Here is a 57,552-nt window from a genome sequence, read left to right on the forward strand (position 1 = left end):
AATTCGGCCGATGTCATCCACGCTTTCTGGGTCCCGGAATTCTTGTTCAAGCGCGACGTGATGGCCTACCCGAAGGAAAACAACTCGGTCAACGTGTTCCAGGTGGAAGAGATCACCAAGACCGGGGCATTTGTCGGTCACTGCGCGGAGATGTGTGGCACGTATCACTCGATGATGAACTTCGAGGTTCGAGTGGTCGAGCCCAACGACTTCAAGGCCTATTTGCAGCAACGGATCGACGGAAAGACGAACGCTCAAGCGTTGCAGGCGATCGCCCAGTCGCCGCTGGCGGTGACCACGCATCCGTTCGACACCCGCCGCGGCGAACTGGCCCAAACAGTAGGTCCAGTAGGTTAGGACACGCAATGCATATTGAAGCGAGGCTGTTCGAATTCATCGCCGCATTCTTCGTCGTCACCGCGGTGCTCTACGGGGTGCTGACTGCGCTGTTCGCTACCGGTGGTGAAGAGTGGGCGGGCACCACCGCGCTGGCGCTCACCGGCGGTTTGGCGTTGATCACGGCCACTTTCTTCCGGTTCGTGGCCCGTCGCCTCGATACCCGGCCCGAGGACTACGAGGGCGCTGAAATCAGCGATGGTGCAGGGGAATTGGGATTCTTCGCCCCGCACAGCTGGTGGCCGCTGCTGGTCGCGTTGTCGGGCTCGGTGGCCGCGGTCGGTATCGCACTGTGGCTGCCGTGGCTGATCGTTGCCGGCGTGGTGTTCATCCTTGCGTCGGCCGCAGGGTTGGTCTTTGAGTACTACGTAGGCCCCGAGAAGCACTGATTTGCGTCTCGAAGGTAACAATCCGGGCATCAGTTGAGCCGTCGCCCGTTTGCCAAGACTTCTTCGCCCCGCTCGGTTCGGTAGGGTTTGCGCAAGCACATGAGAATCTCCCGAGCGCTCGCGGTACGAGGTACCCCTGAAGCCCCGTGCGCAGGTGAGGCAGTTGGACAGGGCAGGCAGACATGAGCGGGCCGAAACCCCCGGGATGGGAACCCGACGAATCCGATTCCGCCAGTGAGCTCGACCACGAAGCGAATTCCGGCAGCGAGCCCGGCGACGAATTGGAACCGATCGACGAGCACGACGACGAATTGCATTCTGATCGCGAACTGGAACCCTTCGACGACAGCGGTGCAATAGCTGCGGCCGACCACAGCGGCGAGACGGACGCATATTCCCGTGCCTACTCCGCACCCGAGGCGGAGCATTTCATCACCGGCCCGTATGTGCCGGCAGATCTGGGGCTCTACGACTACGACAACTACGACGACTCATCCGATGACGACGATGACGACGACGCCGCCCCGCGCTGGCCGTGGATCGTCGGCGTCGCCGCCATCGTGGCCGCGATCGCGCTCGTGGTGTCGGTGTCACTGTTGTTCGCGCGTACCGACACCGACAAACTTGCCAATCCGGGCACCAGCACGCCGTCCACGTCGCCCATGCAGGACGAAATCACCACGACCAAGCCACCGCCTCCGCCGCCACCCACCACGGAACCGCCACCGCCCCCGACAGCTACGGAGACCCAGACTGTGACGGTGACGCCACCGCCCCCGCCGCCCCCGCCGGCGACGTCGACCGCGCCGCCGCCGGCCTCAACGTCGGCAACCGCGGCCCCGCCTCCGCCTCCGCCGCCGACGACGCCGGCCGGTCCACGGCAGGTCACGTATTCGGTGACCGGAACCAAGGCGCCCGGCGACATCATCTCGGTGACCTACGTCGACGCCTCCGGCCGGTCACGTACGCAGCACAACGTGTACATCCCGTGGTCGATGACGGTCACACCGATCTCGCAATCCGACGTCGGCTCGGTCCAGGCGTCCAGCCTTTTCCGGCTCAGCAGGCTCAACTGCTCGATCACCACCAGCGACGGGTCGGTGCTTTCGTCGAACAACACCGACTCACCGCAGACGAGCTGCTGATGGTCAGCAGATACTCCGCGTACCGACGCGGGTCCGACACCATTCCGCCGGACGTCATCGATCGGATCCTGCTGGGGGCGTGCGCCGCGATCTGGCTGCTGTTGTTGGGCGTCAGCGTGGCTGCTGCCGTCGCGCTGGCGGATCTGGGTCGCGGCTTTCACAGCGCGTCCAGCAATACGCACAGCACGCCGTGGGTGTTGTACGCCGTCATCATTGTTTCCGCGTTGATCATCGCCGGGGCCGTACCGGTGCTGTTGCGGGCACGCAGGATGACCAAGGCCGAGCCGCCGATCGTTCGGTCGACGGCCTTGCAGGGTCGCCCGGCGAGCAGGCCGACCGCCGCGCGCCAGGTGGTCGAGCGGGTTCGCCCGCAGCGGGCGCAGGCGGGCGGACCGGCTGGGGAATGGTCCGGCGAGGCCGTGGACCGGGTCTGGCTGCGCGGCACCGTCGTCTTGGCGGCCACGATGGGCGCCGCGCTGATTGCGGTTGCCGCAGCGACCTATTCGATGGCCGTGGGGCACGACGGCCCGTCGTGGGTTGGCTACGGACTGGCCGGAGTCATCACCGCGGCGATGCCGGCGGCCGAGTGGCTGTTCATTCGGCAGCTGCGCGCAGTGGTCGCCGGCAACTAGTCGACGCCCACCCGCGCAGCCGTGTTCACGATGCTTTGGCGAACCTGGGCACCAACTCGTCCTCCCCGAACGTGCTGGTGTACTGCAGACCCCCGTCGTCACGGCAGAAGAATGTCCACTGCCGTGGACTTCTCTGCGGCCCGCCGATCATCTTGACCGTGTAGCGAAGCAGGGTGGGTTGCGCCGTGCCGATGATGTCACCGACCCGAATCTTTTCGGGATGAATCCCGGGTGCGTCGTTCCAGTTCTGTATTGCCATGGACTATCCATCCCTACTTCCGTTGCCCTCAGCCTACTTGCGATTCGGCGATCCGCGTCCCTAACCGACAGGGGAGATCGGGAAGCGCCTACCTGTGGCGTAGCGTCAGGCGTGAGTTGTTTTCGTTGTCAGCGGTCGTATACCGCATCGGCGCGGATGACCTACTCCGCCGCCCCACACCCGTGCGGGCGATGCCGACAGTGAAGGGAACCGCCCGTGGATTGTGCAGCCCGAACTTTCGCGGGCCGGCGAGCCATCATCAGCGGCCCCTCTCGCGGCCCGCAGCGACGGCTGCGATGACACGTCCGTTCGGCGGTCGAGGCCGGTCCAATCCCGTCCGGCTATCGGTGGCTCGTGAGCTCGGCCGCGACATCGACGGCGCGTGGTGGCCACGCGCAGACCGCATCACCAATGAATTGCCTGACGTTGTCGGGGTGCTGACTCCCATGCTGGGAGACATCACGTCCATCAACGTCAACTGGCAACCGCTGCAACGACCACCCGACTTCAACTGGCCGGGATGGGAACACAAGCGTCAGCACGTAATGACCATCAACGGCGAAAACGGTTGCGCCAACCTGTTGATCATCCCGTATGCGACCTACAGCGCGCTCGCGCTGATGGTGATGCGCTGCGCCGCCAACCTGCCGGTCGCCACCGCCGATCGCGAGAAGCCCGCATTCGTGACCGCCGGCTCAATCCTGCGGGCCGCCCACCAGCAACGCGCCCTCAGCTGCCCCTAGCGACCCGCACGCCGACGACGCGGCCCCACGGCTGTTGGAGCTAGTGCTCGCCGTTCGTGGATCCGTTGGTGGTGTCTTGGCGGTCGCGCAGCGCGGTCAGCGCGCGGTGCTCAGCGGCGTGGGCCGCCTCGCGCAGCGCCGCGTCCTCAGACACCGGGTCGGCGAACAAGAAGCTGCCGGTACCCGGCGAGCCGGCCGACCCCAGTTTGTTCATCTTGTTGGGTACCGGCGCGCCCTGGTACTCCAGCGCTAGCGGGTGGCCATGATCGTCGACCGGGCCCAGCGGCTGGTGCAGCTCGATGTAGGCACCGTGCGGGAGCCGCTTGATGATGCCGGTCTCGACGCCATGCTCGAGTAGCGCCCGGTCGCTGCGTTGCAGTCCAACGCACCACCGATAAGTGATGAAGTAGACGAACGGCGGGAGGATCACCATTCCGATGCGCCCGATCCACGTCGTCGCGTTCAGCGAGATGTGGAACGTGAACGCGATGATGTCGTTCATCGCCGCCAGTGTGAGCAGCATGTAGAAGGAAATCGCCATCGCGCCGATCGAGGTGCGCACCGGGACATCCCGCGGCCGCTGCAGCAGGTTGTGGTGCGCGTAGTCGCCGGTGAACCGCTTCTCCAGGAATGGGTAGACGATCAGCAGCATGAAAACGCCACCCATGATCAGCGCAACCCAGACCACCGCGGGAATCGTGTGGTGCCAGAAGTAGAACTCCCATGGCGGCCAGATACGGGCCAGGCCCTCGGTCCACATCATGTAGAAGTCGGGCTGCGATCCGGCCGACACCTGAGATGGCTTGTAGGGACCCAGGTTCCAGATCGGGTTGATCTGTAGCAGGCCGCCCATCAGGCCGAGCACGCCCACGATGGCGGCGAAGAATGCGCCGGACTTGACCGCGAAGATCGGCATCACGCGCACACCGACGACGTTGTGCTCGGTGCGTCCCGGGCCGGGGAACTGGGTGTGTTTCTGGAACCAGACGAACCCCAGATGCATCCCGATCAGGGCCAGGATGATGCCCGGAATCAACAGGATGTGTAGGGCGTACATCCGTGGAATCAGGATGGTGCCGGGGAAGTCACCGCCGAATAGCGCCCAGTGCAGCCAGGTTCCGATCACCGGCATGCCCAGGGTGATCGACGAGAGCGCGGCCCGCAGGCCGATGCCCGACAGCAGGTCGTCGGGCAGCGAGTAACCGAAGTAGCCCTCGAACATGGACAGGATCAACAGCAGCGAGCCGATGACCCAGTTGGCCTCGCGCGGACGCCGGAAGGCGCCGGTGAAGAAGATGCGCGCCAGGTGCACCATGATCGACGCGGAGAACATCAACGCCGCCCAGTGGTGGACCTGCCGGACGAACAGGCCGCCGCGGATCTCAAAGGAGATGTCGAGCGCCGACTGGTAGGCCCGCGACATCTCGACGCCGCGCAGCGGCTGGTAGACGCCGTTGTAGGTGACGTCCACCATCGACGGATCGAAGAACAGCGTCAGCCACACGCCGGTGAGCAGCAGCACGATGAAGCTGTACATCGCGATCTCACCGAGCAGGAACGACCAGTGCGTCGGGAAGACCTTGTTGAGCTGTCTGCGAACTGCCGCCGAGGGGTGATACCGGCTGTCGATGTCCTCGCCTTGGCGGGCCAGGACCTCACCGATGTTCGGGGGACTCAGTTTCGGACTCATGTTGTCGTCCTCTCCCAGAATGCCGGTCCGACGGGCTCAATGAAGTCACCGTTGGCCACCAGATACCCGTTTGAGTCGATGGTGATGGGCAGTTGCGCCAAGGCGCGGGCAGCCGGACCGAAGATCGGCTTCGCGAAATGCAATGCGTCGAACTGCGACTGGTGACAAGGGCACAGGATTCGGTACGACTGCTGCTCGTACAGCGATGACGGGCAACCCAGATGCGAGCAGACCTTGGTATAGGCGAAGAACTCGCCGAAGTTGAAGCTCTCCTGGCCCTGGCGCTTGACCATCCGCGGCATGTCGGTGGGTCGGATGCGGATCAGCATCACCGGGTTGCGCACGCCCATCTTGATCGTGATCAGCTTTTCGTGCGATTCGATCGTGGTGCCGTCGCCGTCGGACTCCCGCCACGGGAACACCGTCTCCATCCCGCCGGCGTCCATGTCTTCGGGGCGCAGTTTGACGAACGGCGCCCCGGTGGTTGACCCGGTCGAGCGCGCCAGGAAGATCGTTTCGCCGTGGAACCGCGGCGTCCAGCCCGATGTCCACAACACCGCTTTCAGGCCGTCGGCGGTGGGCACGACCGGCTTCCACGGGTTCTTGATCAGACCGCCGGCAAACGCCACCAGGGTGCCGAGACCGAACGCGCCCAGGCCCAGGCCCAACGACGCTCCGACCAGCTTGCGCCGCTTGATCGTCGACGTCTCGAGCGCATCGGTCAGGTTGGCCACGACCGTCTTGCGGTCGATGTCACGGGATGCGCCGTCGTGGCGGTCCTGAATCGAAATCTCTTCCGGGATAAACCGTTTCTGGTAGAGGATGGCGCCGATAGCGATCGACAAGATGGACAGCCCGAAGGTCAGGCCGTACAGCGGGGTGGTCAGCGAGTACACGAAGCTGCCCCCGCCCTCGTTCGACTTGTACTCCCACGGCCAGAACAAGAAAACCAGCAGCAGCGCCAGCCCGAAACCGCCACCTAGCAAAAGCCAGAGGGCAACGCCGCGCTCGGCGCGCTTCTCGGCCTGGGTGCCCTCGACCGGCCAGCGCGGCTCTTTGAAGACGGTCTCGACGCCGTCGATCTTGCCGCCCAGGATGAGCAGTTCCTGGTTGGACATCGCGGCCAGTGCCGCCTCGTCAGGCTCGCGGGGTGTCCCGGTGCCTTTGTCGGTGTCTGAGCCGTCGCTCATGCTCGCGCCCCAATCCACAGTGCCAACCCGATGGCGGCGACCATCCCGATGATCCACATCGCCATGCCCTCGGGCGCGGGTCCGAAGCCGCCGAGGCCATACCCTCCGGGGGACTTCTCCTCGCTGACGCCCTTGACGTAGCCGATGATGTCCTTCTTGGCTTCGAAGGACAGCTGCCAGTCGGCGAACTTCGGCATGTTCTGCGGGCCCGTCAGCATCGCGGTCAGGATCTGCTGCTCATTGGCCTCTCCCAGGTCGGGCGCGAACTTGCCCGAGGACAGCGCGCCGCCCTTGCCGGTGAAGTTGTGGCACGAGGCGCAGTTGAGACGGAACAAGTCGCCGCCGCGGCCCAGGTCGCTGCCGCGCAGCGACTGCATCGCCAGACTGCCGTCGGGGTTGCGCACCACGGTGGGGCCACCGCCGTTGGCCTGCACGTATGCCCCGATCGCGTCGATCTGGGCCTCGTCGAAGATCGGCTCTTTACGCGGCGCCTGTGCCTCGCCGCGCATCGCCGGCATCCGGCCGGTGGACACCTGGAAGTAGACGGCCGCGTCGCCGACGCCGATCAGGCTGGGCCCGTGGTCGGGCACGCCCGCCAGATTGGCGCCGTGGCAGGACACGCAGGAGGTGTCGAACAGCTGCTTGCCGTTGCGCAGCAGCGCCGCGCCCGACTCGTCGGCGACGGCGACCTGGGGAGTGGGGGTCAGCACGGCGGCCACCCCGCCGGAGATGGTCAGCGCGATCATCAGCAGCAGGCCGCCCGACAGCCGGCGGCGAAGACGCCGCCGCGACCGATCGCCCTGCTCTTTGCGGGACTGACTCTGCGGCTTACGGCCGCGGGATCGGATGAATCCCAGGTTCTTCAACCGAGCACTCCTGTTCATCTAGCGCCGGCCTTCAGCGGATGAAATAGATCACGGTGAACAGCGCGATCCACACGATGTCGACGAAATGCCAGTAGTAGGAGACGACGATGCTGGCCGTCGCCTGCGCCGGGGTGAACTTGCTCATCCCGGTACGGGCCAGCAGGAATATGAAGGCGACCAGTCCGCCGGTGACGTGGAGTCCGTGGAAGCCGGTGGCCAGATAGAACACGCTGCCGTAGGCGCTGCCGTGGATGGTCGTCCCGTGGGTCGCCAGGTGGAAGTACTCGTAGGCCTGCCCGAGCACGAAGAACAGCCCCATCAGGAAGGTCACCACGTACCAGCGGCGCAGTCCGAAGACGTCGCCGCGCTCGGCGGCGAACACGCCCATCTGGCAGGTGAACGACGAGGCGATCAACACCAATGTCACCGGCACGGCTTGGTACAGATTCAGCTCGGTGGGCGGCGGTGGCCAGTTCCCGCCGGCCTGCGCCCGCGCCGTGAAATAGAACGCGAACAGACCAGCAAAGAACATGAGCTCGCTGGAAAGCCACACTATGGTGCCAACACTGACCATATTGGGCCGATTCAGCGAATGCACTCGAGACGTGATCGCAGTCCCCGAGGTCCCTACAGCACTCGTCACATCCGCAAGTATGACGCTTTGTAGTTGTTGAACTCTACCCGGGGCGGAAATTAGGTTGGGCGCGTCGTTTTCAGAGGCTTTGCCGCCGCTTTCCCAAGCACCCGGAACGACGGTTGGGCGGGGGTTGGTCCCCGTGGGACCATCGGCGCGTGGCTCTGTCATCTGAGGCTCCTTCGCCCCGAGCGTTTTCCGCGGCTGTGGCCGGGGCGGCGCCGACGTGGCCGCAGCTCCTGGGCCGTCTGACCGACGGGGGGAACCTGGCGCGGGGCCAGGCCGCCTGGGCCATGGACCAGATCATGACCGGCAACGCGAGGCCGGCCCAGATCGCCGCCTTCGCGGTCGCGATGAAGATGAAGGTGCCCACCGCGGCCGAGGTCAGCGAGCTGGCCGACGTGATGCTCAGCCATGCGCGCCGCATACCTGCCGACACGATCACCGACGACGCCGTGGACATCGTCGGTACCGGTGGCGACGGCGTCAACACGGTCAACCTGTCCACGATGGCGGCGATCGTGGTCGCGGCGGCGGGGGTGCCGGTGGTCAAACACGGCAACCGCGCCGCCTCCTCGCTGTCCGGCGGCGCCGACACGCTCGAGGCGCTCGGCGTGCGCATCGACCTCGGGCCAGACCAGGTCGCGCGCAGCCTGGCCGAAGTCGGGATCGGGTTCTGCTTCGCGCCGGTGTTCCATCCCTCCTACCGGCACGCGTCAGCGGTGCGCCGCGAGATCGGGATACCGACTGTCTTCAATCTCCTTGGGCCGCTTACTAATCCGGCTCAACCGCGGGCAGGGTTGATCGGCTGCGCGTTCGCCAATCTCGCCGAGGTGATGGCCGGGGTGTTCGCCGCGCGGCGCGCCAGCGTGCTGGTTGTGCACGGCGACGACGGCCTGGACGAATTGACCACGACCACCACGAGCACGATCTGGCGCGTGCAGGCGGGCACGGTGGACAAGCTGACATTCGATCCGGCGGGGTTCGGGTTCGCCCGCGCCGACCTCGACGAGCTGGTCGGCGGCGACGCGCAAGCCAATGCCGACGAGGTACGAGCCGTGCTGGGCGGTGCCCAGGGCCCGATCCGCGACGCCGTCGTGCTCAACGCCGCGGGCGCGATCGTCGCGCATGCGGGCCTATCCAGCCGCGCTGAATGGTTGCCTGCCTGGGAGGACGGATTGGCGCGCGCCGCCGCGGCCATCGACTCCGGAGCCGCCGAACAGCTGCTCGCGCGTTGGGTGCGGTTCAGCCAGCAGGTCTGAGTCCGGTCCCCGCACCGCCTGCGCCGGATCCTGCTGCGAGGCCAGCCGCGCCGAGCGCGCCGCTGCCGCCCACGCCGCCCAGGCGCCGGCGGATCGCAGCGGTGAGGCCCATCCGACGTCGTCGGCGACCCGCACGATGCGCACTCCCGGGGCGAGGAGCCAGCGCGCGATCAGGGCGGTCTCTTCGACCAGCGCACCGCCGAGCGGGGCGGCCGTCGGCAGGATCGCTTGTGCGCCAGCGTGAATCGCGTCGATGACCGGCATCGGTGGCACCCCACGCCCGGCGGTGCCGGCCGCGGCGAGCTGGCCGTAGCGGATGACGGCGAGGTGGTAGCCCCCGCCGCCGTCGGGTGCGGCGGCGATCAGCTCGGACAGCTCGGACAGCGCCCGCAGCCGCTGACCGCGCCACAGGATCTCGACGGCGGTGGCGGTGCGGTCGCGCAATCGTGCCGCACTCTCGTAGTGGTGCTGTTCTGCCAGCTCGGTGATCTGACAGACGGCCGCGTCCAGCGCGCTGTTGTCGACGCCGTCGATCAGGGCCGCGGCGCGCTGGGTCGCCTCGGCGTAGTGCGCCGCGGTCACGTCGCGGGCGGCGGGGCAGGGCGACACTTCGACGTCGGGGCAGGCGGGTCCGTGCCGGGCCGAACGGCCGAGTCGCTTGGTGCACGTTCGGATTCCGGTGAACCGCGCCAGCAGTGTCGCGGTGTCGGTGGCGTCGGTGCGGGAGCGAAACGGCCCGATGGCGCGGTCGTGTCGCGGGGCCCGCACCACCGACAGCCGGGGGAATGCCTCGTCGCTCAGTGCCACCCACCACCAGCGCTGCGGGAACCTCGACCGGCGGTTGTACGGGGGAGCGTGCGCGGCCAGCATCCGCAGCTCCCGCACGCCGGCCTCCAGCGCGTGGGCGCACTCGACGTGGTCGACCGCGCCGGCCAGCGTGACCATCTCCTTCATCCGGCCGCGGGGGTCGGCGCCGGTGAAGTACTGGCTCACCCGGCGGCGCAGGTCAACGCTGGTGCCGACGTAGAGCACCTCGCCCGAGGGCCCGCGGAACAGGTAGACCCCGGGCCGGTGTGGCAGGCCGTCGGCGAGCACGCGCTTGCGGCGCTGCGTTGGTGTCACGTTCGGCAGATACGCGCGCAGTTCGGCATAGGTGTGCACACCCTGGTTGCCCACCCGCTCGATCAGGGCGTGCAACACCTCGACGGTGGCGCGGGCGTCGTCGAGGGCACGGTGGGTGGGTTGGGTGGCGACGGCGAACAGGCGCCCCAGTGCGGCCAGCGCCACGCTGGGGGCCTCCTCGCGGCTCAACACCCGCCGCGCCAGGCGGACCGTGCACAGCACTTGCGGTTGGGACCAACGGATTTCGCAGTGCTGCGCGGCGGCCCGCAGAAACCCGATGTCGAACCCCGCGTTGTGGGCGACCAGAACCGCATCGCCGGCGAACTCCAAAAACATCGGCAGCACGGCGTCGATGGTCGGGGCGTCGCACACCATCGCCGTCGTGATGCCGGTGAGCTGAACGATCTGGGGCGGGATGCTGCGCTGCGGGTCCACCAGGGTGCCGAACTCGCCAAGCACCACCCCGCCGCGGACCTTGACCGCCCCGATTTCGGTGATGGAGTCGGCGGGTGCTCCGTCGCTACTGCGGCTGCGCCCGCCCGTCGTCTCCAGGTCGACCACGACGAAGGTGGTCTCGCGCAGCAGAGTTTCCGCGCTGGATTCCAGGTCGGCGAAACTCAGTTGAGTCCCACCAGTCACACCCATGGGCGTGACGTTAAGCACCCGGACCGACACCCGCGGGGTTCCCACGCCGAACGCGCTCGGCAAGAGATGTCGGTGCCCGCAGTTAGCGTTGCCGCAGCACGACCCAGCCGGACGAGAGGACCGAACCCGATGGCCCAGAGCAGCGGACCCGACAGCAAAGGCATCGTGGCGCCAGGACCGGGTGCACCGGTGGTGATCGACTGTGACGACTGCGCGGCGCGCGGCCCGGGCTGCCGGGACTGTGTAATCAGCGTGCTACTCGGGGTACCGGAAACGTTGTTGCAGGACGAACGGGCCGCGCTCGAAGTGCTCGCCGAGGTCGGATTGGCGCCGCGGTTGCGTCTGGTGCCGATTCATCGCCACCGCGGGTCAGGTGTCGCATAGTGGCCTTGAGTGCCATAACGCCTGGACCGCTCGCTAATGCCGTCTCGTTCACATAGTTATGACAGAAATCTTTCCATTTTCTTAACGATCTTGTTTGGACAAACGTCGATATCGTTTCGTAACCTGTTTGAGACCTAAACCCAGCTCGACCTCGAACGTCGACGGCAGTTTAAGGAAGCAATACTTTGAGTTTCGGCTCCGTGCATTCGATCTCGCGTGTCATCAGGCGGTCAGTAGTCGGGGCGGTGGCAGGCTTCGCGGTTTTATCGGGTGTCTGCGCGGCCAATGTGGTGGCCGATCCCGCCGATGACGCGTTGGCAAAGCTCAGCGAGCTATCTCGGCAGGCCGAGCAGACCACCGAAGCGATGCACAGCGCGCAGCTTGACCTCGGTCAGAAGCTCGCCGCCCAGCAGGCCGCCGACAAGAAGCACGCGGATGACCAGGCCGCGGTCGACGGGGCGAAGGCCCGACTGGCCACCTTCCAGAACGCCGTCAACAAACTTGCCGCCGCCACTTATATGGGTGGCCGCATCGACGGTATGGACGCCATGCTGACCGCCGAATCGCCGCAGGGGCTGATCGACACGATGGCCGTCCAGCGCGTGATGGCGACGCAAATGTCCACGCAGATGGCGAGTTTCCGGGTAGCCGGAGATCAGGCCGCCAAGGCTGAGCAGGCTTCGGCGAAGTCCGCCGCCGACGCCAAGAGCGCGGCCGAGCAGGCCGCTGCGGTGCGGGCCAGCCTGCAGTCCAAGCAGAGCCAGCTGCAGGTTCAGATCGCCGTGGTGAAGTCGCAGTACGTGTCCTTGTCGCCACAGCAGCGCACCGCACTCGCTGACCCCGGGCAGCTCCCGGCCGCCGCCCCGGCGCCCGGTGCGCCCGCACCGGACGCGTTGCCGCCCGGTGCCCCGCCGGCGCCTGGTGCGCTGCCACCCGGTGAGGCTCCGCCTCAGGGTGGAATGCCTGGACTGCCCGGAATGCCTGAAATGATGCTTCCCGGTGGTGGCGGTGGCCCCGGCGGTGACCGCGCCAACGTCGTCCAGGCGGCGCTGACCCAGGTGGGCACGCCTTACACGTGGGGCGGTGCCGCTCCGGGCGGATTCGACTGCTCCGGTTTGGTGATGTGGGCCTTCCAGCAGGCCGGTGTCTCGTTGCCGCACTCCAGCCAGGCGCTCGCGCAGGGCGGCCAGCCGGTCTCGCTGTCGGATCTGCAACCCGGCGACGTGCTGACCTTCTATTCCGACGCGTCGCACGCCGGCATCTATGTCGGTGACGGCATGATGATCCATTCGTCCACCTACGGCGTGCCGGTGCGGGTGGTGCCGATGAACTCGTCCGGCCCGATTTACGACGCCCGCCGTTACTGATCGTTTTCAACCGGGACGATTCCGTCGGCAGCGCCGGTGGCTCCCGATTCTGCTGGCCTGGGTTTTTGTTGTTGAGTTCGCCGCGGCAGCGGCTATGCCGTTCGGCGCGCGTGATGGCCGGATAAGACCCGCACAGCTGGTCGCGCCCACTCATAGCCACCCGACCCCCGCGCCGGCGCCGGTGGTCGTGGGCGACCGCGAGGTGCGATTGCTCGGTCTCGGCGATCCGGCCGCCGACCGCCTGCTGAGCCGGGTCGCCTCGGACATGGGCACCGCGGTCAACAACGTGGAGGCCTTCTGGGGAGTCGACTGGTCGCGCGATATCTCGGTGGTGGTGGCCGGCTCCGACGACCAGTTTCGCGCCGCCGCCGGCGGCGGACCGCCGTCACAGTGGGCGGATATCGCGGCGGTGGCCGTCGCCGATCAGGTCGATCCCACCCACCGGGTGGTGGTGGGCCAGCGGATCGTGTTCGCGCCGGGCGCGGCGGCGATGAGTGCATCGGCATTGCGAATTGTGTTGACGCACGAGCTTTTTCATTACGCGTCGCGCGCCGACACCGCACTCGACGCACCGCGATGGCTGGCCGAAGGCGTCGCCGATTTCGTGGCCCGGCCCAATACCCCGGTGCCGGCCGACGCGCGCTCGCAGCAGGTGTCGTTGCCGCTGGACTTCGAGCTGGACACCCCGGGGCCGCAGCGCTCACTGGCCTACGACCGCGCCTGGTGGTTCGCCCGCTTCGTCGCCGATACCTTCGGAACGCCCAAGTTGCGCGCCTACTATCTCGCCGTCTGCGGCCTGGCGCACGCCGACCCGTTCGCCGCCGCCCGCGACATACTGGGCATCGACGCGACGGGCCTGCTCGCGCGCTGGCAGCACTGGATGGTCCGCTAGCCTGACGCAGGTGAGCCGGGTCCTGCTGGTAACCAACGACTTTCCGCCGCGACGCGGCGGCATCCAGTCCTACCTGAGGGAGTTCGTCGGCCGACTGGTCGACACCGGGTCGCATTCGGTCCTGGTGTACGCGCCGCAGTGGAAGGGCGCCGACGCCTTCGATGACTCGGCTCGCGCGGCCGGCTATCAGGTGGTGCGTCATCCAAGCACGCTGATGTTGCCCGTGCCGACGGTCGATGCCCGGATGCGCCGGCTGATCGGCGAGCACGGCATCGACACCGTGTGGTTCGGCGCGGCCGCACCGCTGGCGCTGTTGGCGGCGCGCGCCCGCCAGGCCGGGGCGACGCGGGTGCTGGCCAGCACGCACGGCCATGAAGTGGGCTGGTCGATGCTTCCGGTGGCGCGCTCGGTGCTACGTCGCATCGGCGACGACACCGACGTCGTGACGTTCGTCAGCCGCTACACCCGGTCGCGGTTCGCGACGGCGTTCGGGCCCGCGGCGTCGCTGGAATACCTGCCGTCGGGGGTCGACACCGACCGATTCAGTCCCGACCCGGCCGGTCGCGAGGAGTTGCGCAACCGCTACGGGCTGGGGGAGCGGCCCACCGTCGTCTGCCTGTCCCGGCTGGTGCCGCGCAAGGGACAGGACATCCTGATCAAGGCGTTGCCGTCGATCCGGCAGCGCGTCGACGGCGCCGCCCTGGTGATCGTCGGCAGCGGTCCCTACCTCGACACCCTGCGCAAGCTGGCCCAGGACTGCGGGGTGGCCGACCACGTGACATTCACCGGCGGGGTACCGTCCGGCGAGCTACCCGCCCACTACGCAATGGCCGACGTGTTCGCGATGCCGTGTCGCACCCGCGGCGCGGGCATGGACGTCGAGGGCCTGGGCATCGTCTTTCTGGAGGCCTCGGCGACCGGCGTGCCGGTGATTGCCGGCGAGTCGGGCGGAGCCCCGGAAGCCGTGCAGCACAACAAGACCGGGCTCGTCGTCGACGGAACCTCGGTGACCAAGGTCGGCGACGCCGTCACCGAGTTGCTGACCGATCGCGACCGGGCCGCCGCGATGGGAGCGGCCGGACGCGACTGGGTGACGTCACAGTGGCGCTGGGACATCCTGGCCGCCCGGCTGGCCGAGCTGCTGCGAGCCGACGATCCGGGCCGCACCGGGGCCCGTCAGTCCTTCTCGTAGAGCGCCTCGATATCGGCGGCGAACTTCTCGGCCACCACGTTGCGCTTGACCTTCATCGTCGGGGTCAGCTCGCCGGTGTCCTCGGTGAAGTCGACCGGCAGAATGCGGAACTTGCGGATCGACTCGGCGTGCGAAACCGACAGGTTGGCCTGCTTGACCGCGGCGTCCACCTCGGCGACCAGATCCGGGTCGGCGGCCAGATCTCCCACGGAAGAGTCCGCGGGCTTGCTGTTGCGTTGCTTCCAGCCCTCGAAGGCCTCCGGGTCGATCGTGATCAACGCGCCGACAAACGGTTTGGCGTCTCCGACCACCAACGCCTGGCTGATCAGCGGGTGCGACCGCAGTTGGTCTTCCAGCACGGCGGGCGCGACGTTCTTACCGCCGGCGGTAACGATGATCTCCTTCTTACGGCCGGTGATCTTCAGGAAGCCGTCCTCGTCGAGCGAGCCCAAATCACCGGTCTTGAACCAGCCGTCGGCGAATGCCTCGCCGGTGGCCTGCTCGTTGCGCCAGTAGCCGCTGAATACCACGCCACCGCGCACCAACAGCTCGCCGTCGTCGGCGATGCGCATGCTGTTGCCCGGCAACAACGTTCCGACGGTCCCGATTTTGACCTTGCCGACCTGGTTGACCGTGATGGCCGAGCTGGTCTCGGTGAGGCCGTAGCCCTCGTGGATGGTCAGGCCCACACCCCGGTAGAAGTGACCGAGCCGTGCGCCCAGCGGTGCGCCGCCGGAGACCGACGCGTGGCAGTCGCCACCCAGCGCCGCGCGCAGCTTGTGGTAGACCAGCCGGTCGAAAAACGCGTGCTTGGCGCGCAGCAGCAGCCCGGGCCCGCCGCGGTCGTGGGCCTCGCTCCAGTCGACCGCAGTCTGCACGGCCCTTGCGAAGATCGGTCCCTTGCCGTCGGCGGCGGCGTTTTGCTCAGCCGTGTTGTAGACCTTCTCGAACACCCGGGGCACCGACACCACCACCGTCGGCTTGAACACCGCGAACATCGGCAGCAGATTCTTGATGTCGCTGGTGAAGCCCACGGTGACCTTGTTGGCGAACGCGGACAGCGTCAACGACCGGGCCAGCACGTGGGCCAGTGGCAGGAAGATCAGCAGCCGCTGCCCTTCGTCCAACAGCGTCGGGAGGCACTCCTTGGTTCCGCGGGTTTCGTAGAGCAGGTTGGCATGCGTGAGCTGGCACCCTTTCGGGCGTCCGGTGGTGCCCGAGGTGTAGATCAGTGTCGCGGGAGCTTCGGGCTGCAACGCCGCAAGCCGGGCGGTCAGCTCGTCCGGATCGACCGACGCGCCGGCCTCGATGAGCTGGTCGAGCGCCTTGGGGCCCGAACCGTCGATATGCAGCACCCGGCGCAGGGCCGGAAGTTCGCCGGTGAGCTCGGTGACCATCGCGGCGTGTGCGTCGGTTTCGGCGAACACCACCACGGCTTCCGAGTTCTCCAGCACCCAGCGCACCTGCTCGGCCGAGGAGGTCTCGTAGATCGGGACGGTGACGGCGCCGACGGACAGGATGGCCAGGTCGAGGATCGCCCACTCGTAGCGGGTGGCCGAAAAAATGGTGACCCGGTCACCGGCTTGCACGCCCAGCGAGATCAGACCCAATGCCGCGGAACGGATCTGCTTGGCGGCCTCGGCGCACGTGACGTCGGTCCACACCCCGTCGATCTGCCGCTGATAGATGACAAAGCTGGGGTCGTCGCGCTCGTGCTCGAAGACCATGGCCGCGATGTTGTCGTGCCCGCCGAGGGAGACGCGGGCAGGAACGCTGTACTCACGCACTCTTTTGACCTCGATTGATCTAGTGACCGGTGGCCGGCTTGCTGTCACCAGACTAATCGGGGATCGGCGCACCCCGGAGGCAGACGGCTGAGCAGCATCGCGCTTGCGGCGACGGGGCCGCGCAGCGCAGTTCGGCTTCGGTGTGGCCTCGCAGCGTGCGACCGATATTGATGTGTGAAGCTGACACGATGCACAGCATCCAGGTGGCGGATCAGACATATGTCGCTGCCGACGGCGCGCTGGTCGGCGCCGCGGTCGCCGACCAGTCGAGCTGGCGGCGGTGGTGGCCGGATCTGCGGCTGCAGGTCGTGGAGGATCGGGCGGAAAAGGGAATGCGCTGGACGGTCACCGGAGCGGTGACCGGCACCATGGAGATCTGGCTGGAGCCGTCGCTGGACGGGGTGGTGCTGCACTACTTCCTGCACGCCGAACCGACCGGCGTGGCGGCCTGGCAGCTGGCCAAGCTGAATCTGACGAAAATCACCCACCGCCGCCGGGTCGCGGGCAAGAAAATGGCTTTCGAGGTCAAGACGACATTAGAACGGTCACGTCCGGTCGGTGTTTCTCCGGTAGTTTGACTGCGGTCACGGTTCGCACGGGGAGTACCGTTTCGGTCCGAAGGCAGGGTGCTACCGGAGATGGCCGGGAGTGAACCCGCTTGCGTGAGAGAGGGTAGCGGCCAGGTGGCGGAGAAGACGACCCAAACCATTCACATCAAGGCAGATCCGGGCACGGTGCTGCAGGTGATTGCCGACATCGATTCGTACCCGGAGTGGATCTCGGAGTACAAGGAAGCCGAAGTGCAGGAGCGCGGCGACGACGGCTACCCGAAAACCGTGCGATTCGTGATGGACGCCGGCGTCATCAAAGACACCATGGTCATGTCCTACCAATGGCCGACCGACCACAACTCGCTGAGCTGGACCCTGGTTTCCAGCTCGCTGCTGCGTTCCCTTGAAGGGTCATATCGGTTGGCGGCCAAGGATTCTGGAACCGATGTCACCTACGAACTCTCGGTCGACCTGGCCATCCCGATGATCGGGTTGCTCAAGCGCAAGGCCGAGCGCAGGCTGACTGACACCGCTCTAAAGGATCTGAAGAAACGAGTCGAGGCTGAGTGAGTCCGCTGCACCCACCCCTCCCCTTTCCAAGGATTTTTCCGCGGCTTTTTCCAAGGCCCGGATCAGTCTCTTTGTTGGTAAGGGTGGGGTAGGAAAATCCACCCTCGCTGCTGCCACCGCGGTCTGTGATGCGATCGAGGGGCGACGCGTGCTGGTGGTCTCCACCGACCAGGCGCACTCGCTGGGCGACGTGCTCGGCATCCCCGTCCCGCCGAGTGGTCGGGGCGAGCCGGTTCGGGTGCTCGCCAATGACGCCGAGACGGGCGGCGGCTCGCTGGACGCGATGGCGCTGGACACCCTGGCCCTGCTCGAGGCCCGGTGGCACGAGGTGGTCACCGCATTGGATCGGCGGTTTCCCGAATCCGAGCTGAGCAGCATTGCCCCCGAAGAACTCTCGGCGTTGCCGGGCATCCAGGAAGTGCTTGGTCTGCACGCGGTGGGCGAGCTCGCGGCTTCCGGGCGATGGGATCGCGTCGTCGTCGACTGCGCCTCGACCGCGGACGCGTTGCGGATGCTCACCCTGCCCGCCACGTTCGGGCTTTACGTGGAGCGCGCCTGGCCGCGCCATCGCCGGCTGTCCATCACCGCCGACGACCCGCGGTCGGCCGCGGTGGTGGAACTGATCGAACGCATCAGCGTCAGCGTCGAGGGGCTCAGCGCGCTGCTGACCGACGGCGAGCTGGTCAGCGCGCACCTGGTGTTGACCCCGGAGCGAGTGGTGGCGGCCGAGGCGGTCAGGACGTTGGGTTCGTTGGCGCTGATGGGTGTGCGCGTCGAGGAGCTGATCATCAATCAGGTTCTGGTGGAGGACGAGTCCTACGAGTACCGCAATCTGCCCGAGCACCCGGCGTTCTACTGGTACGGCGAGCGCATCTCGGAGCAGCGCGCGGTGCTCGCCGAGCTCGATGCCACCATCGGCGACGTGGCGCTGGTGATGACCCCGCACTTGGCGGGCGAGCCGATCGGTCCCAAAGCGCTGGGCGGATTGCTCGACAGCGCTCGTCTTCGGCGTGGAACGGCGCCACCAGGGCCGTTGCGTCCTATTGTGGAGCTCGAGTCCGGGACGGGGCTTGGGTCGATATACCGTATGCGGCTAGCGTTGCCCCAGCTCGACCCCGGATCGCTGACATTGGGCCGGGTGGACGACGACCTGATCATCAGCGCCGGCGGGTTGCGGCGCAGGGTTCGGTTGGCGTCCGTGCTGCGGCGGTGCACGGTGCTCGACGCGCATCTGCGAGGCGGTGAGCTGACAGTTCGTTTTCGACCAGATCCGGAGGTGTGGCCCAAGTGAATACGGCGCATCCCGAACTTGGTGCAGAACTGCGCAAGCTTGCCCAGGCGATTCTGGATGGAATCGACCCCGCCGTGCGGATGGCGGCCGCAATGGCGGCGGGCAACGGAGCCGGGACCGGCAAATGCCAGCAGATCTGGTGTCCGGTGTGCGCGCTGGCCGCCCTGGCGACCGGCGATCAGCATCCGCTGCTGACCGTCGTCGCGGACCACAGCGTCGCCTTGCTGGAGGCGATCCGGGCGATCGTCGACGACATCGACCGCTCGGCGCAACCGCCTCCGGACGGGCCGCCCGGCGGCGGCGCGCCCACCGAGGACACCCCGGAAGGCGATGCCGGCGTGCGGACTCGCTACCAGCCCATCCCGGTCACCGTCGAAGACTGACCCGCACGCGTTGGATGTGGTCCCTGGCGTCACGGATGGGTACAGTTGGCGCAGAACATCGGGCGGGTTCGGGCGAGAGGGAGGGCCATGGCGTACTGGCTATTGAAGTACATCTTCCTGGGCCCGTTGCTGCAATTGCTTGGCCGGCCGAAAGTCGAAGGCCTGCATCATATTCCGGGCACGGGCCCGGTGATCCTGGCCAGTAACCACCTGGCGGTGATGGACAGCTTCTTCTTGCCGCTGGTCGTGCGCCGCCGCATCACCTTCCTGGCGAAGGCCGAATATTTCACCGGCACCGGAATCAAGGGCTGGATCAGCCGCTGGTTCTTCACCGCCGTCGGCCAGGTGCCGATCGACCGTGCCGATGCCGACGCCGCTCAGGCCGCGCTGCACACCGCGCAGCGGCTGCTGGGTGAGGGCAAGGTGATGGGCATGTACCCGGAGGGCACCCGCTCGCCCGACGGCAGGCTGTACAAGGGCAAGACCGGCCTGGCCCGGCTGGCGCTGGAGACCGGTGTGCCGGTGATTCCGGTCGCGATGATCGGTACCAACGTCGTCAATCCGCCGGGCACCACGAGGCTGCGCTTCGGGCGGGTGACCGTCCGGTTCGGCAAACCGATGGACTTCTCCCGGTTCGAGGGACTGGCCGGCAACCGTTTCATCGAGCGGGCCGTCGCCGACGAAGTCATTTACGAGCTGATGGAGTTGTCCGGTCAGGAGTACGTCGACGTTTACGCCGCGACCGTCAAGAACCGCGGCACCGACTCGACCGACCAGGGGTCGACCGACGAGGCCGCGCGAATTCCCGAAACCGCGGCCGGCTAGCCCGCGACGTTGACGTCGCTGATGAGCTGACGGCCGGCACCGGGGTCGGTGCTCGCCTGCCCATCCCGAGTGGCCATCCGGGTGGTGACGGTGAGTCCGGCGGTGACGACTAAGGCCAGCGCCCACCACACGTAGGACATCCCGAGAAGTTGACGCCACCAGTTGGCGGTCTCCTCATGATGCTTGGGCAGCAGTTCCAGCGGTGTCCAGTTCATCAGTGCCACTCCGGCGGCGGCGACCAGGGCCAGCGCGACGTTGCGGCGGCGCCAACCCAATATCGCCGTCACCAGGATCGCCGGTAGCGCCCACACCCAATGGTGTGACCACGACACCGGCGAAACCATCAACCCGAACAGGGCGACGCAGATCACCGCCAGCGTCGGCTCGCCGGCCTGCAGTACGCGTCGCATCGCCCATACGGTCAACGCCAACACGGCCAGGCACAGCCCCACCCAGAGCAGGAAACGCAGGTGCTCCCCAAGCCCGATCCGGGCCAGCGCGCCCGCGATGTTCTGATCGGTGTTCAGCGCCGCGGAGCCGATCCGATCGGTGTGGTGCACGGTGTGTGTCCAGTACTCCCACGAGTCGCTCCAGGCCAGCACGAACCCGATCAGCGTCGCCGCCACAAACGACGCCAAGGCCGTCAACGCCGAGCGGAAGTCGCGACGCACCAGGAAATAAAGCAGGAACACCGCGGGAGTGAGTTTGAGCGCGATGCCCAACCCCAGCAGCAGGCCGCGGGGCCACGGCGTGCGGCGCGGCACACAATCGGCGATCACCAACGTCATCAGCACGACGTTGATCTGGCCGAAGTCGAAGTTGGAGCTGATGGGCTCCAGCCAGATCGCGGCCGGCGCCACGATGACCACCGCCAACCACCACCGGCGCAGCCAGCCCGGCCCGGGCACCAGTGCCGAGGTGTTCCAGACGTCGAGACGGGTCAGCACGATCACCGTCGAGACGACCAGCAGCACCAGCGTCAACAGTGTGATCGCGACGCTGGCCGCGGGCATGTGCAGCCAGGCGAACGGGCAGAACACGATCGCCGCCAGCGGGGGATAGGTAAACGGCAGATTCAGCCCGATGGGTGTGTGGAACAACACATCGCCCCGGTACAGCGGACGACCGTCCAGCCAGGTCTGACCGCCCATTTGATAGATGTCGATATCGATGCGGTACGGCGTGTGCGCAAACAAGCCCCAGGCCGTGTAGCCCAGCGCCGCGGCTGCCAACAGCCACAACAGACACCACAACAACGCCCGCCCCGGTCGGCTACCCACGCCGGGAGCCTGCGAATTACTCATGTTGCAGAACAGCGTAATCGCTGCCCATCGCCGTCATGTTTGCGCAGCGCGGCTCCCGCGCTGCGGGGATCTGCGGGCGTAGGTTGCAAACGTGTTGCACTGGTTCGTGCCCAGAGTGGCCCACTGGTTCTCGCATGACATCGTCGCCGGCGGCCGGCTTCCCCTGCTGTGCTGCCTGGTCGCCTTCATCCTGACCTTTTTCGTCACCCGAACTTTCGTGCGCTTCATCCGTCACCGCGTCGCCGCCGGAAGCCCCGCCAGATGGTGGCAACCGCGCAACGTTCACATCGGGGGACTGCACATCCACCACGTGACGTTCGGGGTGGTTCTGGTGATGATCTCCGGGTTGACACTGGTGACGCTCTCGGTCAACGGGCAGGAACCCGGAAATACTTTGGTTTCAATATTCTTCGGGATCGGTGCGGCGCTGGTGCTCGATGAATACGCATTGATCCTGCACCTGTCCGACGTCTACTGGGAAGAGGACGGCCGCACCTCGGTGGACGCGGTCTTTGCCGCCGTGGCGGTGGCCGGATTGTTGATCATGGGGTTGCACCCGTTGATGTTTTTCTTCCCGTTCGCCCATGGCACCGATTCGTTCGCATGGCACGCCGCGGTCCTCGGCGCGATGGTGATGACGCTGCCGCTGGCGGTGGTGGTGGTCCTCAAGGGCAAGGTGTGGACCGGTCTGCTCGGCATGTTCATCGTCGTGCTGCTGGTCATCGGCGCGATCCGGCTGTCGCGCCCGCATGCCCCGTGGGCCCGCTGGCGATACACCACCCAGCCGGACCGAATGCGGCGCGCCCTGGAGCGGGAACGCAAATGGCGCCGGCCCGTCGTGCAGGCCAAGCTGTGGTTGCAGTGCGCGATCGCCGGCACGCCGCGGCTGCCCGACGAACGCATGGTCGACGCCCAGCTCGACCACGACGTACATCCCGCGCCGCCGCCCGAGGGAACCGAGCCCATCCTGATCGGCAGATAGCCTGCTTCTAGGCTTTCGGGGTGCGGTACTTCTACGACACCGAATTCATCGAGGACGGCCGCACCATCGAGCTGATCTCGATCGGGGTGGTCGCCGAAGACGGCCGCGAGTACTACGCCGTGTCCACGGAATTCGATCCCGAGCGCGCCGGTGCCTGGGTGCGCGCCAACGTGCTGCCCAAGCTGCCGCCGCCGGCATCGCAGTTGTGGCGCTCGCGCAAGCAGATTCGTCAGGATCTGGAGGAGTTTTTCGGCATCTCCGGTGCGCAGCGTTCCGGAGAGATCGAGCTGTGGGCCTGGGTGGGGGCCTATGACCACGTTGCGCTTTGCCAACTGTGGGGCACCATGCCCGGCCTCCCGAAATCGATACCCCGCTTCACCCGGGAGCTGCGGCAGCTGTGGGAGGACCGTGGATCGCCACGGTTGCCGCCGCGACCCCGCGACGTTCACGATGCGCTGGTCGATGCCCGCGATCAGTGGCGCCGATATCGGCTGATAGTGTCCGGCGACGATGCGGGCGCCGAAGCGACCCGTTAAGCAGCCCCAGCCGCGCTGGGGGTACCGGCCGGGGCCAGTACGCAACTGGCGTTAGCCCTGGCTGGCCACAGATATCATGGACCGATGAACTGGACCGTCGACATTCCGATCGATCAGCTGCCGGACTTGCCGCCGCTGCCCGCTGACTTGCGGACTCGGCTGGATGCTGCCCTGGCTAAGCCGGCCGCTCAGCAGCCGTCCTGGCCCGAAGATGAGGCCGCGGCGATGCGCACGGTCCTGGAAAGCGTTCCGCCCGTTACGGTGCCGTCCGAGATCGTCCGGCTGCAGGATCAGCTCGCCCAGGTCGCCAAGGGTGAGGCGTTCCTGCTGCAGGGCGGTGACTGCGCCGAGACGTTCGTCGACAACACCGAACCCCACATCCGCGGCAATGTGCGCACCCTGTTGCAGATGGCGGTGGTGCTGACGTACGGCGCCAGCCTGCCGGTGGTCAAGGTGGCCCGCATCGCCGGTCAGTACGCCAAGCCCCGGTCGGCCGACATCGACGCGATCGGCCTGAAGTCCTACCGCGGCGACATGATCAACGGCTTCGCCCCGGATGCCGCCGCGCGCGAGCACGACCCGTCGCGGCTGGTGCGCGCCTACGCCAACGCCAGCGCCGCGATGAACCTGATGCGGGCGCTGACCTCGTCGGGGCTGGCATCGCTGCACGGGGTCCATGACTGGAACCGGGAATTCGTCCGGACCTCGCCGGCCGGCGCCCGTTACGAGGCGTTGGCTGCCGAGATCGATCGCGCGCTGAGCTTCATGAGCGCCTGTGGCGTGGCCGACCGCAATCTGCAAACCGCCGAGATCTACGCCAGCCACGAGGCTTTGGTGCTCGACTACGAGCGCGCCATGCTGCGGTTGTCGGAAAGCGAGGACGGCGTTCCGCAGCTGTATGACCTGTCGGCGCACACCGTGTGGATCGGCGAGCGGACGCGGCAGCTCGACGGCGCGCACATCGCGTTCGCCGAGGTGATCGCCAACCCGATCGGCGTCAAGATCGGCCCCACCATGACCCCGGAGCTGGCGGTCGAATACGTCGAGCGGCTGGACCCGCACAACAAGCCGGGCCGGCTGACATTGGTGAGCAGGCTGGGCAACAACAAGGTGCGCGACGTGCTGCCGCCGATCGTCGAGAAGGTTCAGGCCGCCGGCCACCAGGTGATCTGGCAGTGCGACCCGATGCACGGCAACACCCATGAGTCGTCCACCGGGTACAAGACCCGCCACTTCGACCGCATCGTCGACGAGGTGCAGGGCTTCTTCGAGGTGCATCGCGCGCTGGGTACGCATCCGGGTGGCATCCACGTCGAGATCACCGGCGAGAACGTCACCGAATGTTTGGGTGGCGCGCAAGACATTTCGGACCACGACCTGGGCGGCCGCTACGAGACCGCGTGTGACCCGCGGCTGAACACCCAGCAGTCGCTGGAGTTGGCGTTCCTGGTCGCGGAGATGCTGCGCGACTGACCGTCGCCCTAGTGGCCGGCAACCGTGGATGGTTCCGTTTGATGGTGTTCGCGGACGGCCGCTGCGCCCCCGACGAAGGCCGTGACTGCCCGGTTAACCGGAAGAAGCGTTCGGTCACGGTTGTCGTGGGCAAGGCTCACAACAGGCCGGTCAGATTGCTGCCGACCGTCCATCCCGCCGTGGCGATCAGACCGGTGAGCGCGAGCACGAGCGCCAACCAGATCAGCACCATGCGGCGGGCGTGCTGACGTGCGAGGGCGAATTCGCTCATCGCGATACCGGCGAATTCGCCCGAGACAGACTCGTATTCGTATTCGTCGTCGGGTTCGGAGTCGACCTCGGCCTTGGGCGCCGACTCCGGCCAATCCCCGGGGCCGCGCGTGAATTGGCGAGTGGGCTGGTGCACCGGCGCCTTCGCGGACGGTGGTTGTGCGGCGGGCCGCTGGGCGCTGATCTGGCTGTGGTGCAGCGCCGCCGACCGGTGCTGGGCGGAGTTGCGCGGTGCCGGCACCCGGAAGTCGGGCAGGTCCAGTTCTTCGGCGATCGCGTCCACTTCGGCGGCCATCTCGATCGCGTCGGCGTACCGGTCGGCGGGGTCGCGGGCCGTTGCGCACGCCACGAAATCGTCGAATTGCGCAGGCACACCCTCGATTACGGTGCTGGGGCGTGGCACATCGTTGTCCAGTCGCTGGTAAGCGACCGACAGCGGGGAATCGCCGGTGAACGGCGCACCGCCGGTCAGCAGCTCGTAGGTGAGGATCCCGGCGGAGTAGACATCGCTGCGCGGACCGGCGTTTCCGTCGCGCACCTGTTCGGGCGACAGATAGGCCGCGGTGCCCAGAATGACGCTGGTGGAGGTGATTCCGGCGGCCGCGACCGCGCGGACCAATCCGAAGTCGGCGATTTTCACGTCGCCGTCGTCGGAGATCAGCACGTTCTCGGGTTTGACATCGCGATGCACCAGCCCGGCGCGGTGGGCGGCGGCCAGCCCGCCCAGCACCGGGCGCAGCACCGCCACCACGGCATGCGGCGGCATCGGGCCGCGTTCGGCCAGCAGCTCCCGCAGGGTGCCGCCCTCGATGAGCTCCATCACCAAAAACGGGTGCCGCGCGTCCATGCCCTGGTCGTAGACCGCGACCAGGCCCGGGTCCTTCAGCCGGGCGACCGTGCGGGCCTCGAGTTGGAAGCGGGTCAGGAACTGACTGTCGCCGGCATAGCGCGAGTCCATCACCTTCAGCGCGACCGGGCGGTCGAGTCGGAGGTCGAGGCCGCGGTACACCGTCGAGGTGCCGCCGCTGGCGATCTTGCCCTGGACCAGGTAGCGGCCATCCAGCAGCGTGCTGTCCAACGGATCTCCCGTCCCGGCTCTGGTCACGGGGCCATCGTAGGTGCGGGCTTGCGATTGGTGAGGAGAACATCCGCTCAACGCGCCTACACACCGCAGTGTCGGGGCCCTACACTTGCGCGGTGGGCAGTATCCCGGTCGGCGACGATGTCTTGGACCCCGACGAGCCAACCTACGACCTGCCCCGGGTCGCCGAATTGCTCGGCGTTCCGGTGAGCAAGGTGCAGCAGCAGCTGCGAGAAGGCCATCTGGTCGCGGTGCGCCGCGCCGGGGGTGTGGTGATACCGCAGGTGTTCTTCACCAACACCGGTGAGGTCGTCAAGAGTCTGCCGGGGTTGTTGACGATTCTGCACGACGGCGGCTATCACGAAACCGAGATCGTGCGCTGGTTGTTCACCCCCGATTCGTCGTTGACGATCAGGCGTGACGGCACTCCGGACGCCATCAGCAATGGCCGCCCGGTGGACGCGCTGCATGCCCACCAGGCACGGGAAATCGTGCGCCGGGCCCAGGCCATGGCGTACTAAGCGGCGAGAGGTTCTTCGGCCTGCTCAACGCGTGCTTCCGGCGCCCGGGACAGCGTGTACCAGGCAACCAGCGCGGACACGGTGGCCATCGAAAAGTGCAGCCACGAATACATGCCGTGCGATCCGTCGGGCTTGAAGATCAGCATGGCCCAGGTCGAGAGACCGGCGATGATGGCGATCGCCCGTCGCGACTGGGCCAGCGGGGAAGCCACCGCCAGCGGCCACGAGTAGTACCACGGCAGGGCGGCGGGCACGAACAGCACCACGATCAGCATCGACCACGCCATCCCGGTCAGCGCGGCCCGGTCGTCGCGCCGGAACCGCCACCACAACAGCGGCAGTGACACCGCGATGATCCCGATTCCGATGTAGCGGGTGATCCGCAGCGTGGCGTAGAAGTCGACCGGGACAAACCCGTTGAACAGGAAGTGAATAACGTTTGCCGCCGCGGTCGGCACGGTCAGCCAGTTGATGATCTTCACCGATCCGGCCAGCGCGGTCAGCCACCCCAGACCGACACCGGCCACCACGGACAAGACAGCGAAGACCACGACGAAGATCACCAGGCCCAGCGCGGTGGCCGTCGCAAATGCCCGGGCCGGCCGATATCCCCGTTGGTCGCGCAGATGCCGCATCCATACCCACACCAGAAACGGCAACGACAGTCCGGCGGTGGCTTTGACCGCGACCGCGACCGTGACCAGGGTGACGCCCAGGGTGTGGCGGCCCTGGAAGGTCAGCGCGATCCCGGCGGTCATCAGACCCACCATCAGCATCTCGTTGTGCACCCCGCCCATCAGGTGGATCAACACCAGAGGGTTGAGAACACAGATCCACAGCGCGGTTGCGCCGCTGGTGCCGATGTGGTGGGCCAGTCGGGGAGCGGCCCAGATCAACAGGGCCAGCCCGGGCAGCATGCACAAACGCAGCAGCATGGTCCCGACGATCACGTGATTGCCGACCACCATCGTGACGAGCTTGGCAATGAGGATGAACACCGGACCATATGGCGCGGTGGTGATGGACCAAATTGGACTTACGTTGTCCAGCAACACATTCGGGTTGGCCACCGGTCCGACGGCGTAGGGATCGAAGCCGTCGCGCAGCAGTGCGCCCTGGGCCAGATAGGAATAGGTGTCGCGGCTGAAGACCGGCACCGAGGCCAGCAACGGGACCAACCAGAAGCCGGTGGTCGCGCGCATCATGAATTCGGTGGTTTCGCCGGCAATGACGTGGCGGCCCAGTGCCAGCCAGGCGACCAGCATCAGCGCCACGCCCACCCACAACACAATTGACGACAGCACCAGCCCGTGACCAAAGCGCAGCCAGGACATGTGGATCGACTCGAGCAGGGGGTCGTGTGGCTTTGTGCTTCCCGCACCTAGCCCGCCCACGGTGATCAGCATCGAGCCCAGGAAGCCCAGCTTTGCCGGCCGCGCCGCCGGCGTGGCGGAGAAAGCCCTCAGCAGTGAAAGATGCTCGGCAACATAGCTTTTCGCCGTCGACGAGCCGGTTGCGGGTGGGTGAATGGTCATCGGCTCAGGCGGACCGGTTGGTGGCCATCCTGGCCAGTTCTGACAGCCCCGCCTTGGCCGGCGCGTTGATGGCTGCGGCCGCCAGCGCGTCCAGCGCCCGCTGGGTGAGCGTGGCGATGCGTTGTTCGGCGGCGGCCAGGGCGCCCACCGACTCGATGACGTCGCGCAGTTCGCCCACTTGGGTATCGGTCAACGGCGCACCGATCGAGGTCCGCAATAGGTTGGCCGCCTGGGGATCTGACTTGTCCGCCAACTCCATTGCCTCGGCCAGCAGCACGGTGCGCTTGCCGGATCGCAAATCATCACCGGACGGCTTGCCCGTCACCGCCGGATCCCCGAACACGCCCAGCACGTCGTCGCGTAGCTGGAAGGCCACCCCGAGGTCGGTCCCGAACTGGCCGAAGACGGCTTGCACATCCGGCCGGTCGGCGGCGACGGCGGCGCCGAGCTGCAGCGGCCGCGTCACCGTGTAGCAGGCGGTCTTGAACGTGTCGACGTTCATCGCCGACGCGATCGACTCCGCGGCGCTGGCCTCGGCGACGATGTCGAGGTACTGCCCGCCAAGCACCTCGGTGCGGATATCCGCCCAGACGCGTTGGACGCGGCGTTGCGCCTCCGGTGACAGGTCGGCCCCGAACACGATGTCGTCGGCCCAAGCCAGTGCCAGGTCACCCAGCAGGATGGCGGCCGAAATCCCGAACCGTTCCGCGGAGCCCCGCCAATTACGGCTTCGGTGCAGCGCGGCGAAGTGGACGTGGACCGTCGGCTTGCCGCGGCGGGTGGAGGAGTCGTCGATGACGTCGTCATGCACCAGCGCGCAGGCGTGCAGCAGCTCCAGCGCCGAAAACAGCAGCAGCGCTTCCGGATTGGGCTCGGCGTCTGCCACCGCGCGCCATCCCCAATACGCGAAGGCGGGCCGCATTCGTTTGCCGCCGCCCAGCACAAAGTCTTCCAGAGCTGCGATCAACGTGGCGTAGTCGCTACCGATGTAAGCGGTCTCGCCGCGCCGCTCGTGCAAGTATCGGCGAAGTTGGTCGGCAATGGCGCCGGTCAACTCGACGGTTGCCGCTGTTGCCGCTGCTTGGACGCTCAGCGCGGCGCCCCTTTCTGCTCGGCATGCTCCGGGTGATCTTAGGCCCGACCAGTGTATTCGCCGCGATGGCGGGGTCCATTTCTAGATGACTCGGGCACCATTGTGACCCAGGTTGCTTCGACTAGCTCACTATCGCGCCCCTATGCTTGGCGAGGTGCGATTCGTCCGATGCAGAGGAGCCGCGTGAGTCTCAACACCATCGCGCTCGAGCTGGTGCCGCCGAACGCGGACGAGGGTCGGGAACGGGCCCTTGATGAGGCGCGGAAGGTAGTGCGGTACTCGGCGGAATCCGGGCTTGACGGCCGCATCCGTCACGTGATGATTCCCGGCATTATCGCCGAGGACGACGACCGTCCGGTTCCGATGAAGCCGAAGCTGGACGTGCTGGACTTCTGGTCCGTCATCAAGCCCGAGTTGCCGGGGATCACCGGCCTGTGCACGCAGGTCACCGCCTTCATGGACGAATCGTCGCTGCGCCGGCGGCTCACCGGCCTGACCGACGCCGGAATGGAAGGCGTGGTGTTCGTCGGCGTCCCGCGCACGATGAACGACGGCGAGGGCTCGGGGGTTGCGCCGACCGATGCCTTGTCGATCTATCGCGATCTGTTGGCCAATCGCGGCGTGATCCTGATCCCCACCCGGGAGGGCGAACACGGCCGGTTCAACTTCAAGTGCGACCAGGGCGCCACCTACGGCATGACCCAGTTGCTGTATTCCGACGCGATCGTGGGCTTTTTGTCCGAGTTCGCCAAGACCACCGATCACCGGCCGGAGATCCTGCTGTCATTCGGCTTCGTGCCGAAGATGGAGAGCAAGACCGGCCTGATCAACTGGCTCATTCAGGACCCCGGCAACGCCGCGGTGGCCGACGAGCAGGAGTTCGTCAAAAAGCTGACCGGCAGCGAACCGCCTCAGAAGCGCCAGTTGATGCTCGACCTGTACAAGCGTGTGGTGGACGGCGTCGCCGAGCTCGGCTTTCCGCTGAGCATCCATCTGGAGGCGACCTACGGTCTGTCCGGGCCGGCGTTCGAGACCTTCGCCGAGATGATCGACTACTGGTCTCCGGCCCAGCGCGTCTAGCCCGCTCGGCGACGATGCAGGCCGGGACGGCCTGAGGAGGAGTCGAGCAAATCTAGCTGGGCGGCTGCTTGCGGGGTGTGGTGAACCGCTCGGAGCGGTCCCGGCTCATCCAGGCCAGCAGCGCGACCACGCCGGCCGCCGCAAAGGACGCGATGCCCAGCCATACGCCCGCGCCGGTGAAGGAACGGGTGTTGGGGTCGGTGTAGCGGGCCTGGGCGGTCATCGTGCTCACCACGCCCGGCTTGAGCTTCCACGACACCGCATCGGGATCGACGCGGTCGCCGTTGGTCGACGTCACGACGCCGGGAAAGGCGACGGTCAGCTCGATGTCGGCCTCCGGATCGGTCACCGACGTCAGATCCGCCCGGCCTTCCAGGATCACCACGTTGCCGTTGCGGCGCAGCGACACATTCACGCCGGCGGCGTCGGAGTTCATGTTGGCCAGCTGCGGCAACTCGCCGAACGTCAAATCGGAGAACACCGCCTGCGACCCGACGTAGCCGTCGCTGTCGTAATTCGACACCGCGACTTTCTGGTTGAACGCCAAGTTGTTGGTGTCGAGCTGTGGGCCGGTGTCCTTGGGAGTTTTCGGTTTGGCCGCGGCGATGATCTCCCCGGACACCAGGTCGTCGGGCGAGATGGTGAGTGAGGCTCTGGCCCGCAGGCATCCGGTTGCCAGGGGAACCAGCAGCATCAGCATGGCGATGGCGAGTACGCGGCGCCGCCGGGCAGTGAACCCGCGGGCAGGACGTGGGGGAGAGCTGGCGCGCACCAGGTCATCGTGCCAGATCCGGTGTGTCGCATCGGCACGTCATCGGCTTGCGGGGTCGGCGCGTCGTCCGGCGGGCACCGGTGTCGTCGTGCTGCTAGAGCGGCAGTGGGCGGCCCAGGATCGCGAATGCCCGTGGGTCACCGGCGAAGTGGTAGCGACGGATGATGTCGTTGAAGCCCAAACGCCGGTAAAGCCGCCACGCGCGGTTGTCCTCGCCGTTGGTTTCTGGCGTGGAGAGCAGGACGTTGCGCTCGCCGCGACCGGCGAGCAGCCGGCGGGCCAATGCCTCGCCGACGCCGCGGCCCTGGGCGCGCGGATGGATATGCAGTTCGGTCAACTCGAAATAGCTATTCATCAGTTGCGCGATCTCCTGGGGTGGCGAGCCACCGCGTTGTAACCCCAGGACAACCTGTTGCTGCCACCACTGCCCGGGCGCCCCGGGGTAGCCATAGGCCACGCCCAGCAACGGCGCATCGCTCAGTTCCGACGCCGACGGCACAGCACCGCCTTCGGCGGCATCCGCTTCTACCGCGGCGGCTGCCTGCCACCCATGCCGGCGGATGTGCTCGAGCCACATGGCGGCGCGCTGGTTCTCGGTGCCCGGCGGGTATCGCATCGCGTTGACGTACACCCTCAGGGCGTCCTTGAGACGGCGCTCCATATCGTTCGGCGGCAGATCGATGAGGAATATCGGCAACTCGCGGTGTCCTCCTCGTCCCAATGATCCGGCCACACGTCCTTACCGCCGTGCGGCGGTGCGGCGGCCCGTTGCCCGTATCGCCATTATCGGGTCCGAGGGTGATCGACCGACGGGTGGTGGCGGCAACCGGCCGGTGACTCCGCACGTTTCGGCAAGGGTGTTGTAACGCATCGCCGTTGCCGCCCGATGATTGTCGGGAAGTAACGGAGATAGAATCGCGGTCGAACCAGTGGTACGGGTCAGATTGACCTCGTATCATTGGACTTAGTTGCCCCTACAATGGGCATCCGCGTGCTATCGATAGTTACGTGTCAACTGTCGGCAAGGAGGGACGAATGCCACTCTCCGATCATGAGCAGCGAATGCTCGACCAGATCGAGAGCGCTCTCTACGCCGAGGATCCCAAGTTCGCGTCGAGCGTACGTGGTGGGGGGCTTCGCGCACCGACCGCGCGGCGCCGCCTGCAGGGGGCGGCGCTGTTCGTTACTGGTCTGGCGATGCTGGTTTCCGGCGTCGCGTTCAAGGCCACCATGATTGGCAGCTTCCCGATTCTCAGCGTCGTTGGCTTCATCGTGATGTTCGGCGGCGTGGTGTATGCCATCACCGGTCGGCGGTTGCCCGGCCGGGTGGACCATTCCGGGCCGGCGCAGGGCCCGCGCCAACGTCGCAATAAGGGTGGCGGGGGCTCGTTCACGAGCCGCATGGAGGATCGCTTCCGCCGCCGCTTCGACCAGTAGCGCAACACTAAACACGCAGACGGTAAGGGGTAGCCGCAACGGCTGCCCCTTGTTTTTGTGCTCTGGAGCCCGATTTGAGGCGCAATCGTGGCCGAGTTGAGCCCCACTCCGCCCCACCTGGCCGCCCCACTTCACCCCACCCGCACCTTTTCGGGTCCTGAGATGCGGTTTCTCAACGCCCCATGCGGGTCCTGAAGTGGCGGTCGGCAGACGCCACGCGGTGTGCTGTGGCAAACGATCTGCAAAACACCGCCACGACACTCCTTTTATGGGGCTGGGTGGGGGATTGTGGGGTATGGTGGCGGAAGTGTTTGGGCGAGGCGAGAGCCGGTCAGAGCGGGAGGTGAGCTGGTGTTTCTCGGCACCTACACGCCCAAGCTCGACGACAAAGGGCGACTCACCTTGCCCGCCAAGTTCCGCGACGCGCTGGCAGGGGGGTTGATGGTCACCAAGAGCCAAGATCACAGCCTCGCCGTCTACCCGCGAACGGAATTCGAGCAGCTGGCCCGCCGGGCGAGCAAGACATCTCGAAGCAACCCGGAAGCCAGAGCGTTCCTGCGTAACCTGGCCGCCGGCACCGATGAGCAGCATCCGGATGCCCAGGGCCGCATCACCTTGTCGGCCGACCACCGTCGCTACGCGAACCTATCCAAGGAATGCGCGGTGATCGGTGCGGTCGACTATCTCGAAATCTGGGATGCCCAGGCTTGGCAGGACTACCAGCAAACGCATGAAGAGAACTTCTCCGCGGCCAGCGATGAAGCACTCGGCGACATCATCTGAGGCGCATGCCCGTGCATCGTGGCCTCTGCCCGAACCGACCCTGGCGTACTTCCCCAACGCCAGGTTCGTAACTTCGGACAGGGACCTCGGTGCAAGGGCGGCCTGCCTCGGGGCCGACCCTCCTTCCGACGTGTTTCTCCAGACCCGGGGAGGTGTTGCGGTGGCCGACAAGCCAAATGATCTCGGGCCGAATGAGTTCGGCCATGTGCCCGTGATGCTGGAGCGCTGCGTCGATTTACTCACCCCGGCGCTGACCCGGCACCACTCCGATGGATCCGGTGCGGTGCTCGTCGACGCCACCCTTGGCGCCGGCGGACACGCGGAGCGATTCTTGACCGAATTGCCGGGTCTGCGGCTGCTCGGGCTCGACCGCGATCCCAGCGCTCTGGACATCGCCCGCACGCGACTGGCGCCGTTCGCCGACCGAACCACCCTGGTGCACACGCGGTATGACGGCATCGATGAGGCGCTGGCCGAATCGGGTTATGCCGCAAACGAATCGATCGACGGGGCGCTATTCGATCTGGGCGTCTCATCCATGCAGCTCGACCGCGCCGAGCGAGGGTTTGCCTATTCCCAGGACGCGCCGCTGGACATGCGGATGGATCCGGCGTCACCGCTGACCGCGGCCGACATCGTCAACACTTACGACGAGGCCGCCCTGGCGAACATCCTGCATCGCTACGGCGAGGAGCGGTTTGCGCGCCGCATCGCCACCCACATCGTCCGCCAGCGCGCCCGCACCCCATTCACCTCGACGGCCGAGTTGGTAGCCCTGCTGTACCAGGCGATTCCGGCCGCGACCCGGCGCACCGGCGGGCATCCGGCCAAGCGCACCTTCCAGGCGCTGCGCATCGCGGTCAACGATGAGCTGGACTCGCTGCGCAGCGCCATTCCGGCGGCTTTGGACGCACTCACGGTCGGCGGCCGCATCGTGGTGATGGCCTATCAATCATTGGAGGACCGGATCGTCAAACGCGTGTTCGCCGACGCGGTCGCCTCCCGCACCCCGGTGGATCTCCCGGTCGAGCTGCCCGGTCGCGGGCCGCGATTCCGGTCGTTGACCCGCGGTGCCGAACGCGCCGATGACGAGGAAATCGAACGCAACCCTCGCAGTACCGCCGTGCGACTACGGGCCTTGCAGCGGCTGGAACACGAGGTGGAATCGCAACAGCGGGTGATCGGGAAGGGCGACTCATGAGAGCGAAAGCCAAGCGCGAGACGCCGAAACGCCGGGGCGGCAGCGACCGTCGCGGCAGCAGTGACGGCGCCGCCCGCAAGGCCCGGCGCAACGCCGCGGACTCGACGGCGCGTCGCACCCGGCCCGCACAGGGCTCGACGGTCGCCAGCGACGCGCGGCCATCCAAATCCGGACCGCAAACCAGCCCCAATGCCCGGCCGGTCGAGCGGTCGGCCCGCCCCAAGAGCAGCCGCCAGGCCAGGGCGCGCGCTAAGGCGCGCAAAGCCAAAGCGCCCAGGGTTATTCGGCCCCGCCTGACTGAGCGTTTGGCGATCCGGCTGACCTCGATCGACCTGCGGCCGCAGACACTGATGGCCAAGGTTCCCTTTGTCGTGCTGATCATCGGGGCACTCGGCCTCGGGCTGGCGCTCACGCTGTGGTTGTCCACCGACTCCGCCGAACGCTCTTACCAGTTGAGCCACGCCCGCGATAAGACCCGGATGCTGCAGCAGCAGAAGGAGGCGCTGGAACGCGATGTGCGCGAGGCGGAGGCCGCGCCGGCGCTGGCTGAAGCGGCCCGCAAGCAGGGCATGATCCCGACGCGGGACACTGCGCATCTGGTCCAGGACGCGTCCGGTAACTGGGTGGTGGTCGGCACGCCCAAGCCCGCCGATGGCGTTCCGCCACCGCCGCTGAACACCAAGCTGCCCGAGGAAGGGTCTCCGCAGGCGCCGAAACCGGCGGTGCTTCCGCCGGAAGTCGCGGTTCGTGTGCAACCAGATCTCGGTGCTGTTCTGGTGCCGGGCCGCCCTGGGGGGCCAGAAGCGCTGCTGCGCGCTCCGGACGGTTCGACGACGGTGGGTGGCCAGCATCTGCCGCAGACCGCGCCTCTGGTGCCCGGGATGCCCGGCGCCCCGGCCACCGGGCAGCTCCCGGGCGTGCTGCCGGCACCGGGTCTGCCCACGCAAGGACTTCCGGCGCAAGGGCTGCCGACACAAGGACTTCCGATGCCGGGGCTGACCGTGCCGGGCTTGCAGATACCGGGGCTGACCGCGCCCGGCTTGTCCATACCCGGGCTGACCGCGCCGGGCCTGCCGATGCCGGGGCTGCCCGCCCCGGGGGGCCAGGCGACCGCTCCGGTGCCCGCCGAAGTGCCGATCCCGGTCGGGGGCCTGCCTCTCTCGGTACCGGCGCCCGCACCGTTGCCAGCGGAAGTCTCGGTTCCGGTGCAACCGGCTAGGGCGCCGCAGGCTCCCCAGGCTCCCCAGGCCGGCGTCCCGGTGCTGCCCGGGCAGCCGGGGCCCCAGGCCGCACCGGCGCTCGCGCCTCCCGTCGCCGCGACACCAGGCGCTGCTCGATGAGCCGCGACGACAACGGCCGGACACGACGGCCGCGGCCGACGCGTGGTCCGGGTAAACCGCAGGAAGCCAGGGACGTCCGGCAACCGAACCGGCTTCGGAAGCCGGAAAAGGCGCCCAAAGACCGAGATGTGCAGGAACAAAAGGGATTCCGCAAGGCCAAGAAATCCGGCGCCGCCGCGCGGCCCGTGGCGGCGGAGGGCCATTCGGCACGGGAGCGGCGCACCCGGCAAGTCGCCGAGACAGGGGTGCGGGGCGCGTCCTTCGTCTTCCGGCATCGAGCCGGCAACGCGGTCATCTTGGTGCTGATGCTGGTGGCAGCGGCCCAGTTATTCGCCCTGCAGGTGACCAATGCTCCGAAACTGCGGGCCCAGGCCGCAGGGCAGCTCAAGGTCACCGACGTCTCAAAAGCCGTCCGCGGCAGCATCGTTGACCGCAACAACCAACAGCTCGCGTTCACCATCGAGTCGCGGGCCTTGACGTTTCAGCCGAAGAAGATTCGCGAGCAATTGGAGGATGCCAAAAAGAAGAACTCGGCCGCCCCCGATCCGCAGGCGCGGCTGCGGGATATCGCCAAGGAGGTCGCCACCCGGCTGAACAACAGGCCGGACTACGCGACCGTGCTGAAGAAGCTGCAAACCAACGAGAACTTCGTCTATGTGGCGCGTGCCGTCGACCCCGCCGTCGCCGCCGCAATCTCGGAAAAGTACCCCGAGGTCGGTTCCGAGCGGCAGGATTTGCGCCAGTATCCGGGCGGTGCTCTGGCCGCCAACATTGTCGGCGGCATCGACTGGGACGGTCACGGCTTGCTGGGGCTCGAGGACAGCCTGGACTCTTCGCTATCGGGGACCGACGGCTCGGTCACCTATGACCGCGGGTCGGACGGTGTCGTCATTCCCGGCAGCTCCCGCAACCGGCACAAGGCGGTCAACGGTTCGACCGTCCAGCTCACCCTCGACGACGACATCCAGTTCTACGTACAGCAGCAGGTTCAGCAGGCCAGGAATCTGTCTGGGGCGCAAAATGTTTCGGCCGTCGTCCTAGATTCCAAGACCGGTGAAGTGTTGGCCATGGCCAACGACAACACCTTCGACCCGTCCCAGGACATCGGGCGTCAGGGCGACCGGCAACTGGGCAACCTGTCGGTGTCCTCGCCGTTCGAGCCGGGCTCGGTGAACAAGGTGATTACCGCTTCCTCGGTCATCGAATACGGCCTGTCGAACCCCGACGAGGTCCTGCAGGTGCCCGGCTCGATCCAGATGGGCGGCGTCACCATTCATGACGCCTGGGATCACGGCGTGATGCCCTACACCACCACCGGCGTGTTCGGAAAGTCGTCCAACATCGGAACGCTGATGCTGGCCCAACGCGTTGGCCCAGAACGTTTTTATGACATGGTCCGCAAGTTCGGACTGGGTCAGCGCACCAACGTCGGGCTGCCCGGTGAGAGCGCCGGGCTGGTGCCGCCGATCGACCAGTGGTCGGGCAGCACGTTCTCCAACCTGCCTATCGGCCAAGGTCTTTCGATGACCCTGCTGCAGATGACAGACATGTACCAGACGATTGCCAACGACGGGGTGCGGATACCGCCGCGAATCATCAAGGCCACCGTCGCCCCCGACGGCACCCGGACCGAAGAAGCGCGCCCCGAAGGCATTCGGGTGGTGTCGCCGCAGACCGCGCAGACCGTGCGGCAAATGCTGCGCGCCGTCGTGCAAAAAGATCCGATGGGCTACCAGCAGGGCACCGGGTCGGCGGCGGCGGTGCCCGGCTACCAGATGGCCGGCAAAACCGGCACCGCGCAGCAGATCAACCCGGGCTGCGGCTGCTACTTCGACAACGTGTACTGGATCACCTTCGCCGGCATGGCCACCGTCGACAATCCCCGCTACGTGATCGGCATCATGATGGACAACCCCGATCGCAATGCCGACGGTACGCCCGGCCACTCGGCGGCCCCGCTGTTCCACAACATCGCCGGCTGGCTGATGCAACGGGAAAACGTCCCGCTGTCACCAGACCCGGGCCCACCGCTGACACTGCAGGCCACCTGAGCGCGGATCCAAAATCAGTGCTGTCAGCGCTGATTCGCAAGCGTGCTACGGTCGGAATCGATAGCGTCTAGGGTTCCGGCGTGCGAGCGTGACTGGTCCAAGCGACGCCACCGCACCTTCGGATGAGGTGCGGTCATCTGAACGGACAAAAGCCTGGAGGATCTCCGGCGGCACGCCGCGTGCCGTCGAGAAGGTCCGCCCATGTTCGCTCTTTCTGTTCTGTTTCTCGTTGCTTTGGCCGCTGGTGCGCTCGGCGGCCTGGTCGGCACCGGGTCGTCGCTGGTACTGCTGCCGATCCTGGTGACGATGTACGGGCCCCGAATCGCCGTGCCCATCATGGGCATTGCGGCGGTGATGGCCAACGTCGGCCGGGTCGCGGCCTGGTGGCGACAGATTTGTTGGCGGCCAGTGCTTGTCTACGCGCTGCCGGGCGCACCGGCAGCCGTGATCGGCGCACACACGTTGCTGACCATCTCCCAGACCCTGGTCGACGGCGTGCTCGGCGTGTTCTTCCTGGCCATGGTGCCGGTGCGCCGGATCGTGGCGGCCCGGCAGTGGCGGGTGCGACTGTGGCAGCTGGCAATTGCGGGTGTTGTCGTGGGTTTCCTCACCGGCCTGATCCTGTCGACCGGACCGCTCAGCGTCCCGGTGTTCATCGGATACGGGCTGAGCGGCGGAGCTTTTCTCGGCTCCGAAGCGGCCAGCGCGCTGGTGCTTTACACGGCCAAGATGGCTACCTTCGGTGAGTTCGGCGCGCTCACCAGTATGGTCCTGGTCCGCGGGCTCGCGATCGGAGCGGCGCTGATGATCGGTCCCTTCCTCGCGCGCACCATCGTGCGCCGTGTCCGCCCGCATACCTACGCCCTCTTGATCGACCTCGTGCTGGTGATCGCCGCCGGGGGCATGTTCGTCGCAATGTGGACCTAGTGCCTCGACTGTGCGGTGACGGATTCGGGTGTGCGCCCAGGGCGGATTCCGGGTCCGTATCGCGCCACCAGCGCACCGGCGACGCCCTCAGCGCACACTCGGCGGACGGGCCAACCTCGTTGGCCTGCGGCCCGGGAATGCCTCGTTGGCCGCTACTCCTAGGTAGGGTGTCATGGCCAATCATGGCGATCACGCGGCGTCTTCTCGGGAGGTGTGACCGGAGTGCAGGTGTCCACTGAGCTGCGCCCCAGCGAGGGTGCGGGCGTGCGACTGCCTGCGCTGGCGGCTCAAGTGGGCGCGGTCCTGGCCGACGGCCCCGATCACGGCGAAGCCGTTCCGGACGTGGCGATCACCGGTGTGACGTTGCGCGCCCAGGATGTGTTGCCCGGCGACCTGTTCGCTGCGCTCGCCGGCTCGGCCACCCACGGCGTCCGCTATGCCGGTGACGCGATCGGACGCGGGGCCGTCGCGGTGCTCACCGATGCGGCCGGGGCCGCCGAAATGGCCGCCCTCGCCGGCACCGTGCCGACGCTCGTGCACCCCGCACCGCGCAGCGTCCTCGGTGGGCTGGCCGCCACCGTGTACGGAAACCCGTCCGACCGGGTGACGGTGGTCGGGATCACCGGCACCTCCGGGAAGACCACCACGACCTATCTGGTCGAGTCGGGGCTGCGCGCCGGCGGCCGCACTGCCGGGCTGATCGGCACCATCGGCATCCGGATCGACGGCGCCGACATCCCCAGCGCCCTGACCACTCCGGAGGCTCCCGCGCTGCAGGCAATGCTGGCCGCGATGGCCGAGCGGGGTGTGGACACCGTCGTCATGGAGGTGTCCAGTCACGCGCTGACATTGGGCCGGGTCGACGGCACCCGTTTCGCGGTGGGCGGATTCACCAACCTGTCCCGCGACCACCTCGACTTTCACCCCACCATGGCCGACTACTTCGAAGCCAAGGCGGTGCTGTTCGATCCGGACTCGCCGCTGCGCGCCCACACAGTCGTGGTGTGCGTCGACGACGACGCCGGGCGCGCGATGGCCGACCGAGCCACCAATGCGATCACGGTCAGTGCCGCCGGCGCGCCGGCGCACTGGCGCGCGATGGACGTGGCGCCGACGGGCGCCGGCGGACAGGAATTCACCGTCGTCGATCCCACCGGGGGCCATCACCGGATCGGCATTCGGCTGACAGGCGCCTACAACATCGCCAATTGCCTTGTGGCACTGGCGATTCTGGACGCCGTCGGGGTTTCCCCGGAGCGGGCGTCGGCGGGGCTGCTGCACACCCGCGTTCCGGGGCGGCTGGAGGACATCGACCGCGGCCAGGATTTCCTCGCCCTCGTCGATTACGCCCACAAGCCGGGCGCGTTGCGCGCGGTATTGACCACTCTGCTGCGGCCGGATCGCCGGCTGGCGGTGGTGTTCGGCGCCGGAGGCGATCGCGACCCGGGCAAGCGGGCGCCGATGGGCGCGGTCGCCGCCGAGCTGGCCGACTTGGTCGTCGTCACCGACGACAACCCGCGCAGTGAGGATCCCGCGGCAATTCGCCGCGAGATCCTGTCCGGAGCGGCCGAGCACGGTGGCGCGGCGCAGGTGGTCGAGATCGCCGACCGGCGCGACGCGATCAGCCACGCGGTCGGCTGGGCCGGCCCCGGCGACGTGGTGCTGATCGCCGGCAAGGGCCATGAAACCGGGCAGCGCACCGGCGACGTGGTCCGCCCGTTCGACGACCGGGTGGAGCTGGCCGCAGCGCTCGAGGACCTCGGGCCCCGCGGGGCACGCCGATGATCGACCTGACCGTCGCGCAGATCGCCGAGATCGTCGGCGGCACGCTGGCCGACATCTCGCCGCAGGATGCCGCGGAACTCCATGTCACCGGGACCGTCGAATTCGACTCGCGTGCGGTGGGCCCCGGTGGGCTGTTTCTGGCACTGCCGGGCGCGCGCTCGGACGGCCACGACCATGCGGCCTCGGCGGTAGCGGCCGGCGCGGTCGCGGTGCTGGCCGCCAGGCCGGTCGGGGTTCCCGCCATCGTCGTTGCCCCCGAAGGGCTTTCCGGATCGCGGGCCGGCGTGCTCGAGCACGATCCCGACGGCTCAGGTGCGGCGGTGCTGGGCGCACTGGCCACGCTGGCCACAGCGGTGGCCCAGGAGCTGGTCGCCGGCGGGCTCACCATCATCGGGATCACCGGCTCGTCGGGAAAGACATCGACCAAAGACTTGGTGGCCGCGCTGCTCGGGCCGCTGGGTGAAGTGGTGGCCCCGCCGGGATCGTTCAACAACGAGCTGGGTCATCCCTGGACGGTGCTGCGCGCGACGCGGCGCACCGACTACCTGGTTCTGGAGATGTCGGCGCGCCATCCCGGCAATATCGCCGCACTGGCGCAGATCGCCCGGCCCGAGATCGGTGTGGTGCTCAACGTGGGCACCGCACACCTCGGCGAGTTCGGCTCGCGTGAAGCGATCGCGCAGACCAAATCCGAACTGCCCCAAGCTGTTCCGCCGTCAGGAGTGGTGATCCTCAACGTCGACGACCCGGCTGTGGCGGCGATGGCGCAGGTCAGCTCGGGCTGGGTGGTTCGGGTCAGCCGGTCCAGCCAAACCGACTTGGGCCCCAGCGATGTCTGGGCCGAAGGCGTGTCGCTGGATGAATTGGCCAGGCCGCGCTTTACCCTGCACGCGATGGACGCGCGAGGCGCTCTTGAAGTAGAGGTGAAACTCGGTGTGTACGGCGAACACCAGGTCACCAACGCGCTGTGTGCCAGCGCGGTCGCGCTGCAGTGCGGCGCCGGCGTCGAGCAGCTCGCTGCGTCGCTTGCCGCGGCGGGTCCGGTGTCACGGCACCGGATGCAGGTGAGTAACCGCGCCGACGGCGTGACCGTCATCGACGACGCTTATAACGCCAACCCCGACTCGATGCAGGCGGGACTGCAGGCGCTGGCCTGGATCGCCCGCGGCGGGGAGAGCCCCGCCAGAGAAAACAGGCGCAGCTGGGCGGTGCTGGGCGAGATGGCCGAGCTCGGCGAGGATGCGATAACCGAGCACGATCGCGTCGGCCGGCTGGCGGTGCGCTTAGATGTGTCTCGACTTGTTGTCGTGGGAACGGGGAGGTCGGTAACCGCCATGCACCACGCTGCGGTCATGGAGGGCTCATGGGGCGCCGAGGCCGTGAACGTGGCCGACGGCGACGCCGCCCTGGCATTGTTGCGGGCCGAACTGCAACCCGGCGACGTGGTCCTGGTGAAGGCGTCGAACGCCGCCGGACTCGGCGCTCTGGCTGAGGCGCTGGCCGCAGAGGGTCCAGAAAACACGAGCGGCGGGGCTCGCCCATGAGACAGATCCTGGTGGCCGTCGCGATCGCCCTGACCGTGTCGATCCTGCTGACCCCGGCGCTGATCAGGCTGTTCACCAAGCAGGGATTCGGCCACCAGATCCGGGAGGACGGCCCGCCGAGCCACCACACCAAGCGCGGCACCCCGTCGATGGGCGGTGTGGCGATCCTGGCGGGAATCTGGGCCGGCTATCTGGGCACCCACCTCGCCGGGCTGGCGTTCGACGGCGAGGGGATCTCCGCGTCGGGCCTGCTGGTGTTGGGCCTGGCCACCATACTGGGCGGCGTCGGATTCCTCGACGACCTGATCAAGATCCGCAGGTCGCGCAACCTGGGGCTGAACAAGACGGCCAAGACGGTCGGACAGATCGCGGCCGCGGTGCTGTTCGGCGTGCTGGTCCTGCAGTTCCACAATGCCAACGGCTTGACGCCGGCCAGCGCGGATCTGTCCTACGTGCGCGAAATCGCCACCGTCGCACTGGCTCCGGGACTGTTCGTGCTGTTCTGTGTGGTCGTCGTCAGCGCCTGGTCCAACGCGGTCAACTTCACCGACGGCCTCGACGGGCTGGCGGCCGGCTGCATGGCGATGGTCACCGGCGCCTACGTGTTGATCACTTTCTGGCAGTACCGCAATGCGTGCGCCACCGCGCCGGGTCTGGGCTGCTACAACGTGCGCGATCCGCTGGACCTGGCGATCGTCGCCGCCGCGACCGCGGGCGCATGCATCGGCTTTCTGTGGTGGAATGCCGCGCCCGCCAAGATATTCATGGGGGACACCGGTTCGTTGGCGCTGGGCGGCATCATCGCGGGCCTGTCCGTCACCAGCCGCACCGAGATCCTCGCGGTGGTGCTGGGTTCGCTGTTCGTCGCCGAAGTCATCTCGGTGGTGCTGCAGATCCTGACCTTCCGGACCACCGGACGCCGGGTCTTCCGGATGGCGCCCTTCCACCACCATTTCGAGTTGAGCGGCTGGGCCGAAACGACGGTGATCATCCGCTTCTGGCTGCTCACGGCGATCGCCTGCGGCCTGGGCGTGGCGCTGTTCTACGGTGAGTGGCTCGCCACGGTCGGCGCGTGACATGCCCGGGCTCGAACCACTGGCGGCCGGTGCGCCCGTCCTGATAGCCGGTGCCCGGGTGACCGGCCGGGCAATTCTGGGTGCGCTGACCCGGTTCGGCGCCACGGCGACACTGTGCGACGACGATCCCGCCATGCTGCGCCCGTACGCCGAAAGTGGAGTCGCGACAGTCGATCCGGCGACAGCGATCCACCAGATCGCGGGGTATGCGCTGGTGGTCACCAGTCCCGGCTTCCAGCCGTCGGCGCCGGTGTTGGCCGCCGCGGCGACAGCGGGCGTGCCGATCTGGGGCGACGTGGAATTGGCGTGGCGGCTGGACGCCGCGGGGTGTTACGGGACGCCGCGCCGCTGGCTGGTCGTGACCGGTACCAACGGCAAGACCACGACGACGTCGTTGCTGCAGGCCATGTTGATCGCCGGCGGGCGGCGCAGCGTGCTGTGCGGCAACATCGGCGACCCCGTTCTCGACGTCCTGGACCAGCCGGCCGACCTGCTGGCCGTCGAGCTGTCCAGCTTCCAGCTGTTCTGGGCACCGTCGCTGCGCCCCGAGGCGGGGGCGGTGCTCAACATCGCCGAAGATCACCTGGATTGGCATTCGTCGATGGCCGAGTACACCGCGGCGAAGGCCCGGGTTCTCAATGGCCGGGTGGCGGTGGTCGGGCTGGATGACAGCCGGGCGGCCGCATTGCTGAGCGCCGCGGCGGCGCCGGTGCGGGCCGGCTTCCGGCTGGGCGAGCCGAGCGCGGGGGAGCTCGGTGTGCGCGACGGGCAGCTGATCGACCGGGCGTTTGCCGACGACCTGGCCTTGTTGTCGGCCGCGTCCATCCAGGTGCCGGGTCCGGTCGGCGTGCTCGACGCCCTGGCCGCGGCGGCGCTGGCCCGCAGCGTCGGGGTGCCCGCCGCCGCGATCGCGGACGCCGTCTCGACGTTTCAGCTCGGCCGGCATCGTTGCGAGGTCGTCGCGGTGGCCGACGGGATCACCTACGTCGACGACTCGAAGGCCACCAATCCCCACGCCGCCCAGGCGTCGGTGCTGGCCTATCCGCGGGTGGTGTGGGTCGCCGGGGGTTTGCTCAAGGGCGCATCGCTGGACGCGGAAGTCGCCAGAATCGCGTCCCGGCTGGTCGGCGCGGTGCTCATCGGCCGAGATCGCCAAGAGGTTGCCGAGGCGTTATCACGACACGCGCCCGATGTCCCCGTCGTCCAGGTTGTGACAGGCGAGGATGCTGGTATGCATGCGACTGCTGATACTGATGTGACAGAAGTTGACAGTCCGGGGGAAAGTCTCGGCGCTCGCGTGATGACCGCAGCCGTAGCCGCGGCTCGTGATTTGGCCACCTCGGGCGATACGGTGCTGCTGGCGCCGGCCGGGGCGTCGTTTGACCAGTTCAGCGGCTATGCCGACCGTGGTGACGCATTCGCGGCCGCCGTACGCGCGGCGCTGCGGTAGGCGGGTGTGGCTAACGCGCTGACCCGGCGCCTACGCCGGGGCAAGAAAAAGAACGAGACCGCGCCGGCCGAAAAGGGCCAGGCGGCGGATTCCGTCGCCGAGGACGACGCGGCGGACACCGAGGCTGCGACGGACGCAATGGAAGCCCAGGACGCTCCCGGCGCTTCCGACCCGGACGACGCGCCCGCATCGCCAGGCCCGGTGACAGCCAAGGCCAAGGTCACGAGCGGGGAGCACAGTCCGCGCGCCCGGTTCGGCGCCTGGCTGGGCCGGCCCATGACGTCGTTTCACCTGATCGTCGCCATCACCGCGTTGCTGACCACGCTCGGCCTGACCATGGTGCTGTCGGCGTCCGGGGTGCGGTCCTACGGCGACGACGGGTCGGCGTGGGTGATCTTCGGCAAGCAGGTGCTGTGGACGGTCATCGGCGTCATCGGGGCCTACGTCTCGATGCGGATGCCGATTCGCTTCCTCCGCCGCGTGGCCTTCCCCGGGTACCTGGTCACCATCATCTTGCTGGTGCTGGTGCTGGTTCCCGGAATCGGAAACCTCGCCAACGGTTCGCGGAAGTGGTTCGTCGTCGCGGGCTTTTCGATGCAGCCCTCTGAGCTGGCCAAAATCGCCTTCGCCATCTGGGGTGCCCACCTGCTGGCGGCCCGGCGCCTGGAGCGAGCCTCGCTGCGCGAGATGCTGATTCCGCTGGTGCCGGCGGCGGTCATCGCGCTGGGACTGATCGTCGCCCAGCCCGACCTCGGACAGACGGTGTCGCTGGGCATCATCCTGCTGGCCCTGCTGTGGTACGCCGGGCTGCCGCTGCGGGTTTTCGGCACGTCACTGCTCGCGGTCTTCATGGCCGGCGCGGTCTTGGCGATGTCCGCCGGTTACCGGTCGGACCGGGTGCGGTCGTGGATCAACCCCGAGAACGACCCGCAGGACACCGGCTACCAGGCCCGGCAGGCGAAGTTCGCGCTGGCTCACGGCGGCATCTTCGGCGACGGTCTCGGTCAGGGCACCGCCAAATGGAATTACCTGCCCAACGCCCACAACGACTTCATCTTCGCGATCATCGGTGAGGAGCTCGGCTTCATCGGCGCATTCGGGCTGCTGGCGCTTTTCGGGATGTTCGCCTACACCGGGATGCGGATCGCGCGCCGTTCGGCCGACCCGTTCCTGCGGCTACTGACCGCCACCACCACGATGTGGATCCTCGGGCAGGCCTTCATCAACATCGGCTACGTGATCGGCGTCCTGCCGGTCACCGGCCTGCAGCTACCATTGATATCTGCGGGCGGAACGTCCACGGCCGCAACGCTTTTCATGATCGGGATCATGTGCAACGCGGCGCGGCATGAGCCCGAGGCGGTGGCCGCGCTACGCGCCGGGCGTGACGACAAGATGAACCGGATACTGCGGCTGCCGCTGCCCGAGCCGTATGTGCCGACCCGTCTCGAGACGTTCCGCGACCGTAAGCAATCGCGCCCGCAATCGCCGCGGCCGCCCGCTCCGGGACGTGGCCGCAAGGCCCCGCAGCCAGCCACCCGCAAGGCCGCCCGCAACTCCGAGCCGCCACTGCGGCCGGTCTTCCCGCGGACAGCTGCCCGCTCGGGGTCGCGTTCAGGGCATCATGGATCCGGTCAGCGTCAAGCACGGCGCGCTCGCGCATTGGAAGGTCAGCGGCACGGGTGAACCACATGGTCAAGGAGCCGACCGGCGGGCAGGGGGTAAGTCCCTCGCCCGCCGGTGCCGCGTTGTCGGTCGTGCTGGCCGGCGGCGGCACCGCCGGCCATGTGGAGCCCGCGATGGCCGTCGCCGATGCGCTCAGCGCGCTGGATCCGCACGTCCGGATTACCGCGTTGGGCACCGCGCGTGGACTCGAGACCAGGTTGGTGCCCGAACGCGGCTACCACCTCGAGCTGATCACTCCGGTGCCGCTGCCGCGCAAACCCAGCGGTGACCTGGCCCGGCTACCACCACGGGTGTGGCGCGCCGTCCGGGAGACCCGCGCCGTGCTCGACCGCGTCGAGGCCGACGTGGTGGTGGGTTTCGGCGGCTACGTGGCGCTGCCGGCCTACCTCGCTGCCCGGGGTATCCCCAAGCTCCGGCGCCGGATCCCGGTGCTGATCCACGAGGCCAACGCCCGCGCCGGGCTGGCGAACCGGGTCGGCGCCCGTTCGGCGGATCGGGTGCTGTCCGCGGTGCCCGATTCGGGGCTGCGGCACGCGGAGGTGGTCGGGGTACCGGTCCGGGCGGCCATCACCACATTGGACCGCGCGGCGCTGCGGGCCGAAGCGCGCAAGCACTTCGGATTCGCCGACGATGCGAGGGTGTTGCTGGTGTTCGGCGGTTCGCAGGGCGCTGTCTCGCTCAACCGCGCGGTCTCGGCGGCCGCCGCCGAGCTGGCCGCCGGGGGCGTGTCCGTGCTGCACGCCCACGGGCCCAAGAACACCCTCGAGCTGCGTGAACCTCACGACGGCGATCCGCCTTACCGGGCGGTGCCTTACCTCGACCGGATGGACCTGGCCTATGCGGCCGCCGACCTGGCCATCTGCCGCTCCGGGGCGATGACGGTTGCCGAGGTCTCGGCCGTCGGCCTGCCGGCCATCTATGTCCCGCTGCCGATCGGCAACGGCGAGCAGCGACTCAACGCGCTACCGGTGGTCAACGCTGGGGGCGGCATGGTGGTCCCCGACGCGGTCCTGACGCCGGACCTGGTGGCCCGGGAAGTGAACGGGCTGCTCACCGACCCACCGCGGCTGGCGGCGATGACCGCGGCGGCCGCGCGGGTGGGGCATCGGGATGCGGCGCGCCAGGTCGCCCAGGCGGCGCTGGACATCGCACGCCAAGCACGCGATAGGGGGCCGCGGTCCGGCCGGAGGGCCGGGAAAACGCCGTGAGCGCCGACCAGTTGCCGCCCGAGCTGCAGCGGGTGCACATGGTGGGCATCGGGGGAGCCGGAATGTCGGGCATCGCCCGCATCCTGCTGGACCGGGGTGGGCTGGTATCCGGATCCGACGCCAAGGAGTCGCGCGGGCTGCACGCGCTGCGGGCCCGGGGCGCGCTGATCCGCATCGGACACGACCCGTCGTCGCTGGACCTGCTGCCCGGCGGCGCGACCGCGGTCATCACCACCCACGCTGCGATTCCGAAGACCAACCCCGAGCTGGTCGAGGCCCGGCGGCGTGGCATTCCGGTGGTGCTGCGCCCGGCGGTGCTGGCCAAGCTGATGGACGGGCGCACCACGCTGATGGTCACCGGCACCCACGGCAAGACCACGACGACGTCGATGCTGATCGTGGCCCTGCAGCATTGCGGCCGCGACCCGTCGTTCGCGGTGGGCGGGGATCTCGGTGAGGCCGGCACCAACGCCCACCACGGCCTCGGCGACTGCTTTGTCGCCGAGGCCGACGAAAGCGACGGCTCGTTGCTCGAGTACACGCCCAACGTCGCGGTGGTCACCAATATCGAGACCGATCACCTGGATTTCTACGGCAGCGCCGATGCCTACGTCGCGGTCTTCGATTCGTTCGTCGAGCGGCTGACCCCGGGTGGGGCGCTGGTGGTGTGCACCGACGACCCCGGGGGCGCCGCGCTGGCCCAGCGCAGCAGCGAGCTGGGCATTCGGGTGTTGCGATACGGGTCTGGGTCGACAGGGGAGCCGGACCCGGACCTGGCCGGCAGGTTGTTGTCGTGGGAGCAGCAGGGCACCGGAGCCGTCGCTCACATCCAGTTGGGCCCGGAACTGGCCCCAGCGCAGGTGCGCGCGATGCGGCTGTCGGTGCCCGGACGGCACATGGCGCTCAACGCGCTGGGCGCGCTGCTGGCCGCGATCGAGGTCGGCGCCCCGGCCGACCAGGTGCTCGACGGGCTGACCGGTTTTGAGGGGGTGCGTCGCCGCTTCGAACTAGTCGGAACGGTGGGGTCGGTGCGGGTGTTCGACGACTACGCCCACCATCCGACCGAGATCGCGGCGACGCTGTCGGCGGTCCGCACGGTCGTCGAGCAGGGTGGCGAGGGCCGCGCGCTGGTAGTGTTCCAGCCCCATTTGTATTCTCGGACAAAGGCTTTCGCTGTTGATTTCGGTCGCGCACTGGATGCCGCCGACGAGGTGTTCGTCCTGGACGTGTACGGCGCCCGCGAACAGCCGCTGGCCGGTGTCAGCGGGGCCAGCGTCGCCGAGCATGTCAGCGTGCCGGCGCGCTACCTGCCGGATTTCTCCGCCGTCGCCGAGCAGGTGGCCGCCGCGGCCGGCCCCGGCGACGTCATCGTGACGATGGGTGCCGGCGACGTGACCTTGCTGGGGCCCGAGATCGTGACCGCGCTGCGGGTGCGGGCCAACCGCAGCGCGCCCGGCCAGCCCGGGGTGTTGCGATGACCGAGCCCAACGACACCACACCCACCGACCTGGTCGCCGACTCGGGCGCCGGCCCCACCGAACCGACTGAGTCCGCCGAACCGACAGAGTCCACCGTCGCCCCTGCCGATAACGCGATCACCGAACCGATCCCGCTCGACGAAGCCCAATCGGACGACGGTCAACCGGAGGCCGAGCAAGCCGAGTTCGAGGGGCCGCGCCGCCGGGCCCGCCGGGAACGGGCCGAGCGCCGGGTCGCGGAGGCCCGGGCGACCAAAATCGAGGAAGCGCGCCGCGAAGCCAAGCGCCGGGCCAGCGGGCGCCTCGCCAACGAGCCCAAACCCGTTGCGCGCGGCGTCGTCCGAGGCTTGAAGATGCTGCTCGCCAGCGTGATGGTGGTCATTGTCGGGGTCGGACTGGCGCTGATCCTCTACTTCACACCCGTGATGTCGGCGCGCAACATCGTCGTCACCGGCACTGGCGCGGTGTCCCGCGAAGAGGTCCTTGACACCGCAGGCGTGCGGGTCGGCACACCGTTGCTGCAGATCAACACCAACCAGGTCGCCGACCGGGTCGCCGCGATCCGCCGGGTGGCCAGCGCCCGAGTCCAGCGTCAGTACCCGTCGGCCCTGCGGATCACGATCGTCGAGCGAGTTCCCGTAGTAGTGAAGGACTTTCCGGACGGGCCGCACCTGTTTGACCGCGACGGCGTCGATTTCGCGACCGGTCCGCCGCCACCGGCGCTGCCGTATATCGAGGTCGCCAACCCCGGGCCGACCGACCCGGCGACCAAGGCCGCACTGCAGGTGTTGCTGGCGCTGCGCCCCGAGGTCGCGGGTCAGGTGGGCCGGATCGCGGCCCCCTCGCTGGCCTCGATCACCCTCACGCTGGGCGATGGTCGAGTGGTGATCTGGGGGACGACCGATCGCACGGATGAGAAGGCCGAGAAGCTCGCCGCGCTGCTCACCCAGCCGGGCAAAACCTACGACGTGTCCAGCCCCGACTTGCCCACCGTGAAGTAGCTGCCCGCAGGGGTGCTCCCAGCTCGCGGGCCGATGCGGCGGAAAAATTGACCAAAATTTGCGCGCGGCGCGTCGGCGCGCCTGCGGGGTTCGTGCGCATGGTGCCCATACCGTTCTGGTTGCGCGGAACTACTTGACATAACTCTAACTCTATGGTTGAGGTTGAGAGTTTGCCAGGGAGCCGAAAACGTTCCGGGAACCGAATTCCCACCAGGGAGGAAGACGAGATGATGACCCCCCCGCATAACTACCTGGCCGTCATCAAGGTTGTGGGTATCGGTGGCGGCGGCGTCAACGCCGTCAACCGGATGATCGAACAGGGCCTTAAGGGCGTCGAGTTCATCGCCATCAACACCGATGCGCAGGCCTTGTTGATGAGCGATGCCGACGTCAAGCTCGACGTGGGCCGCGAGTCCACCCGTGGGCTGGGCGCCGGCGCCGACCCGGAGGTCGGGCGCAAGGCCGCTGAGGACGCCAAGGACGAGATCGAAGAGCTGCTCCGCGGCGCTGACATGGTCTTCGTCACAGCCGGCGAAGGCGGCGGTACCGGCACCGGCGGGGCACCCGTCGTCGCCAGCATCGCCCGCAAGCTAGGCGCGTTGACCGTCGGTGTGGTCACCCGGCCGTTCTCGTTCGAGGGCAAACGGCGCAGCAATCAGGCCGAAAACGGCATTGGCTCGTTGCGGGAGAGTTGCGACACCTTGATCGTGATCCCCAACGACCGGTTGCTGCAGATGGGGGATGCCGCGGTATCCCTGATGGATGCATTCCGCAGCGCCGACGAGGTGCTGCTCAACGGCGTCCAGGGCATCACCGACCTGATCACCACGCCGGGTCTGATCAACGTCGACTTCGCCGACGTCAAGGGCATCATGAACGGTGCCGGCACGGCGTTGATGGGCATCGGTTCGGCCCGCGGCGACGGCCGGGCGCTCAAGGCCGCCGAGATCGCCATTAACTCACCGCTGCTGGAGCAGTCGATGGAAGGCGCGCAGGGCGTGCTGATGTCGATCGCCGGCGGCAGCGACCTGGGCCTGTTCGAGATCAACGAAGCGGCCTCGCTGGTGCAGGACGCCGCCCACCCGGACGCCAACATCATCTTCGGCACCGTGATCGACGACTCGCTTGGCGACGAGGTGCGCGTCACCGTCATCGCGGCGGGCTTCGACGCGGCCGGACCCGGGCGCACACCCGTCGTCGGCGCCAACGGCGCGGAGAAGGCCGGGGGTGCACACCGGATCGAGTCGGCGAAGGCGGGCAAACTCACCTCGACGCTGTTCGAGCCGGTCGACGCCGTCAGTGTGCCGGTGCATACCAACGGCGCGACGCTGAGTATCGGCGGCGATGACGACGACGTCGATGTGCCGCCCTTCATGCGCCGCTGAACGGACATGGCGCGATCTCCGGCCCTGGCCGGACGGCTGGGTCGGCCCGCCCGCGACGAAATCTCCGATACTGGTCATGTGAGCGTTCGCATCCGGCGAGTGACGACCACCCGCGCGGGTGGTGTCTCGAAGCCGCCGTTCGACACCTTCAACCTCGGCGACCATGTCGGTGACGACCCCGCGGCGGTGGCCGCCAACCGCGCCCGGCTGGCGCGCGCCATTGGCCTGGGACCCGGCCGGGTGGTGTGGATGAACCAGATCCACGGTGATCGAGTCGAGGTCGTAGAGGAGCCACGGGATGTCTCGTTCGACGACACCGATGCGTTGGTGACTCGCGTACCCCGACTGGCGTTGGCGGTGGTGACGGCCGACTGCGTGCCGGTATTGCTGGCCGACGCCCGTGCCGGTGTGGCCGCGGCGGTGCACGCCGGGCGGGTCGGCGCGCAGCGGGGGGTGGTGGCCCGCACGGTGGAGGCGATGCTGAAGCTGGGCGCGCAAGCCGGAGACATCTCGGCGCTGCTCGGCCCGGCGGTCAGCGGACGCAACTACGAAGTGCCCGCCGCAATGGCCGACGAAGTCGAGGCAGCCCTGCCAGGCAGCCGCGCCACCACCGCGGCCGGAAAGCCCGGCCTTGACCTTCGAGCCGGAATCGCTTGTCAGCTAAAGGATTTGGGCGTCATCTCGATCGACATCGATCAGCGTTGCACGGTGGCCGACCCTGCTCTGTTCAGTCATCGCCGGGACGCGCCCACCGGGCGGCTGGCGTCGCTGGTCTGGATGGAATGACCCCCATGGCGGTTGGAATGTCGGACTCGACAGCAAGTCAGGGCAACCGCGAAACTGAATTAACTCACGCGTTGGCTGCTGTGCGTTCGCGACTAGCGATGGCCGCGGAAGCGGCGGGCCGCAATGTCGGTGAAATTGAACTTCTCCCTATTACCAAATTCTTTCCGGCAACCGATGTCGCGATTTTGTCTCGATTGGGTTGTCGGTCGGTAGGTGAATCGCGCGAACAAGAAGCGTCGGCAAAAGTGGCCGAAGTCACTCGGTTGGCACAGGCTTCCGCTCGGCCGGATTCGCGAGAGTTGCACTGGCACATGGTGGGACACATTCAGCGTAAGAAGGCCCGTTCGGTGGCCCGCTGGGCGCACACCGCCCATTCGATCGACAGCCCGCAGCTGGTAACAGCACTGGAACGGGCGGTTACGGCGACCCTGGCCGAAGGTGGACGGCAGCACCCGCTCCGCGTCTACGTTCAGGTGAGCCTGGACGGCGACGTCTCGCGCGGCGGCATCGACATCACTGGGCCGCGGGCCCTCGACGAGGTCTGCGCCCAGGTCGACGAGTCACAAGGCCTGGAACTGGTCGGGTTGATGGGCATTCCGCCGCTGGACTGGGACCCTGACGTGGCCTTTGACCGGCTGCAATCCGAACACCGTCGGGTGCTCGAAGCGCATCCGAATGCGCTCGGTGTGTCCGCGGGCATGTCCAATGATTTCGAAATTGCCGTAAAACACGGTTCAACCTGTGTGCGTGTCGGTACCGCGCTATTGGGCCCCCGGCGGCTACCGTCACCGTGAGTAGTCACTGTAGTCACACCTTCATCACAGACACCAGAATTCCCAGGGGCTAGAAGGGTCATACGCAATGAGCACACTGCACAAGGTCAAGGCCTATTTCGGTATGGCCCCAATGGACGACTACGAAGACGAGTACTACGACGACCGCGCACCTTCTCGCGGGTTCCCCCGTGCTCGCTTTGACGACGGATATGGCGGCCGCTATGAAGGTCGCGACTACGAAGACCCACGTGGCGAAGCGCCCGAGTACGTACCGCCTGGCTACCGTGGCGGTTACCCGGAGGAGCCGCGCTACAGTCCCGTCCATCCGCGCGAGTTCGACCGGGGACCCGAGATGGCCCGGCCGCGCCTTGGGTCGTGGTTGCGCAATTCCACCCGTGGCGCCCTGGCCATGGACCCGCGCCGGATGGCGATGATGTTCGAAGAGGGGCACCCGCTGTCGAAGATCACCACGCTGCGGCCCAAGGACTACAGCGAGGCGCGCACCATCGGCGAGCGGTTCCGCGACGGAACCCCGGTGATCATGGACCTGGTGTCGATGGACAACGCCGATGCGAAACGGCTGGTTGACTTCGCGGCCGGGTTGGCGTTCGCCCTGCGCGGCTCGTTCGACAAGGTCGCGACCAAGGTGTTCCTGCTGTCGCCCGCCGACGTCGATGTGACGCCGGAAGAGCGCCGCCGGATCGCCGAAACCGGCTTCTACGCTTACCAATAAGCACGTGTACCCCGCTTGACCGCGGGGTTAGGCATCGGGCAGCAACCTGCCGATGCGGCACATCTGAGATGTCTGCCCAGCCCGAGTCGGTACTCTTGCAATGGCCGCGCTACCGCGCGGGATTGACGTCTCATCGGTAAGGTCGGGCTCTCGTTGGTGCTGTTCTTTCAGATCCTTGGGTTTGCGCTGTTCATCTTTTGGCTGCTGCTCATCGCTCGGGTCGTCGTCGAGTTCATCCGCTCGTTCAGCCGTGACTGGCATCCCACCGGCATCACCGTGGTGATCCTGGAGATCATCCTTTCGATCACTGATCCGCCGGTGAAGCTGCTGCGTCGGCTCATTCCTCAACTCACCATTGGAGCGGTCCGCTTCGATCTGTCCATCATGGTGCTACTGCTGGTCGCGTTCATTGGCATGCAGCTCGCCTTTGGTGCCGCGGCGTGAGTCGGCGGAACTGAGCGACGGTTTGGCCACGGTTTGGCCTCGGTTTGATGCGCGCGATTTGCAAATTCTAAGGATTAGGATTTTATGGCTCTTAGTGTTTCAAATAGGGTCTTATTTATTGCACTAATCGGCGACCGCCGGGTCTGGTGTGACAGGATGGGCGGCAGTTGCACAACCGCTGCCACTCCGTTCTACACTTTCCAGAACGTTTGACAGGAACTTGAGGGGACGAACAATGCCGCTTACACCAGCCGACGTCCACAATGTGGCGTTCAGTAAGCCGCCTATCGGCAAGCGCGGTTACAACGAAGACGAGGTCGACGCATTCCTCGACCTAGTAGAGAACGAGCTGACGCGGCTCATTGAAGAGAACAGCGATCTGCGCCAGCGGATCGAGGAGCTCGACCGCGAACTGGCCGCCGGTGGCGGCGCCGCTGCCGCTCCCGCCGCTGCTGTCCAGGCCGCCCCGCCGGTTCCTGTCTTCGAGCCCGAGCCGGAGCCCGAGCCGGTCAAGCCGGCACCGGTGGCGGCTCCCACCGGTACCAACGAAGAGCAGGCGCTGAAGGCCGCTCGGGTGCTGAGCCTGGCCCAGGACACCGCCGACCGGCTGACCAGCAACGCTCAGGCCGAGTCGGACAAGCTGCTTTCCGATGCTCGGTCGAACGCCGACCAGATCCTCACCGAGGCCCGGCAAACCGCCGAATCCACGGTCACCGACGCCCGGCAGCGCGCCGACGCGATGCTCTCCGACGCCCAAACCCGTTCGGAGACGCAGTTGCGTCAAGCCCAGGAGAAGGCCGACGCCCTGCAGGCCGACGCCGAACGCAAGCACTCCGAGATCATGGGGACCATCAACCAGCAGCGCACCGTGCTGGAAGGCCGTCTCGAACAGCTGCGCACGTTCGAACGCGAATACCGCACCCGGCTCAAGACCTACCTCGAGTCCCAGCTTGAGGAACTCGGCCAGCGCGGATCGGCGGCTCCCGTCGACTCGAGCGCGGATTCCGGTTCGTTCGAGCAATTCAATCGGGGTAACAACTAGCCGGGAGTGGTGCCGGACCCATGTTCGGCACACAATGTGCACTGGACCTGGTAGTCCCGCCCGTCGGCTGGAGGATGACCGATGCTGATCATTGCCCTGGTACTCGCCCTGATCGGGCTTGTCGCACTGGTGTTCGCCGTTGTCACCAGCAATGAGCTGGTGGCATGGGTGTGCATCGGCGCCAGCATCCTGGGTGTCGTGCTGCTGATCGTCGATGCACTGCAGGAACGGCAGCGACGTGACGAAGGCCACGAGGAACCACCGGCCGAGAATGACGCTGAGGCCGTCGACTACCCCGAAGAAACCCCGGACGAGAGCGCCGAGGACACCACCGCTGTCGAAACGTCGGCCAACGACGAAACGACCGAGGAGTCGACGGTAGCGGCCGAAACCGGCGGCGACGACTCGGCCAAGTAGCGGCCCACGCCGAGTAGCGCGGGCTCAGCGCGTCGGCGTATTGAGCAGCTCGCGTACTTCATCGTCACTGACCTGGTGAAAGTCGCCGTAAACCTGACCCACGGCCTCGAACCCTGGCGGCATGGTCGTACACACGACGTCGTCAGCCACTTGTGCGAGTTCGCGGCAGACGGACTGCGGCCCGACTGGGACGGCAACGACGATCGAGTGCGGCCCGCCGGTCCGGATCGCCCGGACGGCGGCGAGCATGCTGGCGCCGGTGGCGATGCCGTCGTCGACCAGGATCACGATCTTGCCGCGCGGGTCGGCGACTGGGCGCCCACCCCGATACGCCTGCTCGCGTCGCGCCAGCTCGACCGTCTCGCTGTCGATTACCTCGCGCACCTGCTCGTCGGTGATGTGCAGGCCGGAAACCACGCTGTCGTTCATCACCACGCCGCCGCCGCTGGCCAGCGCGCCCATCGCGAGCTCCGACCAGCGCGGCACCCCGAGCTTGCGGACCAGGAACACATCCAGGGCGGCGTGCAGCGCCGAGGCGATCTCCCAGGCGACCGGAAGGCCACCGCGCGCCAGCCCGAGCACGAGTACGTTGTCCTTGCCGCGGTAGGCCGTGAGCTGGTCGGCCAGCACGCGACCGGCCTCGTGACGGTCGCGGAAGGTTCGTGTCGCCGTTCGGCGGAGGAAGCCGTTCCGTGGGTTCATTGGTCGCGCTCCAGCCTACGTGCCTGCGTCCACCTTACGCCGGAGCCCAGGTCCCTCTGATGAATCGGCGAGAGCCAAATCGAATATCACTGTCCATCAAGCGAATTGGCCGACCAGAGACAAGCCATCGCAGCCGCCAATACACTGCTCTGATGACTTACGTTGCCATGCGTGTGATGAACCCGGAGCGTTGCGATGTCGCCTGATCAGGACGCGACGTCACTCGAAGTCGACTTGGCCGTCGTCGGCTTCGGTAAGGGTGGCAAGACGTTGGCGGCCGCACTGGGGAAGCGTGGCTGGCGGGTGGTCATGATCGAGCAATCGCCGCTCATGTACGGCGGCACGTGCATCAACATCGGTTGCGTCCCTACGAAATCGATGGTGTTCCGCTCCGAGCACCTCGACGCGGCAACAGCCCATCCGGACTGCTACCACGAGGCCGTCATCGCCACCGGGCGGTTGACCGCGTCATTGCGCGACATCAACTACGCGACCCTCGATCATATTGACGGGGTTACGGTCTTGACCGGCCACGCGCGATTCGCCGATTCTCATGTGTTGAGCGTCGAAACCGTTGCCGGACAGTCCATTACCGTGACCGCCACATGGGTCGTGGTCGGCACCGGCTCGCGTCCAGTACTGCCTCCGGTTCCCGGACTGGCCGACACAGCCGGTGTGTACACGAGCACCGATCTGCTCACCAAGGCAGAACTCCCGCGGCGGCTGACGGTGCTGGGCGGTGGCTATGTCGGTCTGGAGTTTGCGGCCATGTACGCCGCTTATGGGTCGCAGGTGTTGGTCCTCGAACGCGGCCCGCGGGTGCTACGCGGCGAAGACGACGATGTCGCCGATTGCGCCCGCGACGTACTCGTCGGGGGCGGGATCGAAATCATTACGTCTGCGGTGGTCACCTCCGTGTCCGGCAACGGTGACAGCGACGCGACCGTTTCGTACCAGGTCGACGGGGTCGCACATGCTGTTGAAGCGGACGCGATCTTGGTGGCGTTGGGACGAGAACCCGTCACCGACGGACTCGGCTTGGAAGCCGCAGGAGTTGAGACGACGGCCACCGGCGCGATTGTCGTCGACAGCCACCTGCGCAGCAGTCAGTCCCATATCTTCGCCGTCGGCGATGTCAACGGGGGACCGCAGTTCACCTACATCTCGCTCGATGACTACCGCGTGGTGCTCTCGCAGCTGGCAGGCGATGGCAAACGCAGCACCGCGACGCGCGCAGCTGTGCCGTACACGCTGTTCATGACACCGCCGCTGGCACGGGTCGGCCTTACCGAAAAGGCGGCCCGGGAAACACATGACGTCAAGGTCGCCGCGATGCGTGTCTCCGACATGGCGACGATGCCGCGTGCGCGGATCGTTGGTCAGGATGCCGGCATGATGAAGGTCGTTGTCGACGCTGCCAGCGACAAGATCCTCGGAG

At 67.4% G+C, this 57,552-nt stretch carries 53 protein-coding genes and 3 pseudogenes (2 of these 56 running past the window's edge); 42 read left to right on the top strand and 14 right to left on the bottom strand.

The features are described 5' to 3' along the window. The 4 genes from ctaC to ACTXG5_RS16920 form a co-directional block, all read left to right on the top strand. Nucleotides 1-357 carry the end of an aa3-type cytochrome oxidase subunit II gene (gene ctaC, locus ACTXG5_RS16905; RefSeq protein WP_445164461.1) on the top strand. 753 nt of this gene lie to the left of the window's left edge, so the window shows 357 of its 1,110 coding nt (coding positions 754-1,110); the start codon falls outside the window, past its left edge; the stop codon is at nt 355-357. 8 nt (nt 358-365) lie between these two features. Then, nucleotides 366-785, top strand: a complete 420-nt coding sequence (locus tag ACTXG5_RS16910) for a cytochrome c oxidase subunit 4 (RefSeq protein ID WP_313860357.1) — start codon at nt 366-368, stop codon at nt 783-785. A 182-nt stretch (nt 786-967) separates the two neighbouring features. After that, entirely contained in the window at nt 968-1,930 is a 963-nt protein-coding gene (locus tag ACTXG5_RS16915; RefSeq protein WP_445159898.1) for an MmpS family transport accessory protein, read from the top strand. Next, the gene (locus ACTXG5_RS16920; protein WP_445159899.1) at nt 1,930-2,562 is read left to right on the top strand and encodes a DUF2561 family protein; all 633 of its coding nucleotides are present in this window, start codon (nt 1,930-1,932) and stop codon (nt 2,560-2,562) included. The genes ACTXG5_RS16915 and ACTXG5_RS16920 overlap by 1 nt, the downstream gene beginning before the upstream one ends. 25 nt (nt 2,563-2,587) lie before the next feature. Here the strand turns inward: ACTXG5_RS16920 and ACTXG5_RS16925 are convergent, their stop codons facing one another. Beyond that, nucleotides 2,588-2,821 carry a hypothetical protein gene (locus ACTXG5_RS16925; RefSeq protein ID WP_445159900.1) on the bottom strand — a complete coding sequence of 78 codons (234 nt, stop codon included), beginning with the start codon at nt 2,819-2,821 and terminating at the stop codon, nt 2,588-2,590. A gap of 296 nt (nt 2,822-3,117) precedes the next feature. Here ACTXG5_RS16925 and ACTXG5_RS16930 point away from each other — a divergent pair, with 296 nt between their 5' ends. Next, the gene (locus tag ACTXG5_RS16930; RefSeq protein ID WP_445159901.1) at nt 3,118-3,564 is read left to right on the top strand and encodes a DUF5994 family protein; all 447 of its coding nucleotides are present in this window, start codon (nt 3,118-3,120) and stop codon (nt 3,562-3,564) included. A gap of 40 nt (nt 3,565-3,604) precedes the next feature. On the opposite strand, the gene qcrB is transcribed toward ACTXG5_RS16930, so the two are convergent. From qcrB to ctaE, 4 genes are read right to left on the bottom strand one after another with little or no spacing between them, the layout of a single operon-like run. Next, entirely contained in the window at nt 3,605-5,254 is a 1,650-nt protein-coding gene (gene qcrB / locus ACTXG5_RS16935) for a cytochrome bc1 complex cytochrome b subunit (RefSeq protein ID WP_445159902.1), read from the bottom strand. Then, the gene (gene qcrA, locus ACTXG5_RS16940) at nt 5,251-6,444 is read right to left on the bottom strand and encodes a cytochrome bc1 complex Rieske iron-sulfur subunit (RefSeq protein WP_445159903.1); all 1,194 of its coding nucleotides are present in this window, start codon (nt 6,442-6,444) and stop codon (nt 5,251-5,253) included. Before qcrA ends, qcrB begins: the two co-directional genes overlap by 4 nt. Then, complete coding sequence (qcrC, locus tag ACTXG5_RS16945) at nt 6,441-7,310, bottom strand: cytochrome bc1 complex diheme cytochrome c subunit (RefSeq protein WP_445164462.1); 870 nt, start codon at nt 7,308-7,310, stop codon at nt 6,441-6,443. Before qcrC ends, qcrA begins: the two co-directional genes overlap by 4 nt. 31 nt (nt 7,311-7,341) lie before the next feature. Next, complete coding sequence (ctaE, locus tag ACTXG5_RS16950; protein WP_445159904.1) at nt 7,342-7,953, bottom strand: aa3-type cytochrome oxidase subunit III; 612 nt, start codon at nt 7,951-7,953, stop codon at nt 7,342-7,344. Nucleotides 7,954-8,102: 149 nt separating this feature from the next. Between ctaE and trpD the strand changes: the two genes are divergently transcribed. Further along, entirely contained in the window at nt 8,103-9,206 is a 1,104-nt protein-coding gene (gene trpD, locus ACTXG5_RS16955; protein ID WP_445159905.1) for an anthranilate phosphoribosyltransferase, read from the top strand. On the opposite strand, the pseudogene ACTXG5_RS16960 reads toward trpD, so the two are convergent. After that, a pseudogene (locus ACTXG5_RS16960) lies at nt 9,144-10,973 on the bottom strand (DEDD exonuclease domain-containing protein); the annotation flags it as partial. The gene trpD and the pseudogene ACTXG5_RS16960 overlap by 63 nt on opposite strands. A gap of 129 nt (nt 10,974-11,102) precedes the next feature. Here ACTXG5_RS16960 and ACTXG5_RS16965 point away from each other — a divergent pair. The 4 genes from ACTXG5_RS16965 to pimB all read left to right on the top strand — a co-directional run bounded on the left by ACTXG5_RS16965 (nt 11,103) and on the right by pimB (nt 14,808). Next, nucleotides 11,103-11,357: a hypothetical protein gene (locus ACTXG5_RS16965; protein WP_445159906.1), complete on the top strand. Its 255-nt coding sequence runs from the start codon at nt 11,103-11,105 to the stop codon at nt 11,355-11,357. Nucleotides 11,358-11,542: 185 nt separating this feature from the next. Next, nucleotides 11,543-12,724 (top strand): peptidoglycan hydrolase RipC, encoded by a 1,182-nt coding sequence (gene ripC, locus ACTXG5_RS16970; RefSeq protein ID WP_445159907.1) that lies wholly within the window; start codon nt 11,543-11,545, stop codon nt 12,722-12,724. Nucleotides 12,725-12,818: 94 nt separating this feature from the next. Continuing rightward, on the top strand, nt 12,819-13,616 hold the full coding sequence (locus tag ACTXG5_RS16975) for a hypothetical protein (protein ID WP_445159908.1): 798 nt from the start codon (nt 12,819-12,821) through the stop codon (nt 13,614-13,616). Between the two features lie 10 nt (nt 13,617-13,626). Further along, on the top strand, nt 13,627-14,808 hold the full coding sequence (pimB, locus tag ACTXG5_RS16980; protein ID WP_445159909.1) for a GDP-mannose-dependent alpha-(1-6)-phosphatidylinositol monomannoside mannosyltransferase: 1,182 nt from the start codon (nt 13,627-13,629) through the stop codon (nt 14,806-14,808). On the opposite strand, the gene ACTXG5_RS16985 is transcribed toward pimB, so the two are convergent. Then, the gene (locus tag ACTXG5_RS16985; RefSeq protein ID WP_445159910.1) at nt 14,793-16,595 is read right to left on the bottom strand and encodes an AMP-dependent synthetase/ligase; all 1,803 of its coding nucleotides are present in this window, start codon (nt 16,593-16,595) and stop codon (nt 14,793-14,795) included. The two genes, pimB and ACTXG5_RS16985, sit on opposite strands and share 16 nt — an antisense overlap. Nucleotides 16,596-16,783: 188 nt before the next feature. On the opposite strand from ACTXG5_RS16985, the gene ACTXG5_RS16990 reads away from it, so the two are divergent. The 5 genes from ACTXG5_RS16990 to ACTXG5_RS17010 all read left to right on the top strand — a co-directional run bounded on the left by ACTXG5_RS16990 (nt 16,784) and on the right by ACTXG5_RS17010 (nt 20,215). Further along, on the top strand, nt 16,784-17,173 hold the full coding sequence (locus tag ACTXG5_RS16990) for a polyketide cyclase / dehydrase and lipid transport (protein WP_445159911.1): 390 nt from the start codon (nt 16,784-16,786) through the stop codon (nt 17,171-17,173). A 105-nt stretch (nt 17,174-17,278) separates the two neighbouring features. Then, nucleotides 17,279-17,716: an SRPBCC family protein gene (locus tag ACTXG5_RS16995; protein WP_445159912.1), complete on the top strand. Its 438-nt coding sequence runs from the start codon at nt 17,279-17,281 to the stop codon at nt 17,714-17,716. Between the two features lie 61 nt (nt 17,717-17,777). Beyond that, on the top strand, nt 17,778-19,007 hold the full coding sequence (locus tag ACTXG5_RS17000) for an ArsA family ATPase (protein WP_445164463.1): 1,230 nt from the start codon (nt 17,778-17,780) through the stop codon (nt 19,005-19,007). Then, the gene (locus ACTXG5_RS17005) at nt 19,004-19,390 is read left to right on the top strand and encodes a hypothetical protein (RefSeq protein ID WP_445159913.1); all 387 of its coding nucleotides are present in this window, start codon (nt 19,004-19,006) and stop codon (nt 19,388-19,390) included. The genes ACTXG5_RS17000 and ACTXG5_RS17005 overlap by 4 nt, the downstream gene beginning before the upstream one ends. 87 nt (nt 19,391-19,477) lie before the next feature. Next, a complete protein-coding gene (locus ACTXG5_RS17010) occupies nt 19,478-20,215 on the top strand; it encodes a lysophospholipid acyltransferase family protein (RefSeq protein ID WP_445159914.1) in 738 nt (245 codons plus the stop codon). Nucleotides 20,216-20,240: 25 nt separating this feature from the next. On the opposite strand, the pseudogene ACTXG5_RS17015 reads toward ACTXG5_RS17010, so the two are convergent. Next, nucleotides 20,241-21,519, bottom strand: a pseudogene (locus ACTXG5_RS17015) (glycosyltransferase 87 family protein); the annotation flags it as partial. Nucleotides 21,520-21,610: 91 nt separating this feature from the next. Here ACTXG5_RS17015 and ACTXG5_RS17020 point away from each other — a divergent pair. The 3 genes from ACTXG5_RS17020 (at nt 21,611) to ACTXG5_RS17030 (ending at nt 24,510) form a co-directional block, all read left to right on the top strand. After that, a complete protein-coding gene (locus ACTXG5_RS17020; RefSeq protein ID WP_445159915.1) occupies nt 21,611-22,501 on the top strand; it encodes a hypothetical protein in 891 nt (296 codons plus the stop codon). Nucleotides 22,502-22,521: 20 nt separating this feature from the next. Further along, nucleotides 22,522-23,037 (top strand): polyadenylate-specific 3'-exoribonuclease AS, encoded by a 516-nt coding sequence (locus ACTXG5_RS17025; RefSeq protein WP_445159916.1) that lies wholly within the window; start codon nt 22,522-22,524, stop codon nt 23,035-23,037. Between the two features lie 84 nt (nt 23,038-23,121). Next, nucleotides 23,122-24,510, top strand: a complete 1,389-nt coding sequence (locus ACTXG5_RS17030; RefSeq protein WP_445159917.1) for a class II 3-deoxy-7-phosphoheptulonate synthase — start codon at nt 23,122-23,124, stop codon at nt 24,508-24,510. Nucleotides 24,511-24,646: 136 nt separating this feature from the next. Here ACTXG5_RS17030 and ACTXG5_RS17035 read toward each other — a convergent pair whose 3' ends face one another. After that, nucleotides 24,647-25,885 carry a protein kinase domain-containing protein gene (locus ACTXG5_RS17035; protein WP_445159918.1) on the bottom strand — a complete coding sequence of 413 codons (1,239 nt, stop codon included), beginning with the start codon at nt 25,883-25,885 and terminating at the stop codon, nt 24,647-24,649. 92 nt (nt 25,886-25,977) lie between these two features. Between ACTXG5_RS17035 and ACTXG5_RS17040 the strand changes: the two genes are divergently transcribed. After that, the gene (locus ACTXG5_RS17040) at nt 25,978-26,382 is read left to right on the top strand and encodes an Rv2175c family DNA-binding protein (RefSeq protein WP_445159919.1); all 405 of its coding nucleotides are present in this window, start codon (nt 25,978-25,980) and stop codon (nt 26,380-26,382) included. Here the strand turns inward: ACTXG5_RS17040 and ACTXG5_RS17045 are convergent. Beyond that, nucleotides 26,379-27,917, bottom strand: a complete 1,539-nt coding sequence (locus ACTXG5_RS17045) for an alpha-(1->6)-mannopyranosyltransferase A (protein ID WP_445159920.1) — start codon at nt 27,915-27,917, stop codon at nt 26,379-26,381. The two genes, ACTXG5_RS17040 and ACTXG5_RS17045, sit on opposite strands and share 4 nt — an antisense overlap. Before the next feature lie 4 nt (nt 27,918-27,921). Next, nucleotides 27,922-28,971 carry a bifunctional (2E,6E)-farnesyl/geranyl diphosphate synthase gene (gene idsA2, locus ACTXG5_RS17050; RefSeq protein ID WP_445159921.1) on the bottom strand — a complete coding sequence of 350 codons (1,050 nt, stop codon included), beginning with the start codon at nt 28,969-28,971 and terminating at the stop codon, nt 27,922-27,924. A gap of 222 nt (nt 28,972-29,193) precedes the next feature. Here idsA2 and ACTXG5_RS17055 point away from each other — a divergent pair, with 222 nt between their 5' ends. Further along, the gene (locus ACTXG5_RS17055) at nt 29,194-30,090 is read left to right on the top strand and encodes a mycobacterial-type methylenetetrahydrofolate reductase (protein WP_445159922.1); all 897 of its coding nucleotides are present in this window, start codon (nt 29,194-29,196) and stop codon (nt 30,088-30,090) included. Between the two features lie 52 nt (nt 30,091-30,142). Here the strand turns inward: ACTXG5_RS17055 and ACTXG5_RS17060 are convergent, their stop codons facing one another. Then, nucleotides 30,143-30,790, bottom strand: coding sequence for an LppM family (lipo)protein (locus tag ACTXG5_RS17060; RefSeq protein ID WP_445164464.1), 648 nt, complete (start codon nt 30,788-30,790; stop codon nt 30,143-30,145). Nucleotides 30,791-30,956: 166 nt separating this feature from the next. Further along, nucleotides 30,957-31,559, bottom strand: coding sequence for a GNAT family N-acetyltransferase (locus ACTXG5_RS17065; RefSeq protein WP_445164465.1), 603 nt, complete (start codon nt 31,557-31,559; stop codon nt 30,957-30,959). A gap of 338 nt (nt 31,560-31,897) precedes the next feature. Between ACTXG5_RS17065 and ACTXG5_RS17070 the strand changes: the two genes are divergently transcribed. The 21 genes from ACTXG5_RS17070 (at nt 31,898) to ACTXG5_RS17170 (ending at nt 55,412) form a co-directional block, all read left to right on the top strand. Next, complete coding sequence (locus ACTXG5_RS17070) at nt 31,898-32,299, top strand: DUF3040 domain-containing protein (RefSeq protein ID WP_445159923.1); 402 nt, start codon at nt 31,898-31,900, stop codon at nt 32,297-32,299. Between the two features lie 351 nt (nt 32,300-32,650). Beyond that, nucleotides 32,651-33,082, top strand: a complete 432-nt coding sequence (gene mraZ / locus ACTXG5_RS17075; RefSeq protein WP_445159924.1) for a division/cell wall cluster transcriptional repressor MraZ — start codon at nt 32,651-32,653, stop codon at nt 33,080-33,082. Next, nucleotides 33,057-34,283 (top strand): 16S rRNA (cytosine(1402)-N(4))-methyltransferase RsmH, encoded by a 1,227-nt coding sequence (gene rsmH, locus ACTXG5_RS17080; protein WP_445164466.1) that lies wholly within the window; start codon nt 33,057-33,059, stop codon nt 34,281-34,283. The genes mraZ and rsmH overlap by 26 nt, the downstream gene beginning before the upstream one ends. After that, a complete protein-coding gene (locus ACTXG5_RS17085; RefSeq protein WP_445159925.1) occupies nt 34,280-35,623 on the top strand; it encodes a hypothetical protein in 1,344 nt (447 codons plus the stop codon). Before rsmH ends, ACTXG5_RS17085 begins: the two co-directional genes overlap by 4 nt. Further along, nucleotides 35,620-37,674: a peptidoglycan D,D-transpeptidase FtsI family protein gene (locus ACTXG5_RS17090; protein ID WP_445159926.1), complete on the top strand. Its 2,055-nt coding sequence runs from the start codon at nt 35,620-35,622 to the stop codon at nt 37,672-37,674. The genes ACTXG5_RS17085 and ACTXG5_RS17090 overlap by 4 nt, the downstream gene beginning before the upstream one ends. Nucleotides 37,675-37,875: 201 nt before the next feature. Then, complete coding sequence (locus ACTXG5_RS17095; RefSeq protein WP_445159927.1) at nt 37,876-38,601, top strand: sulfite exporter TauE/SafE family protein; 726 nt, start codon at nt 37,876-37,878, stop codon at nt 38,599-38,601. Between the two features lie 213 nt (nt 38,602-38,814). Beyond that, the gene (locus tag ACTXG5_RS17100) at nt 38,815-40,386 is read left to right on the top strand and encodes a UDP-N-acetylmuramoyl-L-alanyl-D-glutamate--2,6-diaminopimelate ligase (protein WP_445159928.1); all 1,572 of its coding nucleotides are present in this window, start codon (nt 38,815-38,817) and stop codon (nt 40,384-40,386) included. Continuing rightward, nucleotides 40,383-41,930 carry a UDP-N-acetylmuramoyl-tripeptide--D-alanyl-D-alanine ligase gene (locus tag ACTXG5_RS17105; RefSeq protein ID WP_445159929.1) on the top strand — a complete coding sequence of 516 codons (1,548 nt, stop codon included), beginning with the start codon at nt 40,383-40,385 and terminating at the stop codon, nt 41,928-41,930. Before ACTXG5_RS17100 ends, ACTXG5_RS17105 begins: the two co-directional genes overlap by 4 nt. Next, nucleotides 41,927-43,006: a phospho-N-acetylmuramoyl-pentapeptide-transferase gene (gene mraY / locus ACTXG5_RS17110; protein WP_445159930.1), complete on the top strand. Its 1,080-nt coding sequence runs from the start codon at nt 41,927-41,929 to the stop codon at nt 43,004-43,006. Before ACTXG5_RS17105 ends, mraY begins: the two co-directional genes overlap by 4 nt. Nucleotide 43,007: 1 nt before the next feature. Beyond that, nucleotides 43,008-44,456: a UDP-N-acetylmuramoyl-L-alanine--D-glutamate ligase gene (gene murD, locus ACTXG5_RS17115; RefSeq protein ID WP_445159931.1), complete on the top strand. Its 1,449-nt coding sequence runs from the start codon at nt 43,008-43,010 to the stop codon at nt 44,454-44,456. A gap of 6 nt (nt 44,457-44,462) precedes the next feature. Then, a complete protein-coding gene (ftsW, locus tag ACTXG5_RS17120; protein WP_445159932.1) occupies nt 44,463-46,142 on the top strand; it encodes a putative lipid II flippase FtsW in 1,680 nt (559 codons plus the stop codon). Nucleotides 46,143-46,147: 5 nt separating this feature from the next. Then, nucleotides 46,148-47,350 (top strand): undecaprenyldiphospho-muramoylpentapeptide beta-N-acetylglucosaminyltransferase, encoded by a 1,203-nt coding sequence (gene murG / locus ACTXG5_RS17125; protein WP_445159933.1) that lies wholly within the window; start codon nt 46,148-46,150, stop codon nt 47,348-47,350. Further along, entirely contained in the window at nt 47,347-48,828 is a 1,482-nt protein-coding gene (murC, locus tag ACTXG5_RS17130) for a UDP-N-acetylmuramate--L-alanine ligase (protein WP_445159934.1), read from the top strand. Before murG ends, murC begins: the two co-directional genes overlap by 4 nt. After that, nucleotides 48,825-49,829: a cell division protein FtsQ/DivIB gene (locus ACTXG5_RS17135; RefSeq protein WP_445159935.1), complete on the top strand. Its 1,005-nt coding sequence runs from the start codon at nt 48,825-48,827 to the stop codon at nt 49,827-49,829. Before murC ends, ACTXG5_RS17135 begins: the two co-directional genes overlap by 4 nt. Nucleotides 49,830-50,059: 230 nt before the next feature. Further along, on the top strand, nt 50,060-51,214 hold the full coding sequence (gene ftsZ / locus ACTXG5_RS17140; RefSeq protein ID WP_445164467.1) for a cell division protein FtsZ: 1,155 nt from the start codon (nt 50,060-50,062) through the stop codon (nt 51,212-51,214). A gap of 78 nt (nt 51,215-51,292) precedes the next feature. Then, nucleotides 51,293-52,000 (top strand): peptidoglycan editing factor PgeF, encoded by a 708-nt coding sequence (pgeF, locus tag ACTXG5_RS17145; protein WP_445159936.1) that lies wholly within the window; start codon nt 51,293-51,295, stop codon nt 51,998-52,000. Nucleotides 52,001-52,017: 17 nt separating this feature from the next. Next, complete coding sequence (locus ACTXG5_RS17150; RefSeq protein WP_445164468.1) at nt 52,018-52,794, top strand: YggS family pyridoxal phosphate-dependent enzyme; 777 nt, start codon at nt 52,018-52,020, stop codon at nt 52,792-52,794. A gap of 67 nt (nt 52,795-52,861) precedes the next feature. After that, nucleotides 52,862-53,509 (top strand): cell division protein SepF, encoded by a 648-nt coding sequence (locus ACTXG5_RS17155; protein WP_445159937.1) that lies wholly within the window; start codon nt 52,862-52,864, stop codon nt 53,507-53,509. A 153-nt stretch (nt 53,510-53,662) separates the two neighbouring features. Continuing rightward, a complete protein-coding gene (locus ACTXG5_RS17160; protein ID WP_313863121.1) occupies nt 53,663-53,953 on the top strand; it encodes a YggT family protein in 291 nt (96 codons plus the stop codon). Between the two features lie 235 nt (nt 53,954-54,188). Further along, the gene (wag31, locus tag ACTXG5_RS17165) at nt 54,189-54,995 is read left to right on the top strand and encodes a DivIVA-like cell division protein Wag31 (protein ID WP_445159938.1); all 807 of its coding nucleotides are present in this window, start codon (nt 54,189-54,191) and stop codon (nt 54,993-54,995) included. A gap of 81 nt (nt 54,996-55,076) precedes the next feature. Continuing rightward, nucleotides 55,077-55,412: a hypothetical protein gene (locus ACTXG5_RS17170; RefSeq protein WP_445159939.1), complete on the top strand. Its 336-nt coding sequence runs from the start codon at nt 55,077-55,079 to the stop codon at nt 55,410-55,412. A gap of 24 nt (nt 55,413-55,436) precedes the next feature. On the opposite strand, the pseudogene ACTXG5_RS17175 reads toward ACTXG5_RS17170, so the two are convergent. After that, nucleotides 55,437-56,120 (bottom strand): annotated as a pseudogene (locus tag ACTXG5_RS17175) (phosphoribosyltransferase); the annotation flags it as partial. A gap of 189 nt (nt 56,121-56,309) precedes the next feature. Between ACTXG5_RS17175 and ACTXG5_RS17180 the strand changes: the two are divergent. Beyond that, nucleotides 56,310-57,552 carry the 5' portion of an FAD-dependent oxidoreductase gene (locus tag ACTXG5_RS17180; RefSeq protein ID WP_445159940.1) on the top strand. The gene runs 149 nt beyond the window's last position, so the window shows 1,243 of its 1,392 coding nt (coding positions 1-1,243); it begins with the start codon at nt 56,310-56,312; its stop codon lies off the right edge, out of view.

It is taken from the genome of Mycobacterium sp. Dal123C01 (assembly GCF_052566995.1).

Bases quoted from the DNA above. Each gene is read 5' to 3' on its own strand.
- ACTXG5_RS16930 (WP_445159901.1), top strand. From the start codon at position 3,118: ATGACACGTCCGTTCGGCGGTCGAGGCCGGTCCAATCCCGTCCGGCTA.
- ACTXG5_RS17090 (WP_445159926.1), top strand. From the start codon at position 35,620: ATGAGCCGCGACGACAACGGCCGGACACGACGGCCGCGGCCGACGCGT.
- ACTXG5_RS17070 (WP_445159923.1), top strand. From the start codon at position 31,898: ATGCCACTCTCCGATCATGAGCAGCGAATGCTCGACCAGATCGAGAGC.
- ACTXG5_RS17155 (WP_445159937.1), top strand. From the start codon at position 52,862: ATGAGCACACTGCACAAGGTCAAGGCCTATTTCGGTATGGCCCCAATG.
- mraY (WP_445159930.1), top strand. From the start codon at position 41,927: ATGAGACAGATCCTGGTGGCCGTCGCGATCGCCCTGACCGTGTCGATC.
- ACTXG5_RS16910 (WP_313860357.1), top strand. From the start codon at position 366: ATGCATATTGAAGCGAGGCTGTTCGAATTCATCGCCGCATTCTTCGTC.
- ACTXG5_RS17010 (WP_445159914.1), top strand. From the start codon at position 19,478: ATGGCGTACTGGCTATTGAAGTACATCTTCCTGGGCCCGTTGCTGCAA.
- ACTXG5_RS16925 (WP_445159900.1), bottom strand. From the start codon at position 2,821: ATGGCAATACAGAACTGGAACGACGCACCCGGGATTCATCCCGAAAAG.
- ACTXG5_RS17135 (WP_445159935.1), top strand. From the start codon at position 48,825: ATGACCGAGCCCAACGACACCACACCCACCGACCTGGTCGCCGACTCG.
- qcrA (WP_445159903.1), bottom strand. From the start codon at position 6,444: ATGAGCGACGGCTCAGACACCGACAAAGGCACCGGGACACCCCGCGAG.
- ACTXG5_RS17150 (WP_445164468.1), top strand. From the start codon at position 52,018: ATGTCGGACTCGACAGCAAGTCAGGGCAACCGCGAAACTGAATTAACT.
- ACTXG5_RS17060 (WP_445164464.1), bottom strand. From the start codon at position 30,790: ATGCTGATGCTGCTGGTTCCCCTGGCAACCGGATGCCTGCGGGCCAGA.
- ACTXG5_RS16965 (WP_445159906.1), top strand. From the start codon at position 11,103: ATGGCCCAGAGCAGCGGACCCGACAGCAAAGGCATCGTGGCGCCAGGA.
- ACTXG5_RS17030 (WP_445159917.1), top strand. From the start codon at position 23,122: ATGAACTGGACCGTCGACATTCCGATCGATCAGCTGCCGGACTTGCCG.
- murG (WP_445159933.1), top strand. From the start codon at position 46,148: ATGGTCAAGGAGCCGACCGGCGGGCAGGGGGTAAGTCCCTCGCCCGCC.
- ACTXG5_RS16975 (WP_445159908.1), top strand. From the start codon at position 12,819: ATGCCGTTCGGCGCGCGTGATGGCCGGATAAGACCCGCACAGCTGGTC.
- ACTXG5_RS17085 (WP_445159925.1), top strand. From the start codon at position 34,280: ATGAGAGCGAAAGCCAAGCGCGAGACGCCGAAACGCCGGGGCGGCAGC.
- ACTXG5_RS17045 (WP_445159920.1), bottom strand. From the start codon at position 27,917: ATGACCATTCACCCACCCGCAACCGGCTCGTCGACGGCGAAAAGCTAT.
- ACTXG5_RS17170 (WP_445159939.1), top strand. From the start codon at position 55,077: ATGCTGATCATTGCCCTGGTACTCGCCCTGATCGGGCTTGTCGCACTG.
- ftsZ (WP_445164467.1), top strand. From the start codon at position 50,060: ATGACCCCCCCGCATAACTACCTGGCCGTCATCAAGGTTGTGGGTATC.
- wag31 (WP_445159938.1), top strand. From the start codon at position 54,189: ATGCCGCTTACACCAGCCGACGTCCACAATGTGGCGTTCAGTAAGCCG.
- rsmH (WP_445164466.1), top strand. From the start codon at position 33,057: ATGAAGCACTCGGCGACATCATCTGAGGCGCATGCCCGTGCATCGTGG.
- qcrB (WP_445159902.1), bottom strand. From the start codon at position 5,254: ATGAGTCCGAAACTGAGTCCCCCGAACATCGGTGAGGTCCTGGCCCGC.
- ACTXG5_RS16920 (WP_445159899.1), top strand. From the start codon at position 1,930: ATGGTCAGCAGATACTCCGCGTACCGACGCGGGTCCGACACCATTCCG.
- ACTXG5_RS17095 (WP_445159927.1), top strand. From the start codon at position 37,876: ATGTTCGCTCTTTCTGTTCTGTTTCTCGTTGCTTTGGCCGCTGGTGCG.
- murD (WP_445159931.1), top strand. From the start codon at position 43,008: ATGCCCGGGCTCGAACCACTGGCGGCCGGTGCGCCCGTCCTGATAGCC.
- ACTXG5_RS16915 (WP_445159898.1), top strand. From the start codon at position 968: ATGAGCGGGCCGAAACCCCCGGGATGGGAACCCGACGAATCCGATTCC.
- ACTXG5_RS16990 (WP_445159911.1), top strand. From the start codon at position 16,784: ATGCACAGCATCCAGGTGGCGGATCAGACATATGTCGCTGCCGACGGC.
- ACTXG5_RS17105 (WP_445159929.1), top strand. From the start codon at position 40,383: ATGATCGACCTGACCGTCGCGCAGATCGCCGAGATCGTCGGCGGCACG.